Genomic DNA, 57,671 nt, shown 5'->3' with positions numbered 1-57,671 from the left:
ACTATGAGCTGACGCCAAGGGACCTGAAAGACATCATGGCCCGGTTCCGGCTGATCACGGCGGATGCACCCTGTCCCACCAGCCAGGCCCAGGTGTTGGCACTGGCTGACGAAGCGTGCGGGCAAAGTCTGGGTGGGCGGATCGATCCGGACCAACGCCCTGAATGGCAAGCGCTCAGGGATTACCGGCACAGTTCCGGTAAGGTGGACCGTTCATTATTGGAGCAGCACCAGCGGGCCTTCACACAGTTTTTCGGACAGTTGGCACAGGTGAACAAAAAGCAATCGACGCCACTGGTTATCGATACTCCGGCCACCAGAGAGTACATAAAAACCTGCTGGCAATTTCTGCAACTCAGGGAACCGGGAAGAGTTGCCATGGTGGTGGAAGGGACTGCCGGGTGGGGTAAGGATGCCCTGTTACTGCTGACCCTGACCACTTGGCAACAGCAAACCGGTAAAGGCTTTCAGCATCTCAATGGGACACCGGACCAGTTTAACCAGTTTGTGCAGGCCTTTAACCGCGCCTGGCGTCTGGGTGAGGTATTAGTGGTCAGTGAGCTCAATATCATTCCTTCCGGGCTATTGGAAGAGTTTCTTAATGACCGCTTGCCGTTGCCGCACAAGGCCGGGTTCAAATTGATAGGTACCGTTAATCCGCCCACCTATCCCGGACGAACGGCATTCCCGCCATCATTGACCAGTCGATTTACCGGCGTTCATATCCACCATGATACCGTGGATGACTACCGGCTCAGGCTGCAAGCCATGGGGGTATCAGAGGAGCTGAGTCGGTGGCTGACCGATTGCGCCAGTGCCCTCAATAATCATTTCCGACAGCGACGCATTCCCCTTGAACTGACGCTGCCGCAGCTGCTCCGGGCGGCTGATCGATTGGGCAAAATCGCCATGGACCAGTGGACTAAACATCTATTACTGGAGTGGTGGCCCTATATGAAGGACTGTAAATACCGCTTTCATTGGCCTTATACTCCTGGAAAGGGGGCTTCCAGAGGTCCGGATACTCATTCACCGAAGATTTTCAGCCTGGGCTCGCCCCCTGGTGTGTCCAAAAACTTTCAGGTAACCCGGTTTTTTCCCGGTAAATGGGATCCCCGTCTGTATCGACTGGAGGTGTGCACAGCCGATGTGACCACTGATAAGCAGGCAGCTATAAGCCTGTTGCCAATACACCCCGTGGAGCAGAGCGATCTTTTGCCCCTGTTAACCGGGCGAACCGATCTGAAGGCCGGCGAAACCCCCGGGCGCATGACACTGGAACCGGGCCGCAATTGGCAACTATTGCCATCGCTGACCCCCAATGACCGGTTGACCGGTCTGAGATCCATTCCGAAACAGACGCAGCTGGCACGGGATAGGCACAGCGACCAATACTTTCTTCGTTCCGTACTCACGGAACCGGTGACGGTAGATTTTATTATTAAGCCTGACCTGACTTATTTTCAGCCGTTAACGGCTGATGATCCCATCAACACACAGCCCCTGCGTTGCCCGCCCCTGATCAAAGTACATCTGGATCAGGAGGTGTTCAGCGAATACCCGGCTCCGGGGTACCGGAAGTTGCGGGAAATAGGGCAGATAGAGAATCTGTCCGAACGGCTACTGGCCCTTATCGATTGGTTCAGGGCATTTTCTTACGATCGTCCTTTTGACGAAACCGGCATCAGCCTGGTCAAGCAATTGTTGCAGGAACAACAGGGAGCCTGCCGCCATCGTGGGTTTCTGTTTCAATTACTCTGTCTTTACTGGGGTATTGAAGCCCGAATAGTACATTCGGTCTCACATGCTTTCGTTGAGGTCAGATCCTGCAATGGGTGGCGACTTTGTGATTTAGGGGGCGCTGGCGGCTCCACTTGCAGTTATTCATCAGAGCCGGAATGGCACAATATTTTCAAATCAGCGCCAGTGGCACCCGTCAATTCGACTTACGCTCAGGACGGAGCCGCTGATGGCTGGAACGGGATATTGTCACTGGCCACTTCTTTGCTCAAGCAACACAAGTGTACTCAATCTGAATTACCCCAAGAGGCGATAAAACATATCCAGGATACCTTTCTGGAAAGGTTCCGGAAAAATTTTCGCCCTATCCCCATAGGCAGGGATTTATCATCAAGTCGATCTAACCCGGTATCGTCAGGTTGCAAATCTCATAACGGTATCTTTGCATTTCAGATTGTCTACCATTGGGTACCGGAACAGTATTTGTTGGCGGCCCGACATGCCATTGACCATTTTTCCACCCTGGCCCCCCCGGAAAAAAAAGCCATTATCGACTGGAGCCACTGTATGCTCTTCTGGTCAACCCGCTTTACGTCTCCCCTGAAGCATCTTTTCTGTGAGTGGTCGGAGTTTGCCTGGCAACTGTATTTGCAAAGCCCGAATGATTTTCCCGTCCTGCCTGTTCAAAGCCTGCAGACCATTATCCGGTTCAATTTTGATCATAATGGCATGGCTCAACGAATAAGCCAGCGCCTGTTCCAGGTTGAGTCCATCGATAAAGTCTATCTGAAAAATGTCCGCGATAGTCCGGAGGTCGGCAATTTTCCCCTGCTGTGCTCCCTGGAACAATTGCCACAGGTGGCGGCTACCGAAGTTTATTGGAGTCATGCCTCCCGGGGCAAACCGGATATTGCCCGACTGATCCGTGGTCAGCCCTGTTTCCCGGAAAAATCAACCTATTACCAGGAAACCAATACCCTGATAGTGTCTGCCCAGTTTTTGATTGACAGGGCGTGGGACACTCTCCGGCAAAGCACCAATAAACTGACCGGCGCAGCCTTTCTTAAGGAACTCCCTGTGCCCCAGATCATGAATACCCTGGATGATCACATCGATGATGCAGAAAATAACCGGCAGTTAATTCGTCTGATCGGCGATCAACGCTTTGCTGACATATATACCCCGGTAATATGTGAAGACCTGAAAAGATTCCGGGTCTTGATCGTTGGCAATTTCCGCGACCGGCTAACCATCTTTGAAAGTGCGGCAGGGCAAAATTTCAACCTGATCGGCAGTGGGATTTTTTCTCCGGGTATTGCCCTGGATTGTGAGGATTCGCTGGGAACCATAAAACGCTTGATCAATGAACATGATGCAACCATTTTAAGCAGATATTAATGGCAATTCAGCCTTCTACGCTTTCGCCTTGAAGTACTGTCAGCGTGATTAAGAATTGATGACGATAAACTAAAGAATAAGGGAAAAGGGCATGCATCAAGTAGTGAATGCACAGTCAGGGTCACCTCTTAGGGTGGACATTAAGCTTACCCCTTCATTTTCAATGGCTTTTGAATGGAACCACGAAGAACACAAAGAGCACGAAGGAAAAGAAAATCTCTTCTTTGTGCTCTTTGTGCTCTTTGTGTTCTTCGTGGTTCCATCTTTAACTACCCGAAGAGGGGAGTATACGCTTAATGTCTACCCTAAGAGGGTCACCTACTCGACCACACTCCGAAATGTTTACCCTGAGAAAAGGAATTAAGAAATAGCACCATTATCGTTTCCTTTTTTCAGTTCACAATCTGAGCAGGAATAACTGTTTAAATAAAATTCCTTCTCTCCGGAAATTTAATGAGATTAAAAATGAATCCTGGTTTTGCTAACGAGCAATCTACTGAAAGACCAAATTTGACTCATGACAGTGTAATGAGTCTAAGTACCGATAAGGCTAACTCTGAAACTTCCGCTCATTCATTGCATTTTTCCGGGATACCTTTGAACAAACTCGGTGATATCTCTACTCATCTGAGCTGTGGTGAAATTCTGGAGTTGCAAAAAGAGTGTGGGCAGATCCATTTGCCGACGGTTACCTCCCGTGACATTAAGGAAAACTGGCCTTTTAAATACCTGTATACCAGACCTGATAAAGCTGAAACCCGGCAGAACGATTCACTCATCACTCACCAACCGGTATTCTCTGAGGAGATACGTCAGATGATTGAATGCCGCGAGTTTAAACTTGAGCGAAAAGGGGTTGCTCATTTTTTTGATGGTCAGAACATAAAAGCGATTTTCAGCCCCTCGGAACGCCATGTCCTGTTCCAGGACTTCTATGTAGTCCGCGGCTGGAGTTGTGATGACAAGGATGACTGGCGGGAGGAAGTTGCACTAAGGGTCCAACCAGATAAAACCACCATCTTCAGCACTTCCGGGCACTATGCGATGGCGGCAGCAGAAGGGTTGTGCAAAGTCTGGAGCTTTGATGGCGGGACCAACTGGCTGGAACAGCTATCGACACATGATATCGGCAGGATTAAGGATGTTCAATTTTCTCCCATAGAGCGGGCACTGGCCATCACCAGTACTCACCGTAACGGCAGTGATGCATTGATGATCTGCGTTCGTCATGACGATAGAGGCTGGATACCGGGATACATGAACAGTGGGTTTGAGAATTTGTCTTTTCAATTCAGTCCTTCCGGTAATTACCTGCTGGTCACGTCCAAACGTGGTGCTGAAATGCTGAGTATTGACTACAACGGCCAGGTCAGATGCCAATATTCATATCCGACCAGCGACAGGTACGTGAACGCTACCTTCAGTCCGACTGGAGATCGTGCTGTTATCCTTTCCAATACTGTGGATTCAGATGAAAACACACTGACAATCATTGGCCCTGTAGGCGACAAGTGGCAAGAGTTGGGATCCCTCAACATGAAAATTATCGGTGTCAAATTCAGTAACTCAGCACGGCATCTAATGATCCACACCATAGACCAGAAAATCAGACTATGGAGTGTGAATGACCAGGGCCGCTATGTTGAAAAGAAAATAATCACTGACCAGCCGTCATTTACGGCTACGCAATTCAGTGCATCAGAAGACATGTTCCTGACTCACAATCCTGATAATGGCTTTGTCCAAATCCTGAATTATAACCGTTCGGGCCAATGGGCAATTCCACATGAAAATACTTATTATTTGTCGCGGAAAGCCTGCTTCAGCGATGACCCGGCATCCAGCTGTATTATGATCAAGGAGGATAATGATGTTCATGTCGTGCATGTTAGCAACGAAGGCCTTTGCCAATTTAAAAAAATCCATTCAGAAGAGAAAATTGATGAGGCAAGCATCAGCCCATCAGGACGCTATGTTCTGACCACTCATTGTGACGATGATGGGCTTATTGCCAAGCTCTGGAGTTTTGACAGTGAGGGTAATTCGTTTGCCAAAACCAGGATTAACCGTCCTGCATCGGTCAACAACGGTTTCAAGGTCAATAAAGCCATATTCAGCGCTTCGGAGCAGTTGCTCCGGCTCTACGGCGGTGGTGGTTTTTTTTCTCTGAATACCATTATCTTTTGGGGGTGTGACAATAACGGCTCATGGACCGAGAGAGGCGTTGTGGACAATGCTGTCTGTGACCGATTGACCGATGAACCTGTCCACAGTCACGCAATGCTCCAGATATTGGCTGGCGACGAGGAACAGGGCGGAGACTTTAAAATCTTCGGCTACGACCGTGATGGCAATTGGTGCCAAAAGGCAAAAAGAAACCACGGTACCACCTTCTCTTCAGGCAGTTTCAGCCCCTCTGGACGAATGCTGTTGACCTGTGGTGACGGCAGCGCCAGCATCTGGCAGATCAACCCTCAGAGTGACAGATCAGAAAACAAATACCCATGACTGGATAAGCAACTAAGATTGAGAGCTGGCGTGAAAAGCTCCGAGAAGAATAAAAATGAATTTATGTTTTGATAACGGTTTCTGGACCGAGCGCGGTGTTGTTGACAATGTCGGCCAAGAGCCCGTCCACAGCCATGCAATGCTCCAGATAATGGCTGTTGACCAGGACAAAAAGAGTGCATTTACGCCTGAAAAACATCATCGGTAGTGCAGCATACACCACGGCTTAATCAGGAATCTGCAGCACCTGACCCACACGAATAGTATTGGCACTGGATAGCCGGTTAGCACGTTTCAGGTCATTCATACTGATATCAAACTGATCGGCAATCTCTGACAGCGTATCCCCGGGTTTAATCACATACCGTGATGGCCGGGTGTTAAGGGTACCCTCCTGTTTCCATTTGGCAACCAGTGTGTCTGGTGGTGGCTTTTTGTAGAACCAGCTTTTCGCGCCATTGAAAATGGCTTTCGCCATCGCCTTCTGGTGACTGCTGCTCTTTAGTTTTCTGGCCTCTCCAGGATTGGTGATAAACCCGGTCTCTATCAGGATGGATGGAATATCCGGAGACTTCAGCACCACAAAGCCGGCCTGTTCCACCTGTTTTTTATGCAGCCGGTTAATCCCACCCATATTGGCCAGAACTTTATTGCCCACTTCCAGGCTGGACGACAACGTTGAGGTCATGGACAGGTCCAGCAGAACGCCGGCCAGAACATCATCCTTATCCCCCAGGGATATACCGCCTTCTCCCCCAATCTGGTCTGATGCGTTCTCTTTCTGGGCCAGCCAGCGAGCCGTTTCCGATGTGGCACCACGGCGTGAAAGGGCATAAACCGACGCCCCATTGGCACGATGATCCTTAAAGCCATCCGCATGGATGGAGATGAACAGATCGGCTTTGTTGTCCCGGGCAATCTGGGTACGACGGCGGAGGTCTATATAATAATCACCCGTGCGCACCAGCACCGGCCGAAACCCCTTCTCTTTAGACAGCAAGTTGGCCAGCTCTTTGGCTATCGCCAGGGTTACCTGTTTCTCATAACCACCGCCGTAGGCAATGGCCCCGGGGTCTTCACCACCATGGCCAGCATCTATCGCCACGATAATATCCCGATAACCAGCGGGCTTCTGCCGGACCACTGGCTGTGGTTTTCTGCTCTTATCATCAAACAGATCAACCACCAGGCGGTGGCCATAGGTCGCATTGGGTTTCAGCAGAAAACTTTCGCTGGACACCTTTTCACTGAGATCCAGAACGATACGCAGGTCACTTTTATTACGGGGACCATGGCGGATCTTTTGAATCGGTGTATCTTTCAGCTGCAGGCCACTGAATGAGCCACTGAGCCGGGCACCGTCAACATCAATAACCAGTCGGCTGGGGTTGCTCAGGTGGAATTTATGGTGTTCAACCGCATCGGAAACATCAAACACAAGTCGTGTTTTATCCGGCGACCGCCAGAGTCTGACATTTTTAATCAGCTTATAGACCGCTTCGGCTACCTGAACCTTTAGGGCTGCAAGCCCCACGGCCAGAATACCCAGCTGCCTGACAAAACGACGCCTGCCACCGGAAAATAACGGTTCAACCTCACGACAAGAGGCGGCTCTTTTTCGGGTAGGTGTTGCTGTGCGATGTCTTATCGAAAGCCTGGCCAGAACCCTGCGAACAATCCCTGTTCTCTGACTCATCCGCCCCCCTGAAGTGCTCTTATGGTTTCCAGCGCACGCTTCCCTTTATCAGTCACTGCGACAATCGTTGCTTTCCTGCCGGATAACTCACTCTGGTCAAACGAGTGATAGGCAAAGGTAATGTCCAGATCAGCCTCTGGCAGCTCCCCCTGTCCGCGGGTTGGCCACTCAACCAGACACAGCGCCGCTTCGCTGAAATAATCCCGACCACCAATAAATTCCAACTCCTCAGGGTCGGCAAGGCGATAAAGATCAAAGTGGTAAACCTTATGGTTATTGACCTCGTAAGGCTCCACCAGTGTATAAGTCGGGCTTTTTACCGCGCCCTGATGGCCAAGATGCCGAAGGACACCCCGGCAGAACGTGGTTTTACCCGCGCCAAGATCACCATGCAGAAAAACAATGCCCTGGTCACCCAGGGCTTCTGCCAGATGCCCCCCCAGCGCCACCATGGCGTCTTCATTTTTTATCAGCAGTTCATATCTGCCTTGCATAAGCCTTTCCATCACAGCCAGTTGCCTGACCCTTAATGACCAATGATAAAATTCAATCGTTGTCGAATAACCGGAATCAACTCCGTTGCCCTTAAGCCGGTTTCACCCTGACCGGCAACCACCTCATCGGCAGCAGAAGCATGCAGCCAGGCCGCCATTTGGGCCGCCCTGAAAGGTGTCAGCCCCTGGGCCAGCAGTGCGCCAATAACGCCACTGAGCACATCCCCCATACCGGCCACCGCCATGCCCGGGTTGCCCTCAGAGCACAGCGCGGTGTTCTGGCCATCAAACAGCAGCGTTCCCGCCCCTTTCAGTAGCAGGGCAATCTCTGGCTGCCTGTGCGCTGCACCCTCGCCAGTAAGAGCAGTTAATTGTCGATGACTGTCTACCAGCGCTGCAAATCGATTGTTCTGAATCGTTGGAATATCCAAACCCGATAAACGAGCCAGCTCACCAGGATGAGGGGTGAAAATAATCGGGTACTTTCGTCCATTTAGCAATTGTGGATGATCCGATAACAGGTTCAGGGCATCAGCATCCAGCACCACCGGGCACTCTGCCGCCAGGGCATCCTTGAGCAGCTGCAGACCCCAGTCATCCCGGGCTAAACCCGGGCCAATAACCATGACACTCTTTCCTTCAGCCAGGGAACCAAGGCCAGATCCGCGCTTTACCGATACCCCCATCACCTCAGGGCAGCGAACAGCCAGCGCCGCAAGGTGTCGCTTGCGGGTAGCCACCGTGACACGGCCAGCACCGCAATGGAGGGCGGACTCAGCGGCCATCATGATCGCCCCCGGCATCCCGTGGTTGCCACCGATAAGCAGCACATGCCCAAAATCACCTTTATGGGCGGCACGGCTTTTGGGTGACAGCCAACCGCGAAACTGCTCCGGAGCAATTCGTCGACAGTCAGCAGGAACGGTTTGATAGACCGGTTCAGGCACGCCCAGGTCATTAAAGACCAGCTCGCCACAGTATTCTGGTCCCAACCCTGTCATCAGCCCCTGCTTCAGGCCAATAAAAGAGACGGTAACCCTGGCCTTGACCGCCACTCCCAGTGGAACTCCGGTATCAGCACAAAGGCCGGACGGGATATCCACAGCACACACCGGACTGTCAAGATGATTCAGCCGTTTGATGGCATCCTGATAGTCACCCCGCACCTCACCACAAAGCCCGGTACCGAGCATGGCATCCACAACCACATCCGCACACAGGGACTGGGTGCTGTTGTAAGGTCGAATCACCACGCCAGCATCAACGCAGGCCTGCCAGGCAGTGAGGGCATCGCCGTTAAGCTCTGCTGGATTTTTCACCGCCAGTACCGAAACCCTCAGCCCCTGCTCTTTGGCCAGTTTGGCGACCATATAGCCATCGCCACCGTTGTTGCCTGCCCCACACAACACCAGCAGGGTTCCGGCTTCTGGCCAGTAGTGGCCAATCGTGGACAATACGGTGCTGGCCGCCCTGGTCATCAGCTCAAAACCCGGGATGCCGTGCTGGTGGATGGCCACATGATCCAGTTGTCGAACCTGATCGGCAGTGTAGAGAGACTCTGGTAAGCTCTTATTCATAAGCGTGCCCGCGATGATACAATAGAGATTGTATTTTGCATTCAAACTGCGCCAAACAATTTATTCCAAAAGAGTTAATCCAATTCAGTGTCTGAACCGTTATCTTCACCACCCACTTTAACCACATTGACGGACTCATCGCCAGCACCGGCTATGGAAAAACTCGTTGGGAAAATTCGTACCTGGGCCAGAGAGCTTGGCTTTCAGGCGATCGGCATTACCGAAGCCAAAATACCTGAAGATGATCTTAAGCATCTGGCAGCCTGGCTGGCGAAAGGGTATCACGGTGATATGGCCTATATGGCCCAGCACGGTGAGCTGCGGGCACACCCGGAGCAACTGCATCCCGGCGCATTAAGGGTGATTTCTGCCCGTATGGATTACCTGCCAGCGGATACTGAAACCGTCAAACTGCTCAACGAACCGGAAAAAGCCTATGTCTCCCGCTATGCCCTGGGCCGGGACTACCATAAGTTGATCCGCAAACGGCTCACCCAGCTGGGCAGGCAGATTGAAGCTGCCGTTGGAGATCATGGCTATCGCGCCTTTGTGGACAGTGCGCCAGTGATGGAGCGCCCATTGGCGCAACAGGCCGGACTGGGCTGGATGGGCAAGCACTCACTGATACTGAACCGTCAGGCTGGCTCCTTTTTCTTTCTTGGTGAGCTGTTCACCAACCTCCCGCTGCCTGTGGATAAGCCTTACGAAAATAATCACTGCGGACGCTGTACCTCCTGTATGGACAAGTGCCCAACCCGGGCCATTGTGGCTCCCTACAAGGTGGATGCCCGCCGCTGTATCTCTTACCTGACCATCGAAAACAAGGGTCCCATTCCTGAAGAACTGCGCCCTCTGATGGGCAATCGCATCTATGGCTGTGATGACTGCCAGCTGGCCTGCCCCTGGAACCGTTTTGCCAAGCCAACCCGGGAGCCGGACTTTCAACCTCGTCACCATCTGGACGACAGTGATCTGGTCGATCTTTTCCACTGGAGTGAAGAACAGTTTCTGGAACGAACCGCGGGCTCGCCTATTCGCAGGGCAGGTTATGAAAGCTGGTTGCGTAATATCGCCGTGGCACTGGGCAATGCTCCGGGCAGTGACGCCATTATTGCGGCTCTGAAAAGTCGTCTGGATTATCCATCAGAGCTGGTTCAGGAGCATGTCCTCTGGGCTCTCAAGCAACACGATGCCAGGAGGCTGTCCGAGAATAGACTGCCCTACGCGGCAACTGCTCCTGCGTTGCTCTAGCTCCTGCATCCATGCAGTCGTGCGGCGACAGCAAATTGGTCTAAAAATTCGCTTTTGTTCGGCAAATAGCCCCGCTATTCACCTCACAAAACCGATTTTTTATCCTCAATTTTCTGTCGTCCTCGCTACGGGCGCTATTCTCGGACAGCCTCCCAGGTGCTGATGCAGATTGTCCACAGGTGAATCAAGACGGCCATTTCCCGTTACTGAATCTAACGGGCTTGTTAGTGATCTGTCCCGTCGATCAACTAATCTTGGGACAGTAATCATGGCGACTTTATTTTTGACTTGAATCAGGAAAAAGTCTCTTGGAACAATAACTAACAAGGCAGATTATAATCATGAAATCGACTAAACCTATTTTTTTTACGCTACTGTTATCCCTGATGACCAGCAACCTGACTCTTGCAGCCGACGGTGGGAATGACACCGTCTGGATATTTGGCTATGGCAGCCTGATGTCTACGCTTGCCCGCACCGCTACCGCAGAAGACCCCCAAGATGCCGAGTACCTGCCGGTCAGAGTTCATGATATGGCCAGAAAGTGGAATCTCTGGATAGAAAAAGCCACACAGAGAGCGCTGAACATCGAAGCATCCCCCGGAGATTACCTTAATGGCTTACTCTTTCCCGTGAAAACCAAAGATCTGCCAGCTTTTGACATACGCGAAGGGGCATACCATCGAGTAAAAATAGCCAAAGATAAAGTGTCATTTTATCGGGAGGATCACAGGAATAAGGTTCTTGGAACCCACGATGACGTTGAAATTTATGCCTACCTCCCCAACTACAAGTTTTACTTTGGTCCGGAAGATACGGAAAAGAAAATCGCCATGTCCTACCTGAATATTGTCCGTTCCGGCTGTGTTGAAGTAGACCAGACCAATAATCTCAATGGCCAGTTCATCATGGACTGTCACAAAACGCTGGGCCTTGAAGAGTATGACACCTTTCAAGATGAAGACCAGCCCACCTACATAAGACACCCGAAAAAATTGCTGAACAAAGCAGAGCAAAGAGTGGATTTTCTGAAGGGGTATCTGGAAAAAGACTGGCCCAATTATCTTGAAATCGTCAGGAAATATTGGGGGTTCTGATATCTGGGGGTCGCCGCCCGCTACCCGCAAAAGCGCAAGCGGTTCCGGCTTTTGCGGGTAGCGTGAAGCGGGAAGCGTCTGTAGGAATATTGAAGTTATTTCAGGACCATTCCTAAACAGGCAACCCAAACCTCGGCAGAGACAATCCCTTATACACCGCCATCAGCCTGAGAATAAGGACAACTGCAGCCGCAATAATTGACGTGTGGTTTATGTTTTGGAGCAATGGCTCCAGCAATATGAACACCGCGCCTCCCGCCATGGCTGCGGATGCATAGATCTCCTGTCTCAATACCATGGGAATCTCCCCGGCCAGCATATCCCGGATGGCACCACCACCACAGCCTGTCAATACCCCCATCATCACAGCGACCATTGGCTCCACACCAAATGACAACGACTTGGTCACGCCGATGACCACAAAGACCGCCAGCCCCAGGGCGTCAGAGACCTGAAGAATCCACTTGCTGCGCTCATGCCACTGGCGAACCAGGATGGCAAACAGCGTCGTAGCCAGAATAACCAGCAGGTAGAGCGTATCCTGTATCCAGAATAGGGGCGTAGAGGAGAGCAAAACGTCTCGAATAGTTCCGCCCCCAACGGCAGTCACGAAGGCGAGTACCATTGCGCCAAACAGGTCCATGTCTTTACGGCAGGCCAGCCAGACACCACTGATCGCAAAAACCGCAGTACCAAAAAGGTCGAGAATATAGAGCAGCATTAACGAACCTACGGAGAAAAGGTCATTGGATTATAGATTATAAATTCGTCTTCCACGGCCAGATATAGTCATATACCGGCATTCTTTCCGAATACCGACAGGCTCCTGGTTTAATGAGCTTGATGGGTGTCGTTATTAAATGTCTCCGGACTCCGTTCGTCCTGAGCTTGTCGAAGGGCGCAAACTCCGGCCTCCGATAGATCGTGCCAAACACCCTTCGTCCGTGCATCCTGAGCCGAGCTGAAGGGCGCTCAGGGTGAACGGAGATTGTATACATCAAACTCTTTGAAACGATGTACTAGTCTTCGTTACTCCTGATGAGGATTAACCGCCATGAATAAACCCGATATTCACAATGGCAGGCTGCCAGCAGAAGAGTACCGCCGCAACTTTGCCGACATCAAGCCTCCCCTCAGTGATTACCAGGCTCATATTGAAGCCAGCCGATGCCTTTACTGCGAAGCGGCACCCTGTATCCCGGCCTGTCCCACCGGTATCAATATTCCCTCTTTTATCAATCGTATCGCCACTGACAATATCGACGGTGCTGCACAGGCCATTCTGGATGCCAATATTCTGGGAGGAAGCTGTGCCCGGGTCTGTCCAACCGAGGTTCTCTGCGAGCAGGCCTGCGTCAGAAATCATGAGCCAGAGTGCCTTCCGGTGAAAATCGGCCTGCTGCAGCGTTATGCCATCGATAACCGCCAGTCAGCCGACCACCCATTTACCCGCCTGCCGGAAACGGGAAAAGCCATGGCCGTTGAGGATGCCCTCCCGGCCATATCCTCCCTTCGTCAATGCCATGATCTGAGCCAATTGCCTGTTGGCCGACGTATAGTGGTTATTGGCGGGGGCAACACCGCTATTGATATTGCCTGCCAATGCAAACGGCTGGGCGCAGAGGACGTCACCATTGCCTATCGTCGTGGCCGTGAACAGATGTCAGCCACCGGTCATGAACAGGCTTTCGCCCGGGATAATGGTGTTCGCATCCTCACCATCGAACTGATCACCGATCGCCCGCTGCAGGTGAGTCTGGACGAGATACGCCAAACCAAAAAAGACTGGCCAGACCGGGCACTGCTGGTCTCGCTGATCAATACCATTAACTCCATTACCGGTATTGATCTGGACCGGATGGTGGGATATCACGCCGTCAACGATAAGTTCACCAGTGGCGGTTATTGTGGCGAAGCGGTGAAACCCATCGCCCTGAATATGGTCGGGCAGATTGCCCGCAGCCCGGACACCGCCGGACTGCCCATCTCAGCCATTGGCGGCATCAGTACCTGGCGGGACGCAGCCGAATTTATGGCGTTAGGGGCGGGCACCGTTCAGGTTTGTACCGCCGCCATGCTGAACGGTTTTAAAATTGTACAGGACATGATTGATGGCCTGTCCCGGTGGATGGACCGCAAACACTATCCGACCCTGGACAGCTTTCAAGGCGCTGCCGTCCCCAATCTGACCGACTGGAAATACCTGAACCTGAATTACAAGACCATTGCCCACATTGATCAGGACAGCTGTATCCAATGCGGCAGATGCTATGCAGCCTGTGAAGATGCTGCCCATCAGGCCATTGCCATGACACCGATAAAACAGTCAACCCAGCACCGGTTTGGGGTGATCGAGGAGGCCTGCGTAGGGTGCAACCTCTGCCAGATCACCTGCCCAGTGGATAACTGTATATCCATGGTCAGGCAGCAAACCGGCAAACCTTACCTGAACTGGACGCAGCATCCGAATAACCGGGGTCAGGAAGGTAACCTATCGACGGAGCAAACCTGATTTTTCAGTGCCGGAGTATGCCATGAATTCACTGGAGCATGCAGTTGTCTGTGGTGACCATGTCATGGTCAAAACCCTTCTGGACAAGGGGGCGGACCCGGATATTCCCGGAAATAACAATGAAACCCCGCTGCACCGGGCAGTTAACGCTGGTCACCATGTTATTGCCAAGACCCTGCTGACCTACGGGGCTGACCCAAACCTCAAGGACATTAGTGGAAGGACAGCCTTGCATTTTGCCGCTCTCGAAGGTCACCATGCTATGGTCGAGCCCCTGCTGGCCATTGGGGCTGACGCGAACCTCAAGGACGTAAACGGATGCACACCTTTGCAATGTGCAGCTGGCAACCGTCATCGCGCTGTGTACGATTCACTGCTACCTAAAACTCAGCAGCCGGACTGGAACAGCCTTTTACAGGTATTTTCCCGTTCAGGTTGGAAGGATCAAGTTGAGGTGGCACTGGCCAGGGGGGCTAACCCGAATATCCAGGACAGTGATGGTGATACACCTTTGGGAGGAGCAGCTACGGCTGGCCACCATGCTATTGTCGAGACCCTGCTGGACAACGGGGCTAACCCAAATATTCCCGATAGTGGTCATTACACCCCGCTGCACCGGGCAGCGGCCATTGGTCATCATCCTATGGTTGAGACCCTGCTGAACAGAGGGGCTGACCCGAACCTAAAGGATGGGACTGGACGGAAAGCCTTGACATCTGGGCTTAACAGTGATTACCCAGATGTATACAGAACCCTGTTACCTGTAACCCATCAGCCGGACTGGAACAGCCTGTTACCGAAACTTGTCTACGAAGGATGGAAAGATCAAGTTGAGGCGGCACTGGTCAACGGGGCTGATCCGAATAAGCCCGATTTTTGCCATAAAACCCAGCTGCACAGGGCAGCTGAGGCTGGTCACTGTGACATTGTCAAGACTCTGCTGGTCAACGGGGCTGATCCGAAATTCAAAGACTGGAATGGACGGACAGCCTGTCAATGTGCAATGACAGAAACCATTAAAGAAGCAATCCAGCATTTCATGGCTGAACCTCACTCTCTCCAATTCTACTGCCGGGCCAGCATCCGGGGTCGGCTGGTTAAGTGTCTGCCCGACAACGGACTACCAATGAAGGAGGCGATCAGGTTTCTGCCGCTTAATCCTCCAGCAATGCAGTACGTCGATCGCCTGCTGTCACTGTAGGGCGAGCCGGAGCTGCTCCGGGAGGCTGTCCGGAAATAGACTGCCCTGCACGGCAACTGCTCCTGCGTTGCTCTGGCTCCTGCATTCATGCAGTCGTGCGGTTGCAATCAATTGGTCTAAAAATCCGCTGTTGTTCGGCAAATCCTATCTAAACTGGACACAGCACCTGAATAGCAAGGGTCAGGAAAGTAACCTAACGACGGATCAAACCTGAATTTCTATTGAGGGAGTACGTCACATTATGAACACTCTGGCTGAAGCAGCTGAAGATGGTGACCTTGCCAGGGTCGAAACCCTTCTGGACTCAGGGGCTAATCCGAACAATTACCTATATGCCTGTTACACCCCGCTGCAGCATGCCGCTATGGAGGGGCACCATGCTATTGTCAAGATCCTGCTGGCCTACCGGGCTGACCCGAACCTCACCGGGGGTTTGATGTCAGCCTTAGACTTTGCCGTTGAATATGGTCATCTTGATGTATACAAAACCCTGCTACTTGTCACCCATCAGCTGGACTGGAACAGACTGTTACAGAGATTTTCCCTTCATGGATGGGAGGATCAAGTTGAAGTGGCATTGGCCAAAGGAGCTGACCCGAACACTCTCGTGGATGGCAGCACCCCGCTGCACGAGGCAGCTGCCGCTGGTCACCTTGCTATTGTCGTGGTCCTGCTGGCTAACGGAGCTGCCCCGAACATTCTCGGAAATGGCAATTACACCGCGCTGCACAGGGCAGCCATCGCTGGTCACTCTGCTATTGTCGAGACCCTGCTGGCCTCCGGGGCTGACCCGAACCTCAAGTGCATGAATGGGTTGACAGCCTTGCAATCTGCTGTTGACTGCGGTCATCTCGAGGTATACGAAAACCTGTTACCTAAAACCCATCAGCTGGACTGGAACAGCCTGTTGCAGAAATTTTCCATTCATGGATGGGGGGATCAAGTTGAAGTGGCGCTGGTCAAGGGGGCTGACCCGAACAGGCCCGGAGTTGTCAACTACACCCCGCTGCACCGGGCAGCTGATGCGGGTCACCTTGCTATTGTCGAGACCCTGCTGGCCAGCGGAGCTGACCCGAATATGCCCGGAAAGGACGATCATACCCCGCTGCACCAGGCAGTCACTGCCTGCCTCGATGCTTGCAATGATCGCAATGCGATTGTCGAGACACTTCTGGTTAACGGAGCTGATCCGAACCTAAGGGATAAGTATGGTCGGGCCGCCTGGCAACATGGAACGCCTGCAACAAAAAACATCATCCAGAATTTTATTTCTGTCCCTCGTTTGCCGTCTCTCAAATCCCTCTGCCGGAGCAGCATCCGGGGCCGACTGATCAAACACCTGGATCGCAACAAGCTGCCAATGAAGCAGGCGGTCAATTCGCTGCCGCTGCCTTATTCGGTAAAGCAGTACATCTACCTGCCGCTGTCACGGTAGAGCGAGCCGGAGCTACCCTGGCAGGGCATAGGCGTGCCATATCGCCGATTCTTGCCGTTTTCCTGAACGCCTCCACAGCGAAAAGGCAGCGACAAAAATTCCAGTACCATGATTTATATTGCTCAGTGCTACAACTCACATCTTCGTTCTCACGGGCACCGAACAGAACCAGGGCATTGTGATTGTTATCCAACCGGCAACTGCCTGACCAGGGTAATGTTATCCGGCGACATGTCTGCCCCCCAGGCCATCACCTCCACACCAGCGGCCACCGCCTTTTGCAGTTCTTCTGCATAAACCGGATCAATCGCCTGTGCCGCCGCCACATGGTCAATACCGGTATGCTGAACGCAGAAAAACAACACGGATCGATGGCCATCAGCAACCATCTGGGTGAGTTCCCGCAGATGTTTGGTGCCCCGGCTGGTGACGGCATCCGGGAACAGGCCAAGCCCATTCCCCATTGCCAGCGTGACACTTTTGACTTCCACATAACAGTCGGGCAGGCCTTCCTGTTGCAGCAGCAGATCAATGCGGCTCTTTTCTTCACCATAACGAACTTCACGGTGGACGCTCTGGTAGTCGGACAGCTCTGACACCTGGCCAGACCGCACAAGCTCCTCAACCAGGGCATTGGCCCGTCCGGTATTCAGCCCTGCCAGGGTGAGGCGTTGTTCGCCGTTAAACTCCACCGGAATTTCCGCCTGTTCCCAGGTACAGGGGTATTTACGCCGGGGATTTCCTGAGTCGGAATACCATACCCGATACCCCGGGTAGAGGCAGTTTTTCATGGAGCCGGTATTGGGGCAATGCAGGGTAATCTGTGAGCCATCAGCCAGCTCAACATCGGCCATGAACCGTTTGTATCTTTTTATCAGGCGGGCCTCAGATAGCTGATTATCGTATTTCATCAGGGTTGCTCATTACTAAATTTCATTAATTTACGTATTGAAATTCTAAAATAGAATCCTAAGATGCCGATTCATCATACCTGACCTTGCACGGCTGACAGGCTTTCTGAATCCATTGGGTAGCAGATTCGGAGAATATTATCAGTTGACCTGAGTACAGGTTTTGGTCAATGTCAGAAAGCGGATGACATTTTTTTATGGCGTCTTGCCATGGGTTTTGGTAGTTTCTCCGCTTCTTTAAGGAAGGCAAGAGGCAAGTGCCAGGAGCTTTTGTTCTCGCCAGGCACCCGTGGTGTTGACCTTGGCTTTCAGGGAGCCGGTTTGCCGGCAATAACAGAGGGATCGCAGAGGCTGCTGTCATCAGGCAGAATGCGAGCGCCTCTAAATGGAGAGATCCAGGATTCTTGCTCATTTGGGAGATCCCCTGGCTCATGAATAGAAGGTGGTGAGGCTGTAATCATGTCAGCACAGAAAAACGCGGATACAGGCAATCTGCTCAAATCGTATACCCCATACCAGGAAAAGGATGGGGAAGAATACATGAACGAGCAACAGATCGCTCACTTCACCAGGATCCTGCAAAACTGGAAGCAGGAGCTGATGGAAGAAGTGGATCGTACAGTGAACCATATGCAGGATGAGGCCGCGAACTTCCCTGATCCGGCAGACCGCGCCAGTCAGGAAGAAGAGTTCAGCCTTGAACTGAGAACCCGTGACCGTGAGCGTAAACTGATCAAGAAAATCAACGATACGCTGTCCCGGATCGAAGAAGACGATTACGGTTTCTGCGACAGCTGTGGCGTAGAAATCGGCATTCGTCGCCTGGAAGCCCGCCCCACTGCTACGTTGTGTATCGACTGTAAGACACTGGCCGAGATCAAGGAAAGACAGCTGGGTAACTGATGTACCCGGATGATGAATCAGGCTGTGGTACGTCGAGTATCCCAGTTTGATTCATTCTCGACCGGTTCTTTATAGCTAAGGAGCTGTCCTGAAATCACTTCGACATTTCTATAGACGCTACCCGAAAAGTCGGAACCGTTTGTGCTTGTGCGGTCAGCGACCTTTTCCCCGACTGAGTAAAATGATGAAGTTATTCCGGGACAAATCCTGACGGCACTCACTCAAGACCACTTGCCTGATTGATCATCACTTCCTATGGGCGACACACTGAGCATCCCCTCCTACGTTGGACGATTTGCGCCGTCTCCTTCTGGCCCTCTGCACTTTGGCTCTCTGGTTGCGGCACTGGCCAGTTATCTGGATGCTCAGGTCCATCAGGGAAAATGGCTCGTGCGCATGGAAGACATTGACCCGCCAAGAGAACAGCCCAAAGCGGCCGACCTGATTCTCAAGGCGCTGGATGTTTATGGCCTGCATTGGGATGACAGCGTGCTGTTTCAGAGTGATCGCAGCGAAGCCTATGACCAGGCTCTGGACACTCTGCTCCGTACCGAGAGACTTTACCCATGTACCTGCACCCGCAAAAAACTGGCCGGTTTGAACGGTGTGTACCCCGGTTACTGTCGCAATCACCGTGAAATCCCAAACCAGCCCCATAGCCTCAGGCTGTTGTGCCATGACGATGTCATGCAATTTCAGGATCGTATTCAGGGTGATCAGCAGTTTGATTTAAGCGCCCTTGGTGATTTTATTCTCAAGCGCAAGGATGGGCTATACGCCTACCAACTGGCCGTTTGCGTTGATGATCACTTTCAGGGGGTTACCCATATTGTCAGGGGAGTAGACATTCTGGATTCCACCCCGAGACAGCTCTATCTGCAAAGCCAGTTACAGTATCTGCACCCGGTCTATGCCCATGTTCCGGTGATTACCCGGAACCCCGGCAATAAACTCAGCAAGCAGAACCATGCGCCCGCCATACCACTGGACAACCCCCGTCCACTGATGATCAAGGCATTGACGGCATTTGGCCTGAAACCAGAGCCAGACCTGTTGATGAACTCTGTTGAAGAGATCCTGTCCTGGGGAATAAAAAACTGGACCATGAGCAACATGGCGGGAAAAAAAGAGATTTTGCAGAACTCTCTGGACAACCGTTGACGTTTCGTGGCAATTCCAGCGAAACGAGCAGTCTGAGCCAGGAAGTCGCCATATACCCGAAAGACTGGCAACGAAACGTCAACAGACCCCGGGCAAACCTACCGCTATCCTGTCGAACATGTTATATATGGTTGAATAAATCCTATCCAGAGGCCTTCAGGCACCTGGGAATGGGCCACAACAAAAAGATGTGTTCAAGGAGCGAATATGTCGATAGTCTTTAAAACAGCTCTGGTTGCTGCTCTTTCATTTTTCGCCGTAAACCTGACGGCAAATACCCTGACTTTTTCCTCTTTAAGTGATACTTCCAGCAGGCCTGCGGCAGACAACCCTGACATCTGTGATGCCGCGAGACGAACCCGGGAACAGCTTATACGTCAAGAACCGTCTATAACGATGAAGTCGCCCATTCACACACAAGGCGTATCATCCTGCTTTACACCGGATGAAAACCTGATCTTTGTTGCCACACTGGAAGCTCAAAGGGTGCTCGGACCCAATGCCCCCTGGTATACAGAACTCAGCCAGGATGTAAAAAGCCGCGTAACCGAAGCCTGCGGCATCATGGGCTTTGAGAACAGTAAAGTCAGCCGCGCCTACGACTACTGTCTGGAAAGCCGACAGGAAGAGCTGTTGAGTCCCTACGTAGAAAAATTTGCCAAAGAGTCCAGTAAATATCTCCGTAAACGTCAGCAAGTGGCGGACAGCCTGGTGGTTCGTTGTGATGCCTCGTTAAGTGTAAAACGCAGCCGCCTCCCCAAAGGCATGCGTTTCCCGGTGGCATGGTACAACTCGGACAGCCAATCCGTACCCAGCTGGTTACTGGAACAAAAGCTGGATGATGACCAGTGGCTGGAACAGATAGGCAAATTAAAAATTGATAATATTATGGTCGATGTTCTGGGTAGCGATTGTCCCGGTGAAATGATTTACTGGGTCACTTACGATGCGCCTGGACTGTAAACCTGCAAAAGTCTCAGACTCTGTTGGCGCAAACCTTCATACACCGGCAGACCTGAGACGCTCACTGGTGCTCAAGTAAGTTGTCAGGAGCCCGAACATTGAATACCTTCAGCGCCGTTACAACACCTCCGGAAATATACACCCCTGCCGATGCCCGCCTGCTTTTATGGCCGCAGATCATCCCCGAATCCACAGGCTGGCAGTTTTACTCAGAGCTGCACTCCACACTGCCCTGGCAGCAGGATCAGATAACCATTTATGGTAAAACCCTGCCGGTGCCCAGGCTTCAGGTTTGGATGGGGGATCCTGGTGCACACTATCAATATTCAGGTCTGGCGCTTTCTCCACAGCCATGGAGTCAGACCGTTATCGCCATTAAACAACTGGTCGAAACAATCTGTTGCCATCACTTTAACTCGGTATTAATCAACCTTTATCGCAGTGGACAGGACAGCAATGGCTGGCACAGTGACGATGAGCCGGAATTAGGCGAAAACCCGGTGATTGCCTCATTCAATCTGGGCGCGACACGGCGATTCCGGCTGCGCCACAAATACCGAAAAGACATCCAGCCTTACACTTTTGACCTGACGTCAGGCTCCCTGTTGTTAATGGCCGGAACTACCCAAAAATACTGGCAGCACTGCCTGACAAAAACAGCAAGACCAGTAGAGCCGAGGATCAACTTGACCTTTCGTCGGGTGATTACACGCTTCCCCGAAGAACAACGGGCAAAAAACGGATAGAAAGGTAATCTCCGGAAAAGCCAGACATTAGCCTCAATCTTACTCCAACGTTAAAAGTGAACTTATTTCCACTGCATCCGCACTCCGTTCGTCCTGAGCTTGTCGAAGGGCGGAAACTCCGGACTCTGATAGATCGTGCCAAGCACCCTTCGACTCCGCTCAGGGTGAACGGAGATCGTACACGTCAAACTCATTGAAACCATGTACTAGGAGCCTGACCGACAATAGACTGCCAGTAATCTTTTGCGGTTTACCCATATAACCATTACCATGTCCGTCCAACGGCAAAACTGCACAGACGTAATATGTATATCTACCGCCTGGTTCTGCTTCTGGTGATCGGTATTTACCTTTTTTCTCCAGCCATCATGGGCTGGTGGATTACGTTTGGTGAACAGTGGTATCAGCCCTGGATACTCTGGTTCATCCTGATTGTCGCGGGCTTTACCCTTCAGATCAGGGGTAACAGCGATGAGCTTTGAACTGGAGTATATCGTTCTGGCCAGTGTTGCCTATCTGGCGGTTCTTTTTCTCTGCGCCTGGGCGACGGATCGAGGCATCATCCCGCGCAGAGTGGTTCATCACCCGGCAACCTATGTTCTGTCCCTGGGCATCTATGCCAGTAGCTGGGCCTACTATGGCAGTATCGGGGTTGCCCACGACGATGGTTATGTTTTTCTCGGTTTTTACTTTGGCCTGAGCGGTGCATTTTTATTAGCACCTGTCCTGCTGGTGCCAATATTAAGAATAACCTCCACCTATCAACTCAGTTCTCTGGCCGATGTGCTGGCCTTCCGTTTCCGAAGCCCCGTGGCGGGTACGCTAAGTACACTGCTGCTGCTGTTTATCACCTTTCCCCTGCTGGCCCTGCAGATACAGGCCGTGGCAGACGGTGTTTATCTTCTGAGCGATGACACCTCTCCGGAAATGCTGGCCTTCGGTTTTTGTATTATGGTCACGTTACTGACCATGATGTTTGGTACCCGACACTTGGCCAGCCGCCACCAGCATGATGGTCTGGTGGTGGCAATTGCCTTTGAGTCGCTGCTGAAACTGCTGATTATGGCGCTGCTGGGCGGCGTCGTCATCGTCGAAGTGTTTAGTGGTTTTTCCGGATTAAACCACTGGCTTGAAGCCAACTCTGAGGTCATCATCGGGATGAACTCTCATCTGGAAGATGGCCCCTGGCGAACAACGCTGTTGATGTTTTTTGCCTCAGCTGTGGTTATGCCCCACATGTTTCACATGACCTTTGCCGAAAACCGCGACATAAAAATGTTATTCACTGCCAGCTGGGGCCTGCCATTCTTTTTATTACTGTTGAGTATTTCCACCCCTCTGATTCTCTGGGCGGGTCTCAAAATCGGCAGCCCTTATCCGCCCGAGTACTTTCCACTGGCTATTGGTCATGCCGTGGATAGTCAATGGTTGACCATCATCGCCTATATCGGCGGGCTTTCGGCGGCCAGTGGCCTGTTTATGGTGACCTCACTGTCACTGTCTTCCATGTTGCTGAACCACGTCATCCTGCCGCTTTATCAGACCCTTTATCAGTCCGGAGAGTCGGCCCAGGCCCAGATGAATATCTACCGCTGGCTGACCAATGTAAAACGTCTGATTATCGCCACCCTGATCCTCGCCTGTTATGGGTTTTACCGGCTGCTGCATAACGAGGTGGACATGTACAGCCTGAGCATCGTCGCCTATGTGGGAGCCCTGCAACTGCTGCCCGGTACTCTGTCTACACTCTATTGGGGCAGGGCAAACCATAAGGGGCTGATTCTCGGGATTCTCTCTGGAACCGCAGTCTGGTTCTTTACCCTGATGCTGCCTTTAACCATGGGACTCGAGATTTTCCCAATCCGCAGCGTCAACTTCGGCACCATCACGAACGATGGCTGGTATATTGCTGCTGTCTCATCACTGGTGGTGAATGTGCTGGTGTTCTACCTGGTCTCCAGTTTTACCAAAATGCCTGATGAAGAGCGCAGCGCGGCGGCCGCCTGCCTGGTTCGTGAGGTGCGTCAGCAGCCCTACAAAATCCCCAAGGCCCGCTCTTCCTACGAATTTCAGGAGATGCTCAGCGCCCCTCTGGGGCCGGTGGCGGCGCAGACGGAAATCAATAAAGCTCTGACCGATCTCAATATGAGACCGGACGACAACCGTCCGCACTCCCTGAGACGACTCAGGGAGCGTATTGAGAATAATCTATCCGGGCTTATGGGACCCACCATTGCCCATGACATCGTCGACTCCTTTTTGCCACTGGATGTTGATAATGATTACGTCCCCAAAGATATCCATTTTATGGAATCCCGGCTGGAAGCGTATCACTCAAAACTGACTGGTCTGGCAGGTGAGCTTGATAGCTTGAGACGTTATCACCGGGACACATTGAACAGCCTGCCCATGGCCGTCTGCTCCATTGATGCTGCCATCGAGAGCACGTCGCTTGATCACCAGGAATCGCTGCCATCGAACAACACCGGCGAAGTGATGCTCTGGAATCAGGCAATGGCAGAATTAACCGGTATTCCTGCTGATGCTGTTCTGGGGATGCCCCTGAAGACCATTCCTGCTCCCTGGAACCAGGTGCTCAATGATTTTATGCAACTCCCCAACAATCACCTGAACAAGCACTGTGTTGAAATGGAAGGCAGCACCCGCTATTTCAGCCTGCACAAAGCCGCAGTTCAGGCACCGGTTTCCGGTACCGGTGGTAATCAGGTCATGTTGCTGGAGGACCAGACAGAAACCAAAATGCTGGAAGAACAGCTCTTTCACAGTGAACGACTGGCGTCGATCGGGCAGCTGGCCGCCGGTGTTGCCCATGAAATTGGCAACCCGATTACCGGTATAGACTGCCTTGCCCAGGAAATGAGTGCACTATCATCGGACCCGGATATACAACAGAGTTCCCGGCAAATACTGGAACAAACCCAAAGAGTCAGCCGCATTGTGCAAACACTGGTGTCTTATGCTCACTCCGGTCAGAAAGGAGGAGAGAAAATCGGTCATAACGGTGATTCCCCATCGGTAGCCGAACCCGTAGAAGTGTTCAGCACCATCCAGGAAGCCATCAGTCTGTTGCAATTGAGCCATAAGAACAGCAATATCGTATTCCGTAATCTGTGCATCGATGGTCTCTGCGTCAGCGGTAATAGCCAAAAATTACAACAGGTGTTTATCAATCTGCTGAAAAATGCCGCCGATGCCTCAGAGGAAGGCACTGGCACGGAGGAGAGTGTTGTTTCCGTCAGCACCACAGCCAACCAGCACACGGTCACCCTTCGTTTTGAAGACCAGGGGCATGGCATTCCCAAAGCCATTCAGGAAAGGCTGTTTGAGCCATTTTTCACCACCAAGGAAGCGGGTAAGGGGACTGGCCTGGGTCTGGCTCTGACCTGGAATATTATCGAAGAACATTTTGGCAGTATTCAGGTGGTGAGTCCGCTGGATCCAATCACAGGGCGGGGGACCTGCTTCATCATTTCGCTTCCACGCTACGAGTCCGAGTCAGTGATGACTTCAGACACAGGGGAGCAGCCGTTGGAATTTCATGGGGACATGGCATGAGTCAGGACCAGATACTGATTGTTGAAGATGAAGAAATTATCCGATCGTCACTGCGTCGTCTTCTTGAACGACAAGGATATGGTATTACTGAGGCTGGCTCGGTTCATGAAGCGGAAGACTTTCTGAAACAGCAGTCTTTTTCGCTGATCATCAGCGATCTGAGGCTTCCCGGTAAGCCCGGTACTGAAATGATCAACCTGGCCAATGGCATCCCGGTACTGATCATGACCAGCTATGCCAGCCTGAACTCGGCAGTCTCGACCATGAAGCAGGGGGCCGTCGATTATATTGCCAAGCCCTTTGATCATGCAGAGATGATTCAGCGCGTGGCTGAAGCTATTGAAAGGCAGGCAGCTCAGACTACCGGCAGCGATGCGGAACAGGGCAACAAGGAAGCGATATGCTCCGGCGATGGCTTTAATGGCATTCTGGGACAGTGTGATGCCATGCAGCTATTGTTCCGGCAAATACAGAAGGTGGCTCCAACCGATGCCACGGTATTGATTCAGGGTGAATCAGGCACCGGTAAAGAGCTGGTTGCCCGGGCCATCCATGAAAACAGTAAACGCATCAATGGCCCGATGATTTCTGTTAACTGTGCCGCCATTCCGGAAACACTGATTGAATCAGAGCTTTTTGGTCATGAAAAAGGGTCATTTACCGGAGCTACAGCCGCCAGGACCGGCCTGATCGAAGCGGCCAATGGTGGCACACTGTTTCTTGATGAAATTGGTGAGCTGCCACTGGAAGCCCAGGCCAGGCTACTTCGAGTTCTTCAGGAAGGTGAAATTCGTCGTGTCGGTTCAGTACAATCCCAGTCTGTTGATGTTCGACTGATTGCCGCTACTCACCGGAATCTCCGCCAGCTCTCAGCACAGAATGCGTTTCGTGAAGACCTCTACTATCGACTGAAAGTGGTGGAACTGCGCATTCCGCCACTCAGGGAGAGAGGCAATGATATCCTGATGCTGGCGGAAAAACTGCTGGCCAAAACCTGTGGCAAAATGGGGCTGGAGGTCTTCTCACTGGCCCCCGAAACCATGGCCGCCATTTCCCAGTATCAGTGGCCCGGGAATGTTCGCGAAATGGAGCATGCCATTGAACGGGGTGTCATTCTTTCTGAAGACAATATCATCACTCCGGAAAACCTGGATATTGACGTTCGTGTGAAGCAGACCCTGTTCCGTCAGGATGCCGAAGAACTTCAGGATGGCCTGACTCTGGAAGACTACTTTCAGCGTTTTGTTCTTGAGCACCAGGATCAAATGACCGAAACCGATCTTGCGCAAAAGCTGGGTATCAGTAGAAAAACACTCTGGGAGCGGCGCCAGCGCCTGGGTATTCCGAGAAAGAAAACAGCGGCTACTTAGCATTATGGTACCAATGCAATTGATGGGTTCCTTCTATCAATGACTCCCAAGCTCCGTTCGTCCTGAGCGGAGTCGAAGGGCGTAAACACCATACCCGGAATAAAGACTGTGCCAATACCCTTCGTCCGTGCATCCTGAGTCGGGCCGAGGGGCGCTCAGGGTGGACGGAGATTGTACACATCAAACTCATCGAAATGATGTACTGGATTAGCATGTGTGACAAACAGATTAATTGTACGTTGGTACAGTTAACAAGGTGCTATTTTTTACCCCTTTTACCTGAAAAGATAAATGAATACATTTTATGGAATCTTTTCATAAATAAGAGGTCATATATTAGTACTAATAATAATATCAATCCCTGTTTGACGGGATTCAGGAGGTTTATATGCGCTTTGATGATAGTTCCAAAATAGTAGATTTCTTCTCGAATGCATGGAAAGCAGCAAGTGATAATGATATCCAACCTGATCAGTGTCAGAACTGTTTTAATTTTAGTTATAGATTGGTCAAAACGTGTGTAGTGGCGGTTTGCTGCCCAAAACCATCGGAAGATGACCCGGCAGGATTGACAGAGCCGTTACTGACTGAAGCCGATCAAGGTGTTGTGGCTAAACAACCAGATCGGAACGATATGTCAGAATCGGATCCAAATTCGGATATATATTTTGTGGGGAATAGTGAAGTTGCGGAGTGTGACTCTGTCCCTTACGAGTCTTTGGCGGGTGATTCGCCTAAACCCGAGGAAAATTACGAGTCTTTGGTGGATGAATCGCCCAAACCCAAGGTAAAATATGAGTCTTTGGTAGGTAATTTGTCCCAACCCGAGATAAACGTCACTAACGAGCAGTTAGGGGTGAAAGAATAAAAAGGATTTACACATGGTCATTGTCTGCAGCCATTAGTCCAGTGTCAGGGCGACAAAAGCTGATTTCAAATTGAATAAGATGTCTTTGGCTTATTAACTTGAAAAAGTTCAAACACTAAAGTCGAATCCTTGTCAGTTCAACTTCAAAGGATTTTGAAGTTGAACTGTTCCAGACATCAGGCGGGCTGTTCGCTCAAGTCAGCGTCACTTTCACTGGCTGATTTGATCTTGGATTCATCCCACATTACAAAGTAGATAAGCGCACATATGAACAGTGCCACAGCAGGCAAGAGGAACATTAGTGCATCGATGCCGAGCAATACTGAGGCTGGCTGTGTTTCCAGTTCTGCCTGATAGCCAATAAAAGATAACCCCGTACCCGCGATGAAACCTGCCAGTGCCTGCCCCATCTTACGGGCAAATGAATAGCTGGAATAGATGACGCCTTCCTGACGCTGACCAGATAAGTAAGAGTTGTAGTCAATACTGTCAGATACATTTGCCCAGATCAGCAAATTAGGAAGCAGCATCAGTGGAATGCCCACAAAGAGCCACAGGAACATGACATAAATTGAGTCAGGCAGTAAAAAGCAAACGGTAGCAGTAATACCGGCTGACAGAAATCCGGTAATCATAATTTTTCGGGTACCGAACGTTAAGGCGAGCTTTCCGATAAACGATGAAATGATAAGGATGGCAAGAACACTGACCGCTGAGCTTAAGGATATGAACCACAGTTGGCCATCCAGGTTCTCAGTCAGGAAATAGTAGGTAATGGCACTCTGGGCCATAAATGCCGCCAGCATAAATGCGGAAGATATACTCACACAGAGAAATAATGAGTTTTTCCGCAAAGAGGTGATACCCTGAAAAATGTTAATGTTTTCGGTTGAAGGCTCGTGTCGTATATATTCAGCAGTATACCGGTAGGATATAAGATAGGCGATCATGGCAAAAATGCTGACGAAGACAGCAGAGTACAAATAACCTTTGGCAAAGTCATCGGCGAAAATTGACAGGAAAAGTGGTACGGCAATGTTGCCTACGACATTGCCAGCCATGCTACCGACGCCTCTGGCAGCGGAAAGAGAGGCTCGCTCACCTTTATCATTGGTCATCACTGTCGCCAGTGAACCATAGGGAATATTGATAAAGGTATATGCCATGCCCCAGACAATGTAGGTGGCGTAAGCCCAAATCAGTTTTTGTGAGTCACTCAGGCCCTGTGGTGCCCAAAACACAAAAATGGCTGCCACCGCAACAGGCCAGCTGCCTTTCACCAGAAAGCCGCGAAACTTGTCCCCGGTATGCTTGCGGGTGAAGAGTTTGTCACAGAGAGCACCCATGATCGGGTCATTCACCGCATCCCAGATTCTGGCAACGAAAAACAGCGTCCCCGCTGCAGCGGCAGTAATACCCAGTACATCCGTGTAATAAGCCAGCAAGAAAGTGGACATCATACCGAAGGTCAGTGTGTTGCCCAGGTCCCCCATGGCATAGCCAACTCGATTGAGCTTGGTAATGGTCTTCATTGTGTCGCCTTTTTTTAATTGTTTTTGTTCTATAAATTTTTTTGGCTTGCCTTAAGAGCTCGAGTTCAGAGTTTGTAATGTACGACAGTGCATTACAATGAGCAAATAAGGGGCTCTTATCGCGTAGCCGATAAATCTCTTGCTGCGTATAACAACGACAGCCAGGTGAGAGGCTCTTATCGCGTAGCCGATAAATCTCGATAAATGAACAAAGCGGCAGCATTGTCAGAAAAATTTCTGGCAAATTTTCAATTTTCTACCACTATAGAGTGTCGATTACCTGTCTTTGATTCATGAATTAAAATATGAGATTGCCCTGTACCGTTTTCTCCCTGGTTCAGATACGGATCAGGTATTGCGCTGGTGTTTCAGCCAACCGTCAATCACTGGATTAACTTGGACACTTTTTTCTATGCAATTTCAGGTGAAAAAAATTGTGAAGAGGGTGGGGTATGGATCCTGCATCATTGGCTAGTACATTAAACTCGTTATCTATTACGAGTACCGCAGACCAAAGTAAAGTGGGTACAGAGGAACCATCAGACAACGGTAATCCAAAAATAATGGATGCCAGGGTAGTTAAAAATAAATTACCACTGAAAGAAGATATTTATTCTCAGGTATTAAATATTCAAGTTATCAGTGATCGATTAATTCAATACCTTGGACTGGATGATCTTCGCCGATTGGGTGCTGCATTAATAAGCAGTGCAGAGTGTAAGCCTTTATTTTCCAGCACTAGAGAGGAGGTGAGAAATATTGTGTTTACTCCGGTGGAAATTGACGGTTCGCTCTGGGAGGGTAATTATGCATGGTATTCTTTTTTAGTTGATGATGGTTCCTGGGAAACACGGGGGACGCCGCAGCCCGGTATGGTCGAATACACAACTGAGTGCAGGGAGGTTGACAAAGTCTTCTCATATCAAGAGGGTGAAAATGAAACACAAAACTGGATCATGTTTGGTGAATTAAAGGATGGTAGTGTTTATAAGTTTGAAGGGGGGTGTGATTATACAGGATTTGATTGTATAGGTGGCGGGGAGTTGATATCGGCACCTGGCTGGAGAAATTTGTTTGATCATCTTACTGCTTATGAAATTGGCAGTTTTATCGATAACTTGAACCAGGGGTCAGTAGAATTAAAACAAGCCTTGAATGATATTTCTGATTCTAAAGACCTGAATGAAGTATTAGCGCAATTGTTTTCCGATAAAATTATCCCGGACTGTTTGCAACTAAGGTAGATCAGTCTGTCTTTTGAAAAAACGAAATATCTGGTCTCCCTGCATTGCAAAAAAAGACCTTCCCTATAGAATCACATTTTTATTATTTTCAGGTACACATTCTCCTATGTCCGCGCATGAGGAAAAGCGGCTCCCTCCCGCTGTATTTTTGATGGGTCCTACCGCTTCAGGCAAAACTGACCTTGCGGTAGCGCTCAGCAAAGAGCTGCCTTTTGAGATCATCAGTGTTGACTCGGCACTTATTTATAAAGGGATGGATATCGGCACTGCCAAGCCGGCACCTGAGGTTCTGGTGGAAGCGCCTCATCACCTGATCGACATTCTTGATCCGGCGGAATCTTATTCAGCCGCCGATTTTCGACGGGATGCCCTGGCGTTGATGGCGGATATCACCGCCCGTGGGAGAATACCTCTGCTGGTTGGTGGTACGATGATGTACTTTAAGGTGCTCAGGGACGGTATGGCGACCATGCCCGCTGCTGATGCCGGGGTTCGTCAACGGCTGCTGGATAGCTCAAGGGCACGGGGTTGGGCATTTTTACACCAGCAGCTCTCAGGCGTTGATCCGGAAGCAGCACTGAGAATAAAACCCTCAGATACCCAGCGCTTGCAGCGCGCCCTGGAGGTTTATGAGCTGACTGGTAAACCGCTTTCTCAATGGCACAGGGAGCAGAAAGAGCAACGTTTACCCTATGGCATTGTCAGCCTGGCGATGGCTCCAAAAGACCGTTCTGTGCTCCATGAACGCATTGCACTGCGTTTCAGAATGATGCTGGAGAACGGTTTTCTGGAGGAAGCAACCCGGCTTTATCAGCGTGGGGACCTGAATGTTACCATGCCTTCTGTCCGTTCCGTTGGTTATCGTCAGGCCTGGTCTTACCTTGCTGGGGAACTAAGCTACGATGAGATGGTCGAAAGAGGTATTATTGCGACCCGACAACTGGCTAAAAGGCAGTTAACCTGGCTCAGAAGCTGGCCTGATATTCACTGGCTTGATACGTTTTCCAACAACCTGCCAGGTGATGCCTTGAAAGTTTTGGAGGGTGCCCTTAAATAGCATCGGTACAATTTATAGTCATGAGGTAAAGTGCATAGCCCTGAGGAATGCCAAGGGTGTAAATGTAACTTTCTTCCATAAGCCATTGGCTGTTTAGACTTATTGATTAATAAAGTAGTACCTTAGAACCTCTAATTGTTCCGGCAGGACTGGTGGGAGTAGCTAGTATTACTTATTGAGTGCGGTGTTGGGTTAGCTTAATGTGAGTCGGCATTTCATAGGCTGTACATATATTGAACAATGAGTACTGGCACAGCCGGTCCAGCGGATAGTCCTCCCCAAAGTGAAACAAGGCTATTCAAAAACCCGAGAATTAAAAGGAGTACAGAAATGTCAAAAGGGCATTCTCTACAAGACCCTTACCTGAATGTGCTGCGTAAAGAACGCGTGCCGGTTTCTATCTACCTGGTTAATGGTATTAAGCTTCAGGGGCAGATTGAATCTTTCGATCAGTTCGTTATTCTTCTCAAGAATACGGTGAGCCAGATGGTTTACAAGCACGCCGTATCAACTGTCGTTCCCAGCCGTCCGGTTCGTTTGCCGATGCAGGGTACTGATCAGCCTGAGAATGAGTAATTCTGTTGATGCATCTTGAAGGCACCTGAGGTGCCTTTGGGTGTTTATATTTATTTTAAAAATGAGCCATGTGGCGCAGTCTTGTTTTCAGGTTTCTGTTAGCTGGCCCCCAGCTCTTGCGGTTCGTGGCTGTTTAGGAGATCTATTTGTTTTTTGACCGCCATGAGGGTGGTGAAACCGCAGTTCTTGTTCATCTGGAATTGAACGATGAGCGTGAGCGGGAAGACCCCCAGGAATTTATGGAGCTGGTACGCTCCGCTGGCGTTGAGTCTGCCGCATTTATTACCGCAGGCTGCAAACATCCCAATCCCCGTTTCTTTGTCGGTCCCGGCAAAGTTGAAGAAATCCGTCAGCTGGTTGTCCTGCACGATGTCGATGTTGTGCTGTTTAATCATGCCCTCTCTCCGAGCCAGGAACGTAATCTGGAAAAAGAGCTGAAATGCCGGGTTATTGATCGTACCGGACTGATTCTGGATATTTTTGCCCAGCGTGCCAGAACCTTTGAAGGTAAACTTCAGGTTGAGCTGGCTCAGTTGCAACACATGAGCACACGACTGGTTCGCGGCTGGACTCACCTTGAACGACAAAAGGGTGGTATCGGCCTGAGAGGACCGGGTGAAACCCAGCTGGAAACCGACCGTCGTCTTCTAAGGGCGCGCATCAAAAGCATTAGCCGTCGTTTGGAAAAGGTGCGCAGGCAGCGGGAGCAGGGACGACGTTCCAGACAGCGGGCAGAGGTTCCCCAGGTATCACTGGTTGGTTATACGAACGCTGGTAAGTCGACACTGTTTAACCGCGTGACCGAGTCGGTGGTTTATGCGGCTGACCAATTGTTTGCCACCCTTGACCCAACGCTGCGGCGAATTGATTTGCCGGATATCGGGCCTGTCGTTCTTGCGGATACAGTGGGTTTCATACGTCACCTGCCTCATAAGCTGGTGGAGGCATTTCGGGCAACCCTTGAGGAAACCCGTCAGGCTGATCTTCTGCTGCATGTTATTGACAGCCATGATCCGGAGCGTCTGGAAAACATGGATCAGGTTCATTCGGTACTGAAAGAGATCAATGCGGATGAAGTGCCACAGTTGGAGGTCTATAACAAAATTGACCTGTTACAGGGGGTAGAGCCGAAAATCCAGCGCAATGATGAAGGGCGTCCTGTGCGGGTCTGGGTTTCCGCAGTGACCGGAGAGGGTGCTGATCTGCTGCAGGACGCCATCAAAGAGTTGCTTTCTGATGATATGCTGCAGGGACAGTTAACCCTGAAACCTGCCCAGGGACGCATCCGTGCCCGTCTTTATAAGCTTGGTGCTATTCAATCCGAAGCCTACTCCGATAGCGGTGATGTGGTTCTGGATATTCGCCTGCCAAAGTCTGACTTTGAGCGCCTTTCCAAGCAGGAAGGTCTGAGTGAGAGTTGCTTTAATTCCATGCTGTAAGCTCTTGCGGTTTGTGCGTATTGGCTCGGGTCAATACGTACGATGTCTTTTATCTTCAATATTACCTTCTCGCTGTCTCTGCTGGCTTTGTGCCAGTAACAGTATGTACTGTTTATGCAGTCAATAAGTGTGGTCGCAGATGATAAAAAGCGTTCCTGGCTGGACAGAATATTTCATCAGGACAGATGGATGAAATTTGGGCGAAACAGCTCTGATTTGGTGTTTGTAAAGAAAATCCGTTGCGGTCTTTACCAATTCGGCTTGCGCTATTCGCTATCCAAACTCTACAATCTGGCTCAGGAACTATCTTTACCGGGTACGTCTTATTGAGTGCCTGTAAAGGCTGGTCAGGATTCCGGACGGTACGGATACATTGCATTTTTTACGCTCCTGTGTTGCAGTGAAGGGCGAAGTGGAAGTTGATGACTGCTCTGGAAATCTATCCTGCGACGTCATGTCATACCTGGGACTCTCAAGGTCTGTAGGTAACTATGGTATGCACATCCTCTGATGGACCGGCAATGGATTTAATCGCCTGTTGTCCCCAGTAACAGGGATGCTCAAACCAAAATTCAATCTGATGCTGACTCTACGGAGACATATATGGCCTGGAACGAGCCGGGTGGAAACAACCAGGATCCATGGGGCGGTGGTAACAAAGGCGATAAGCAAGGACCACCGGACCTGGACGATGCTTTTCGCAAATTTCAGGAAAAACTGAATTCCATGTTTGGGGGAGGCCGCAAAGGCGGTGGTGGCTCCGGTGGTGGTGCTCAGGCAGGCCCCTCTTCCGGCATTTTTATTGGCATTCTGATACTCGCTGTTGCAGCCTACATCTGGAATGCGGTCTATACCGTTGATGAAAAAGAGCAGGCCGTCATCCTGCGCTTTGGTGAGTATGCAGAGACGGTTGGCCCTGGCCTGCATATGTACTTCCCTCCCATTGAAACCAAGTTTCAGGAACGGGTGACTGAACTTCGGACCTATAACCTCTTGCAGCAAATGTTGACCGAAGACGAGAATATCGTCGAGGTGGCCATGTCGGTTCAGTACAATATCGATGATATCAAGCACTATGTTCTCAACGTTGCCAAGCCGCTGGTCAGTCTGGAAGAAGCGACACAGAGTGCATTGCGTCATGTTGTCGGTGGCTCCGAAATGTATCAGGTGTTGACCGAAGGTCGTGAGGTGATGGGTATCGAAGTGCGTGATCGCCTTCAGGCTTATCTGGACAGCTACGGTACCGGCCTTAATGTTGCCAAGGTAAACATTGAGAGCGCCCATCCTCCTAAAGAAGTGCAGGCAGCGTTTGATGACGTTATCCGCGCCCGTGAGGATGAAGAAAGGGCCAAGAACAAGGCCCAGGTGTATGCCAACAAGATCATTCCGGAAGCCCGTGGTCAGGCACAGCGTATTATTGAGAGTGCCAACGGTTACCGTGATGAGGTAGTTGCCAAGGCAGAGGGTGAGGCGGATCGTTTCGTGAAACTGTTGGGTGAGTACCAACAGGCACCTGAAGTAACCCGCGAGCGTCTGTATATTGAGGCGATTGAAGACGTGTTCAGTAAATCCAGCAAGGTACTGGTGGATGTTGAAGGTGGCAATAACATGATGTATCTGCCGCTGGATAAACTGACACAGTCCCATGGTAGCAGCAAAGTGCCATCCAGACAGTTATCTGCCCAGGAATTAAACGAGATTACCACCCGGGTGACAGAAGAATTGAATAAACGCGTCAATAGCTCGCGAGTCAGTGGGGGGAGGGTAAGTCGATGAGTCAGAAAGCCTTCACTGGACTGATTATTTCTCTGGTTGTTGTAATACTGGCGTGGGGAAGTTTATTCGTCATCTCCGAACGGGAGAGGGCGGTACAACTTCGTTTTGGTCAGGTAGTACGTGACAGTATCCCTCCGGGCCTGCATGTGAAAATCCCGCTGGTTGACAAGGTTAAGGTGTTCGATGGCCGTCTGCAGACTCTGGATGTGCCATCCGAGCGCTTCCTGACCCTTGAGCAGAAGGCCGTGATTGTGGATTCCTACATCAAGTGGCGCATTCACAACGTCTACGACTTCTACCGCGCAACGGCAGGCGATGTATTCCGTGCCAGTAACCTGCTTGCCCAGCGTGCTGAGTCCAGCATGCGGAACCAGTTTGGTAGCCTCACTCTGAACGAAGTGGTGTCCGGCCAGCGTGACGAGATGATGGAAGAACTGACCACAACGCTGAATGAAGTTGCCCAGGATGAGCTGGGGGTCAGTGTTATGGATGTACGTATCAAGCGGATTGACCTGCCTCCCCAGGTCAGTGACTCGGTATTTGAGCGGATGTCATCCGAGCGTGAGAAAGAGGCTCAGGACTACCGTTCCCGCGGTCAGGAGATGGCAGAAGGTATCATGGCGAATGCCGACCGTGAAAAGCAGGTGGTTCTTGCCGATGCCTACCGCCAGTCTGAAATGATCCGCGGTGACGGGGATGCCAGGTCAGCTGAGATTTATGCCAGGGCGTATCAGCAGGATCGGGAATTCTATGCCTTCTATCGTAGCCTTCAGGCCTACAAAGAGAGCTTCGGGGAGTCCGGTAACGTCATGCTGATAGAACCAAAAGGTGATTTTTTCCGCTACTTTAATCACGATAAGCAAGGCAAATAATGAACTCTTGCTGCCAGCGCTAAAAAACCGTGGTAATATTATCAAAACCGGGCCTCGCCCGGTTTTTTCGTGTGTGGGCAGGCAGCGAAGAAAAAACTTCCACAGTAACAATAAGAGAGGCTGTTATGACCGTCGCTGATCGCTGGCTGCTGCCTGAGGGAATTGAAGAAATTCTTCCCGGCAGGGCCCGTTGTGCTGAAAAGTTAAGGCGCGACATACTCGACCTGTTTGACCGCTGGGGTTACCAACTGGTGATTCCTCCCCATCTGGAATTTATCGAGTCACTGACGGCAGGTGTCGGTCATGACCTGGATCTGCAAACCTTCAAGGTAACCGATCAGCTGACCGGTAGAACCATGGGATTAAGGGCAGATACCACACCGGCGGTGGCCAGAATTGATGCCCATACCCTGAAAGTGGCTGGCCCGGTAAGACTTTGTTATTCAGGCAGTGTCTTTCATACCCGCCCCGCTTCCCTCGGGGCTTCAAGGTCACCCATCCAGATCGGTGCAGAGCTGTATGGTCACTCTGGCGTGGCAAGTGACCAGGAAGTGATTTCCCTGATGCTGGAAACCCTGGCCCAGGTGGAGGCCGATTCAGTCAGTCTGGATCTTGGGCATGTGCAGATTTACCGGTTGCTGGCATCTCAGGCCGGACTGTCGGGTGATCAGGAGCTGGCGCTTTTTGATGCCTTGCAGCGCAAGGCGATCTCTGAAGTTGAACAGCTGGTCAATCAGTGGGATATCAGCGCAGGGTCTGCCCGAATGCTGAAAAGCCTGCCCAATCTGGCCGGTGGTCCGGAAATACTGGAACGGGCCAGGGGGGAGCTGGCTGATGCTCCTGAGGGCGTCGCCACTGCTCTGGATGAACTCGGGTTGATTGCCAGAGAGATTACCAGTCTTTATCCGGGTGCTGACTTCTATTTCGACCTGGGCGAACTCAGGGGCTACAACTATCATACAGGTGTCGTTTTTGCGGCTTATCTGCCCGGTCAGGGGCAGGCAATCGCCAAAGGCGGGCGCTATGATGGGATCGGTGAAGCCTTCGGCCGATCACGCCCTGCGACCGGTTTCAGCACCGACCTCAAGACGCTTATGGAGCTTAAGGCGTTGCTGGAACTGAAAACAGAAAGTACAGATGACTGTACCGAAGGCAAGACCATTTTTGCACCTGTTGATGCGGATGCTGCCCTGGTGCAGTCCCTGCGTCGGCAGGGGGAGCGGGTAGTTCGCCAGCTGCCCGGGCAAGCGACAGAAGCAGCGGGCATGGGTTGCAACCATCAGCTGATCTGCCGTGACGGCGAATGGTTGGTTGAACCGTTATAAATTGCATTGAAACTAAGAGACCGATTCCATGGGTAAGACTGTTGTCGTACTTGGCACCCAGTGGGGTGATGAAGGTAAAGGCAAGATTGTCGACCTGCTTACCGAGCAGGCGGAAGCTGTTGTTCGCTTCCAGGGCGGCCATAATGCCGGACACACCCTTGTTATTAATGGTGAGAAAACCGTTCTGCACCTGATTCCTTCCGGAATCCTGCGGGAAGATGTGGTTTGTTACATCGGTAACGGTGTTGTGCTGTCTCCTGAAGCGTTGCTGAAAGAGATGAAGCAGTTGGAAGAAACCGGTGTTCCTGTGCGCGAGCGCCTGAAACTCAGCCCTGCCTGTCCTCTGATTCTGCCTTACCATGTGGCGCTGGATCAGGCCCGTGAGCTGGCCCGTGGCGAAGCCAAAATCGGTACGACGGGTCGTGGTATCGGTCCTGCTTATGAAGACAAGGTAGCTCGCCGAGGTTTACGTGTTGCTGATCTGCTGCACCCTGAACGTTTTGCCAGAAAGCTGAAAGAAGTGATGGATTATCACAATTTTGCCCTGCAGCACTACTACAAGACAGAAGCCGTAGATTACCAGACCGTTCTGGATGACACGCTGGCCATGGCCAGGGAACTGATTCCGATGATTGATCGGGTTTCAGACCGTCTGCATGAGCATCATGGGCGTGGTGACCACATTCTGTTTGAAGGTGCCCAGGGTTCTCTGCTGGATATCGACCACGGCACTTACCCGTTTGTCACGTCATCCAACACCACCGCAGGTGGTACCTCTACGGGGACTGGTTTTGGTCCGCTGTACCTGGATTATGTCCTGGGTATTACCAAGGCTTACACCACCCGTGTGGGTTCAGGCCCCTTCCCGACAGAGTTGGATGACGAAAATGGCCGCCATCTGGCCAAAGTCGGTAATGAGTTTGGTGCTACGACCGGTCGTCCACGCCGTTGTGGCTGGTTTGATGCCGTAGCCCTGAGACAGGCTATTCAGATCAACTCGGTCAGTGGCCTCTGCCTGACCAAACTGGATGTGCTAGACGGTCTGGAAACAATCCGCATTTGCGTGGATTACAAGAATGCTGATGGTGAGTCCATTACCACGCCTGTTGACGTTGAAGAGTACGAGTCGGTTCAGCCTGTCTATGAAGAGATGCCGGGCTGGAGTGAGTCGACATTTGGTGCGAAGAGCCTTGATGAGCTGCCTGCCAATGCGCTGGCTTATATCAAGCGTCTTGAAGAAGTCACCGGTGCACCGATTGATATTATTTCCACCGGACCGGACCGTGTAGAAACTATCGTTCTGCGTCAGCCGTTTGCCTGATCATCAGGATTGGCCTCTGTGACAAAATCGCCGGTTTATCATTGGACAAACCGGCTTTATACCTAGTACATGGTTTCAATGAGTTTGACGGGTTGTCGTGCCTCCGCACTCCGTTCGTCCTGAGCTTGTCGAAGGGCGGAAACTCCGGACTCTGATAGATCGTGCCAAGCACCCTTCGACTCCGCTCAGGGTGAACGGAGATCGTACACGTCAAACTCATTGAAACCATGTACTAGGGTGATATTGTCAGTAGTTATGGTTTTGACTTGAATTTATTAAGCGCTTTCAAAGTCACCTGCAATAACTGAGTCATAACCCGTTGGTGGATTTGGGTAAAGACGGTGATAATCGGGCGGGGATTCATAAGATATGGTCAAAAATATGTCCAGGATTTTATCGTTTAGTTGCTCGCAGTTAAGATGTTGAAAATCAGCAGGGGAGGGGGCGTGCCGGTCTTGTTGCCCGATAGCAAACAGTGTGAGAAATTGCTGTTTGAACAGCTTATTTTCACTTGCCAAAAGCTGGTTGCGAAAGGCATCAGAGTTGGCAATTTTGCCCCTCAGAGTGTTGAGTAAATTATCAAAACGCTGGTTTAATTTGCGAAAACATCCTTTGGAGTATTTGTCCATAAAAATAATCAGCAGGTTTTCAGCGGCGCCTGTGCCGATGGGTAAGCCGGGATCCAGATTCAGAGTCTGGTCTGTAAGCAGATGCTCAGTCAGGCCGAAGTTATCAAACATCAGGGTCTGGCCAATAAAATTTACGTGGATACAAGGACTTTGTGGATGTTGATAAAAACTCTGATTATCTACTTTGCTGGATAGAGCGAACGCACCCGTTTGGTAAAAAGATATCTCCGTGTTCACATCAACCTGGTCGTGACTGACAAGCATTTTACAGATTTCTTCCCTGTTTTTGTGACCAGAGTTACTGTTAATTAATTCCTTCGGAGTAAAATTAAGGTAATGACCCCAGCTATCCCCGAGCCTGATGGGAGCATCAGGAAAAATATGAATATTATTTAACAATATTCTGACTGTTTCTGGTGTCAGTTTGTCTGTCACATGATGGTGGCGACGTCGTCCCCGTTCATCAAAAAACATTCTTTTTGGCGGGATACAAAAATTTCTACCTGTCAACGCCTCATTCGGGCAAGCCCCGTGTTCAAGCAATATCACCAATGCTTCTGTCTTGCCGTTTGCCACCGCTTTGGCCGCAGCATCATCCAGCTTATCCTCAACCAGATTAGCGGTGACCATGCCGTTGGCTGAATGATGCTCGCTCACCATGCGTCTGATCAGTGGCACATCATTTGTTGCCGCAGCCCGTAAAAATGTCGCCCTGGTGCCCATAAGTCTCAGAAACACCCTGTTGATAGATTTATGGCAGCGAAGGGCGAACCTCTGCCCAAGGGTTTGCTGGGTTGCCAGATGCGTTTGAGCCTCAGTGGAACTCGCCACATGAGCGTCTATCCGGATGGAGGAGGGTGCGGGCCCGCTGCTGTGTATCATGTTTCTGACTTCGTTGAAATTGTGATGTTTAGGGATTGGCATTTGCAAGCCCCGGAGTTCCATCGTTTATAATAAATGACCTTCCAGACAGTCAATAAGTTCCCGGTCTCATGCAGTTTTTCCTTTATTAACCTCACTTTTCAGCTTCTTTCTTTGCATTAATAGTCTGATGCATGTACTAATACAGAATGGATTTAATGTTGACTTCTCCCCCATCCATGGCCTTTGAAGAAAGATATCATGATTGTAGATTTTCATTTTCACCAGGCAGCCCCGGGCTGCCATACGCCCTAAAAGAGGTGCAATAAGCCCATGTCAAAAGGGTGGAAAAGCCAGGATAGTCAGGCATCTCTCGAAGCAGAGCGCTATGAAAACCCGATCCCCAGTCGTCTGTACATCATGGAATACCTTGAGCAACGAGGGGCGCCGGTCAGCCATCGGGCGTTATGTCGTGCACTGGGTATAAACGACGAAGAACAGCAGGAAGCGCTGATGTTCCGCCTTAAGGCGATGATCCGCGATGGTCAGCTGCTGCAAAACCGCAAGCATGCCTTTGCCCTGATCAGTAAGCTGAATCTTATCAAAGGGGTTGTTCAGGGCAATAAAGAAGGATTTGGCTTTTTAATGCCGGATGGTGGTGGTGAAGATCTCTACCTTTCCCCCCGTGAGATGCGCCAGCTGTTTGATGGTGACCGTGCGGTTGTGCGTGAATCAGGCGTCGATCATCGTGGCCGCAGGGAAGGCCAGCTGGTTGAGGTGATTGAGAGAAATACGACACAGGTTGTCGGTCGTTACTATACCGAGTCTGGTGCGGCCTTTATGGTGCCTGAAAACCCCCGTATCAGCCGGGAGATTATTGTTCAGCCGGGCCCGCTGATGCCCACGGAGGGACAATATATTCTGCTGGAAATTACCCGGCAGCCCGGCCGTCGCAACATGCCTATGGGTATTGTTAAGGAAATTCTCGGTGGCAGAGCCGATGCCGGCATGGAGGTCGAGGTTGCTGTTCGCACCCATAATATTCCCCATGACTGGCCGGAAGCGGTGGAAAAACAGTGCCAGGGTTTTACCACTGAGGTCGCAGAGTCGGACAAAGATTGCCGGGTCGATTTACGGGCAACGCCGTTTGTCACTATTGACGGTGAAGATGCCCGTGATTTTGATGATGCGGTTTATTGTGAGTCAAAAAAAGGCGGCGGCTGGCGTCTTTTTGTTGCGATTGCCGATGTTTCCCACTATGTGAAACCGGGCTCGGCCCTGGATAAGGAAGCGGTTAACCGGGGTACTTCGGTTTACTTCCCGGGGCATGTGATTCCCATGTTGCCGGAGGTTCTGTCCAATGGTTTGTGCTCCCTGAACCCCGAAGTAGATCGCCTGGCAATGGTCTGTGAAATGACCATCAGTGGCAAAGGCAAGATTTCCGGCTACAAATTCTATGAGGGTGTTATCCGCTCCCATGCGCGGCTGACGTATACCAAAGTCTGGGATATGTTGTCCCTCAGTGATGAGGGCCGGGAGCTGCGGAAGCAGTACCAGCCATTAGTGCCACACCTTGAGCATCTGTACTCGCTCTACAAGACCTTGGTCTCCGTCCGGGCAGAGCGGGGCACGATTGACTTTGATACGGTGGAGACCCAGATTATATTTGGTCGCCACCGCAAGATTGAGCAGATTGTGCCCAGGGAACGTAATGACGCCCATAAGTTGATTGAAGAGTGTATGCTGTGCGCCAATTTGTGCGCGGCAAAGTTCCTGGAAAAGCACAAACTCCCGGGGCTTTACCGTGTGCACGAAGGGCCGACGCTGGAGAAGAAGCTTAACCTGAACAGCTTTATTGGCAGTCTGGGGCTGGCACTTCCCTCTGGCAAAATCACCCCCCGTGATATTCAGGCATTGTTGCTTACGGTGAAAGATCGTCCTGATTACCATGTGATTCAGACCGTGGTTCTGCGCTCAATGAGCCAGGCGGTCTACAGTGGTGATAATCAGGGGCATTTTGGCCTGGCCTTCAAGGCTTATGCACACTTTACCTCACCCATCCGGCGTTATCCTGACCTGCTGGTACACAGGGCGATTCGTCATATTATCCGCTCAGAAAGTCCCTCCCGGCATGTGGTTCGAGTGGGGGCCAGCCCCATACCTGAAAAGCGCATCTACCCCTATAACGCCGGCGATATTCAGGCACTGGGAGAGCACTGTTCCACCACAGAGCGGCGGGCTGATCTGGCAACCCGTGATGCCATGGACTGGCTGAAGTGCGACTATATGCAGCAGCATATTGGTCAGACCTTCAGCGGTATTGTCTCTTCAGTGACCGGATTCGGGTTGTTTGTGGAGCTGAAAGATGTCTATGTCGAGGGATTGGTTCATGTGACCAGCCTGCCGGATGACTATTATATTTACGACAATGTTCATCATTGCATGCGCGGTGAGCGCACCGGTCGCCGGTTTGGTCTGGGCGATGAGTTGGAGGTGATGGTCAGTAAGGTAAATCTGGACGATAAGAAGATCGACTTTGAACTGCTGTCAGCGCTCAGCAGGCCGGGAAGAAGAAAGTCATCCGGTAAGTCTGGTTCGGCGAAAAAATCCCGTTCATCGGGAAGCGCAGCGCTTGGCAGTCGATTCAAGTCGGCAGCGGCCAAGGAAAAACTGCTCAGAGAAGCCAGGGCTGCTGAAGAGGCGGCTAAAAAAGGAAAAGGCACTTCATCCGCCAAGGGCTCTCCATCAGCTAAGGGCTCTTCATCCGCCAAGGGCTCTGCCGAAGACGGTAAGCCATCCGGTCGTAAGGCGAAAGGCAGGAAATCGGCCAAAACAACCGGTAAAAAGGGCAAGCCAACCGCTTCCGGCAAAAAGAAGACTGCCGGTAAGAAAAAAGCCAGTAGCGCCCGAAAGTCTGATTCAGCCAAAGCCTCAAAGCCAACGGGTAAACAGCCTCGTAAACGGAAGATCAGTCAATAAGCTTCGCACCACAGGTATTATCAATCATTGCTGCCTGGCTCCATGGGGTACTCCGGGAGCCTGTTTGCTTTATCGATATGTCTTTTGAAATCAGGCCGCTTCACAGCGGCCTTTTTGTTTTCGCGTTGATAAGAGTTGTTATTTAACGATCACTTTCCGGGCAAGGAAAACACCATAGTGGCAGAATTGGTTAAATATCTAAATGTTCATAGGGAACTAAAAATAAATATTAATATCTATTAGCTGTAACAAACAAAAATTAAATGAAAACGGAGGGTTTTGATATGAACCAAAATATCACTTTTAATCCAAAAATGGACTTTAGTCCAATAAAAAACGAAAGCACCAATCCTAAATATGAACACTCTTCTGGTCGTTCAGGCATGCGGGAATGCATGGAAAGTTCTAACCAAAAAAATTATCTCTCCTGTGAAAAACAATTCACTGATAATGAGATAAAAAGTATTCCATTGCCGGATCGTTTAGTAGCTGTTTCGAAAAAAACCATTAAATTTCTTTGTCAGGCTACTTTGACGCTTACTCTCCCGGTTGCTCCCTCGGCTTTAGTCGGGTTTGCTATCGGGGCTACCGGGTCTGCTGCTGTCGGGGTTGATGGTGCCGGGTTTGATGCTTGTGCTGAGCTTGCTGTCGGGCCTACCTTGATTGCCTTGGCTGGATTTACTATCGGGGCCTTCTGGGGTTCTGTTGTGGGTGAAAGGGCTACCAGCGATGTTGATACCAGTGTTGCCAAAGGTGTTGCGACAGGTGTTGCTACCAGTGTTTGTATGGGGACTGCCGGGGCTGTCGGTGTTGCTACCTCGTCTGCTATCGGGTCTACTGTCGAGGCTGTTGGTAATTATTTCTTTAAAAAAGAAGATTAAAATGTTTAGCCGAGCTATTTTTACGCATACTCGCTCGGCTGTTGACAGCCTCCTCGGAGGCTATTGAGGTTGATGCATATAACTAGCTGAAAATGAGTCCGGTGGCGCATAGGCCATGCTTATTCTGGCCATTTTCGTTAGCATATCAGTGTTAAAACATCAGCAATAACCCCTGTCCTTCCAGTTTTGCTAAAATCCCCCCTTTTTATGGCCTGTAAAGGCTTTCAAATGAGAAATCAATGAGCAATGACGTAGTATTTGGCCTGCATGCGGTGCAGAGCCTGTTTGAACGGTCGCCCGAAAGAATACTGGAGCTTCAGATCCAGAAAGGTCGTACGGATAAGCGAATCAATGCCCTGGTTGACCAGGCCAGAGAACAGGGCGTTTCCGTCCGATTTGTTGAACGCAGCCGTCTTGATGCCAAAGCGGAGGGTGTGCATCAGGGTATTATGGCCAGAGTCTCTGCCGCCCGGGTTTACCGGGAAGAAGACCTGGAGGATATTCTAGATGGGCTGAATGAACCACCCTTTCTCCTGATTCTGGATGGCGTTACGGACCCTCACAATCTGGGGGCCTGCCTGCGGACTGCCGATGCAGCAGGTGTGCATGCGGTGATTGTGCCCAGGGATAAGTCTGCCAGTCTCAATGCCACAGCAACCAAAGTGGCCTGTGGCGCAGCAGACAACGTACCTCTGATTCAGGTGACCAACCTGGCACGGAGTATGGAATGGCTCAAGGAGCGAGGTATCTGGATGATTGGTACCGCAGGTGAGAGTTCTGGCAATATTCATCAGTCGGATTTAACCGGTCCTCTGGCTCTGGTCATGGGCGCAGAAGGTAAAGGAATGCGTCGCCTGACCAGAGACCTGTGTGACTCGCTGATTTTTATTCCAATGGCCGGTTCTGTCAGTAGCCTCAATGTGTCGGTTGCTACCGGGGTGTGTTTATTTGAGGCGGTCCGACAGAGACAATGATTGTCACTCCCCGGAGTTCGGTACCTCACATTGAATTCATTAAATCTTAATAGCTCTATTTTTTTTCTGTCGCAATTGTAAATTGGTAGAAAAGGTCGATAGCCTGGGCAATGCCGCTAACGGCCTGAAGGTAAAGTCGCGGCATTAGTTCGTAGCGCACCTTAACTTCAGCGATAGAGTCAAAAACACCTGCGCCATATTGCACCCGCAGGCCCGGCGCAATCGTCCCTCCAATGGTGACTCGGGTGTCATCACCGCTGCCCTGGGTGTCGAGCGTGACATCCGAGAGGCCGATTTTTTCGCCAATGGAAGTCACGACGCCGCCAAACTGACTGACACCGAAACCGATCAGCATGGATTGCACTGCCGAACTGTCACCATCTTCGAGTCCCCGCCCTCTGAGCAGATAAGACCATTGTTCCTGCTGTGGCATGGATGGATCTGAATAGATAGAAAACTCCGGCTGGGAGGGTGCGCCACTCACCTGCATGCCTACTAATACATCGTCTTCTATGCTGTCAGGGTTGCGAATAGCGTTCACCGTCAGGTAGGGGCTGGATAGCGGGCCGGAGAAAATAATATGGCCCTCTTTAATCAGCAGGTCCTGACCGAATTGATGATAGCGGCCATTGGTCAGTTGAACAGAGCCATCGGCAGTCATTGGTTTTCCGGGCTGCAGATCCAGCAGCAGTTGACCGCCAAGGTCTGATTTCAGTCCATAGGCGTCGATCTTGATGTCGCTGCCTAAAATTACATTCACATCCATGGAGAGGGGCGGACCGGCATGCAACAGTGCTTGTCTGGTTCCCGGAGTGATAATCAACACATCATCAGAGGGAGTAACGGCCTGTTTGGGCAGTTGTTTGATGTTCGCTCTTGCCCAGGGAATGGTGATGTTCCCGGTCAGGGTTTGCTCTTCTCCAATGGTCAGCCTTAAATCGGGGGAGGCTTTCAGCTGCAGGATACCCGGAACTCTGGCTCCCAGGTTTTGCCCTGTTATATCGATAACACCGGAAGGGGGCATCTGTTGCCAGTCAAGATGACCTGACAGCTTCACTTCACCGTCGTCTATCTTCATGCTGCCACTGACTTCGCCTTTATTGCCATCCACATTCAGCTCAGTGATCAGGTGGCTGACTTTGACCATTTCCTGTTTCGCGGCCAGCTGTCCTGCACGGAGTTTCAGGTTACCAAACAGCAAGGGATCTTTCAGAGTTCCACCCATGCGTGTGTCAGCGGATAAAATACCATCAATATGACTGATATCCGGAATCAGTGGTTGCAGAAAGTACAGACGCATATCCTGCAGTCTGGCTTGTCCACCCAGGGTCTGGTCACTGTGCATGTTGTCGATGGCCAGATGGATGTGGGCGTTCCCCAGCTGTTTTGAGTCAAAGTCAAACTTTGCCTGCAGGTCATCCTCATTCAGATTAATCACGCTGGAGAGCGTTTGATAGTTCACTGATAAAGGATTATCCGAGTTGCTGGTGATTTCACCCGGCGTCGTCTGGATTTGGATATGGGCTATGGGCTGACCGCTATCCCACCGGATATCGCCACTGCCCGACAGTATGGCCTGCCAGTTAAGGTTGCCTGGCAGGAGTGGTTTCAGGGTTGACAGGTTAAAGTCTGATAGTCGGAAGCGTGTTGTTCCACGGTTGGCTGAAAAGTGTGATGCATCAATACAGAGCCTTGCCGGTTTGGCAAGCCAGCATTGATCCGTCAGTTTTACTTCTTTGTTGGTGGCATTCAGCCCGATGCTAACAGGCTGCTCCAGAGACCAGGCATCCACTGGTGTGATTACCCTGGCACTGGCTAACTGCCCCTGCCATTTGCCACGGCTGTTATCATGGTGCCAAGCTCCGTTAATCTGTAACTCGCCGGATACCGGCTCGCCCTGAGTTTTCAGGGATATTTGATGATTCCGTTCACTGCCATTGGCATTTAGCAGCACGTTTTTCAGCTGAATATTGCCACTGTTGAGAGACTCCGCCTTAACCGTGGTTTTACCTTCCAGTAAGGTGGCTCTGGTCAATTCACCGTTCACTTGTAACCGGTTGATACTGGTCTGTTCAACCTCTAGGGATGGGCTATCAAAGCTGAATAAAAGCTTTGGATGTTTATCGCTCCCTGATAGCTGAACGCTGCCTTGTAACGAGCCTTTCAGCTCCGGGGTAATCCTATCCAGAGAGTTGGCGTCAAGTTTGGCACTCAGTGATAGCTGTTCTGCGATTTGTCCATTGATGTTCAGGCGGTTTTCGCCAAGCGCTGCATAAAAGCTGTGAATATTCACGTTGAAAGGTAAAGCGGCCATGGGCCTGACCTGGTTGTCGGATGCCAGTTTTCCGGTCAACTCAAGAGGGTTATTCAGCAATGAGCCACTGATCGTCAGTTCCGGAATGCCGAGCTGCCATAAACCATCGGTCATCATAAATTGAGTGGTTACTTTGCCGCTCAGCGTGCCGGGAAATTCCCTTAGCCATACTTCTGGCTGTAGTTTTGACAGCAGAATGTGACCTTGCCAATGAATGCCATCTTGCCAGTTAACTGTTCCGGTCAGTTCCAAGGGGTTTTCGGAAAGATTGTTTTCATCAACAGGGCTAAGTGACAGTGTTTCAATATCCAGGTGCTGCAAACTGCCAGAGGCATCCAAACGCAGCTGAGTTGCTGGTTGCTCAGCCACTTTAATGGATGTGTTCAGTGAGAGCTGGTATTGATTCAGATTGCCAGTGATCCTGGCTGAGCCATTGTCGGATGAAACCTCGGGTGTGCTTTCTTGCAGCGGCCATTGGAATTCCTGCCATTGCAGGGCAACGCTTAGCGGAAAGTTGGGGGCAAGAGGGCCGATATTTCCTTCCAGTAATGCATTGATGGAGCCCTGTGTGGCAAGCCGCAGTTGCAGTTGACCAAGATCGCCCGAGGCTGCCAGTGCTAGCTTATCCCCTTTCATGGCTGCCAGCTCAGGAATATTGAAATTATCCAGAATAGTGGTATTCAGGTTCAGGCTTAACGGATAGTTTTCAGCTAGCTGTATCTCGCCGTGTAAATGAATATTGGCCCTGTTTTGTTCTGCCTTAAGTGTCAGGTTAGTGATATGAGTCCCTTGCCAGTTGAAACTCAGTTCCAGCGCTTTAAGGGTTTCATCAATATCACCCTGCTGGTAACGGGTATTGGTTAGTGTGAAATGTTCCAGGCTGACAGGGATTGGGAGTGTTACTTCCGGCAGTGTGATGGATGAGAGATCAATGCCCACCGATGTTGGTTTGTTGGGCGTTAAAGCCTTTGGGGTGGACGTTGTGTTGTCCTGGTCTTTTAACACAATCTGAAGGTTGTCTGCGCGCACTTCAGGGATAAACAGCCGGCTATTCTGTATACGGGCATTTGCGGTAAAGGTTTCCAGGGACACCGTGTTTCCTGAAAAGGTGACTTCAAAATCCTGGAGATGGATCTGACTGATCAGAATATCCAGGGGAATATCGACGGTTGCATTGGTAGAGGGCGGTGCTGAAGATACGGTTTCTTCGGCTACGGGTTGAATCTCAAGGTTGCCGCCTTTAACTTCCACCAGTTGTACCGGCAGCTGCCTGGTTAACACTTTTCCAAGCTGCCACTTCAGCGTTATATCATCAGCCTGAAACTGGATCCGGCTATCTTGCCAGCGGAGATTCTGAATATGCCAGCCCGTCATCAACTGGCCTTCTGTCAGCTCCCCATGAAGCGCCGGAAGCGCATTGTTCAGTTGGTGCCAGAGCAGGGTGTTGCCAGTGTGAGTAAACAGCAGCAGTGAGATCAGGGTAAGCAGGAAGACGGCTGTGCCTGATAGACACCGCTTGATCAGAGATACTTTTTTCACTGGGCGTTGATCTGGCGCTGCCGGGGCAGACCCGGCCTGTTCAGAGTTATGGCTTGGGGCGCTGCTCATAAATCCGGCCCCATGGAAAAGTGGATTCGCCAGGGAGAGCCGGGCTCACTGATCGCAAAGGCAAAATCCAGCTTCAAGGGACCTAAGGGCGTCACCCAGCGGATGCCCGGTCCAGCCCCGGTTTGCCATTCAACCTGACCTTTTTTGTAGGAGTTGGTTGCGGTTCCGCTGTCAACAAACAAGGCGACCCGCCAGTTGTCAACAATTTCATAGTCATATTCAATACTGGCTACCGAAAGGTACTGGCCGCCAACCAGCTGGCCGTTGCTGTCCCTTGGGGATAGGCTGTCGTAACTGTAGCCACGGACCGTCTGGTCACCACCGGTAAAGAAACGAATGGACGGTGGGATATTCTGAATGTCGTCCACCCAGATGGCACCCTGCTCAATTCGGCTGATCACCCGGTGATGCTGGAAGAACGTGGTCAGCCATTTGGCCCGGCCCCACACTTTGATAAAGTCCGCGTCAGATTGCCAGGCTTGGGCAGAGGTTTCGATTTTCAGGTTATAGAGGTATCCGGAGCGGGGATCCGTTGGGTTACCAACCACCTTCCGGCGGTCAAATGACATACCGGGTATCAGCAACAGGTTACTGCTGTTTTGCAGCCCCTGGGTGTAGTTCTCATAATCTACCCGGATAAAAAAGTCCTGGTCCCAGTTACCCGGCCGCTTTTTCCACTTATTAACTGAAGCGGAAATAAGCTGACTGTCGGTATCCTGAACCGACGTTCTCTGGTAACCGCTGTCCAGGCTGTAGTATTCCAGCAGAGGGTTGCCATAGGGGATTTTATAGCGCCCACTCAGCTCCTGTCCTGTTTCGGACGCTCTGATATCGCTGCTGAAACTGTGTCCTTTTTCATCCAGCCATGGGTTATCGACACTCAGGGATACCCTCGGACCCTCGTCTGTAGAGAAACCGATACCAGTCTCCAGCTCCCAGGCTGATTTGGGTATCACGCTGACGAAAATCGGAACTTCACCATCAACCGCTTGGTCCTTGAGAGGGCGGACCTCAATGGATTTAAAGTATCCGGTGGCAGAAAAGTCCATGTTCAACTGGCTGAGCTGTTCAGAGCGATACGGTTGCCCCGGCTCAAAATTGATCATGGTGTTCAACAACTCACGGGTAGCTTCGCTCACCAGGTCGTGATAAATAACCGGTCCGAACCGGTATCGTCTGCCAGATTCCATGGTCAGGGTAATGTCAGCCCAATGTTTGGCCGGGTAGACTTTGATCTGGTGTTCACTCAGGTCTGCATCAAAATAACCGCGGGTCAGGGCCAGTTTATTGAGCCCTGTTTTCAGCGACTCATATTCACCATCATTCAGGACATCGCCCGTTTTTAACCGGCTCTGACTGATTAACCGGGTAAATGCCCGGTCTTGCCGGGCATCACCCTCCAGATTGATTTGCAGGGACTGGACAATCACTGGCTGACCCGGATTGATAGTAATGGTGAGCTGACTGGCAGCTTTTTTGCTGTGAAAGTCAATGGTGGGCTGGTAATAGCCCAGGGCCATCAGGGATTTTTGCAGGGCCTCCCGGATTTCATGCCGGTATTCATCCAGTTGTTCGGGTTTGATGGCAGGCAGGTTATCAAGGTAGAGCATCGCATTTTGCAGTAATGCCTGGTCGAGCCCATCGATTTTATAGGTCAGAGGTTTTGTCGCCCAGGCCGATGCAGAAAAACACAGCATGAGCAGCAGCCACAGGCCGATTCGCCGTTTCGGTGTATAAATAAGTGCTGTGCTTTCGTGATCGGCCATAATTCAATGATAGTGGGTACGCATTCCCGGCAATAAAAACGGTAAATTGGAGCGGTCTCTGGAATCTATATCGACCTTTAGAACATGACGCTCATCGTTGAATGGCTTTGTCGCACAGTCATTTGAGCAGCCATCCTTTGCATAACTTATTGTTTCATATTGCCCTTTTAATGCGTTAAATCAGTGTTAAGTAGCTGGCCATATGGAATCATATATTTCTGGCTACTTGGGCAGGTGCTATGCGAGGCACAACGGAGGGAGCATAGCCGTAGCTATGTGACCGGAGTTGTAACGAAGCAGAGTGCCTGAACAAGGAGTCAGAAATATATGATTTCATATGGTTAGCTACTTAGCCAAATGGGATGGGTATGTTACCAGCTTTTGCTGATTACCGAGGACTTCCTGTTTATTTACACCATATCTGCCCGAATACCTGGCAGATTGATGGTTTAATGACAGACCTGAAGTGGTAAATCACCACGTCGATACCGGATATTACCAGTCCGGCTCTCTTGCAACCAACGCAACAAATCTCTAGAATTCCCGCTCTTTGTATGCTCCGGCCAATCTGTCCGGCGTATATTTCATTCTCAGTGGGGCTTTTCTGGTCAAGAGTCGATCAAGAGGGTTCTCCATCGTGAATGTAATAACCGGTGAGCGCCTGCGCTCACACTCTCCTTGCCTTACTGCTTTATAGAATCTTTTCGACGGCTGTCGGAGGTAAAAATTGCAGGAGGCTATTTAACCCGTAAGGAGCAAATAATGCGTCATTACGAAATCGTTTTCCTGGTCCACCCTGACCAGAGCGAGCAAGTACCTGCCATGGTTGAGCGCTACACTCGCGCGATCACCGAAAATGGTGGCAAGGTACACCGTCTTGAAGACTGGGGCCGTCGTCAGCTGGCTTACCCAATCAACAAGATCCACAAGGCTCACTACGTTCTGATGAACATTGAGTGTGGTAACGAAACTCTGGATGAGCTGACGGAAAACTTCCGCTACAACGACGCGGTTATCCGTAACATGGTCATTCGTCGTGATGAAGCCATCACTGAAGCTTCTATCATGCTGCAGTCTGAAGAGAAGCGTGATCGTCGTGACGATCGCCGTGAAGACCGCCGTGAAGAACGTGCCTCTGAAGAAGCCGTTGAAGACGAAGTAGAAGAGTCTGAAGAGTAAGACCTGGCGCTCAGTCGTTCACGACTGCTAAGGTTCCTGCTTTAACCTGCTCTTTACCATACCAGCATAAATCCAAGGAGGCGTTGCCATGGCACGTTTTTTCCGTCGCAGAAAGTTCTGCCGTTTTACCGCTGAAGGCGTGAAAGAGATCGATTACAAAGATCTGAACACCCTGAAAGCTTACGTTTCTGAAACCGGCAAGATCGTTCCTAGCCGTATCACCGGTACCAAGGCTCGTTACCAGCGTCAGCTGGCAACAGCGATCAAGCGCGCTCGTTACGTGGCCCTGCTGCCATACACCGATCGTCACTGATTTATTCATAGGGTATAGCTGATGCGTGGACTGGCGGAACTGGCAATGCGTGGCCCGAAACAGGCAATGATCCTGGCCACTGTATTTGCCTGTATTCCCATGCTGTTCTGGGTGAGCGCAGCCATCATTTCCCTGGTAGTACTACGTCGTGGTGCCAGTGAAGGGCTGAAAATACTCACCTGGGCGGTGCTGCCGGGTATTGCCTGGGCAGCCATGGGACAGTTCTCCACGATCATCGGTTTGACAACCACCGTGGCTTTGGCCCTGGTATTACGGCAAACGGTTTCCTGGCAAAAAACACTACTGGCGCTGCTGCCAGCCGGAGCTTTCATCGCTCTGGTCATGGCGCAGCTGGCTCCACAGCAAATCGCCCTGATCAGCGAACTGGTCATGACACTGGTGCGTGACTACGTTCAGCAGGCAGGGCAGAGTACGGACGACTTAGTAGCGGGCATTGGGCCGTTGGTAGAATACGGGGTTATCGGTGTGATCACCTGGTTTAACCTGGTGATCTGCATCCTCGGGATGGTGCTGGCCAGATCCTGGCAGGCACAGCTTTTTAATCCGGGTGGATTCCGTGAAGAGTTTCACCAGATCCGCCTGCCGTTCCCGGTAGCCATGGGGCTTCTGGCGTTTACCCTGGTGGGAGCAACCTTTGTTCCTTACCTGCTGGTGGTGGTTCCTGCAGCAACGCTGCCATTGCTGGTGGCGGGGCTTGCCATGATCCACGGCCTGGTGGGGATGCGACAACTGGGAAGCTTCTGGCTGGCAGGGTTTTACATCCTGTTGATTTTTGTCACGCAACTGGCGTACCCGGTCATTGTTTTAACTGCATGTCTGGACAGTCTTTTTGATTTTCGCGCCCGCGCGAATAACCGACTGCATCAGGGATGACAGGTACTAGATAGAGGCTAGCGAAATGGAAGTAATCCTGCTCGAAAAAATTGCCAAGCTTGGTAAGCTGGGCGACAAGGTCACCGTTAAAAACGGTTATGGCCGTAACTTTCTGATTCCTTTTGGTAAGGCTCTGCCTGCCACTGAAGCGAATCTGGCGACTTTCGAAGCTCGTCGTGCCGAGCTTGAGAGCGCAGCTAACGAACAACTGAGCAGTGCTCAGAAGCGCGCTGCAGAAATGGCTGAAATCGAACTGACCCTGACCGCCAAAGCAGGCGACGAAGGCAAACTGTTCGGTTCTATCGGTCCTCGTGACCTGGCGGAAGCCATCACTTCTGCCGGTGTTGCTGTTGCCAAAAGTGAAATCCGTCTGCCAGAAGGCCCAATCCGTGCCGTTGGTGAGTACGACGTTGGCATCCAGCTGCATTCTGATGTTGCTGCAACTATCAAGGTGTTTATCGAAGCTGAATAATCAGTTCGGTTAACAGATAGATTAAAAACCGGAACTCTAACGGGTCTCCGGTTTTTTTTAACCCGGTTTATGGCAATTCATCGGTTGTTTTCCTTTTCTGCAAAGAGAAGGGTTGTCCTGAGATTAAGGAATTGTCCTGAAATAATTTCGATATTTTGAACTCGATCTCCGTTCATCCTGAGCTTGTCGAAGGATGACTGGCACAATACATGAGGCCGGAGTTCACGCCCTTCGACAGGCTCAGGACGAACGTAGTTTTGGGACCATGAAATGTGCAAATTATTTCAGGACAATTCCTAACCGTCGAGCGTTGCAATAAGTTGCTCAAAAAACTCTGGACAGTGAGTCCTTATCTGTTTTACGTCCAGTGCTGCTGATGTTAACGGATGGGTGGGATATTTATTAACCCATTTAAACAGCAGGTCATGCTCAAAATACACGGTCTGTGGCCCACCCTGGTTTTGCTTTTTGTCTATTGCTGCCGGCCATGAAATGAAATTTCCGCCAATGGGGCAACGATAGGCTGATGACTCGTTATCTCCCGACTCGCTCAGAAGGTCTTTTGCCAACGTCAATTGCCCGGACCACTCAACAAGTTCTTTAACCCTTTGTGGTGATGGGGATTCTCCGGCTGCCAGAAGGTAACGGATGAGGTTCCAGCCAGGATCACAGGAGACAGGAATGTGATCAAATCGCCTCCTGGGCAAGCCGATTTTGCAGGCAATCGGCAAGATCCATGCAATTCCATCGTCTGTGGCGGGGATCTGGCTGAATGCTGAAATATAAGCCATTCCCTGCTGGATGTTGCTAACGGTCTGCTCAGGCAGACAACTCAGGAACTCATCGGTTTGTTGTTGCGGGAAATAGGCCAGCGCATCCTTGTCATCCAACCATTGCAGCGCCTGATAAAGATGACCCGTTTCAAGGCCCCGTTCCGTTTCAGTCAGTTTCTTAGACAGGCGATAAGCCAGAAGCTGTGGTTTGTCTCCGGTACACGTTTGTAATGCCTTTAACTCATCAAATCCAAGCCCTGTACACATACCAATTCTATGCACGTTATGGCTCAGCAGTAGATTACCCAGGAAATCCATGGTTAAGGGTATGGAGCCTGGTTTTCGGGGGATTTCATCTTGCTGGCCAAGTACTAACGGCGGTAATGGTGTGCCGGTGATGGATTGTAACTGCGGAAAGGTACTCATATTGCACACGCTGTTCACCAATGATGCCGAACAAGTCTGATTCAAAGCGTACAGGAGATTTTCGGGAGTGAGCCTTCCCAACTTATTGGCTGCAGAGAAAATGTCATAAATCATTTTTTGTAAAACTTTTGCATGCTCCCCGGAAACAATCAACTTTCTTTTATGGTTGGGTAGACCCAGCATTTTTGCCAGAGGTTCTGCCTCAAAATCCGGATTCTGAATCAGCATGTCGGCCAGTTCTAAACATTGAAATGGCGTAAATACCGGGCTTGCATCTTCAGAACCACCGGCGGTCATGTTACTCAATAACCGGTTAGCTACTCTGAACTCCATCACCTCCGGTTTATTAAGGATGCGGACAACGTCAGTAATGGATAAACCGCCTTTGCTATTTACGCGGTTTTGCTGGTAAATCAGTTCCAGCAAAATCACTCTTTTAAGAGTATCAGGAAGAAACTTGATTTTTTTCTGTATCGTCATCAACAGGGGGTGTTTAACTAGCTCGGAATAACCACAGACCTGTGCCAGATATTCCGGGAGGATTTGCATTTGATTACAAAAAACGGAGACCAAATCCCGTATACTTAACAACCGGTCAGGCTCGCTGTTATTTTCTGATAACCTCCTTTTGGATTGGTATTGTGGAAGCTGATGATAATCCAGGCCCAGTTTGGGACAAACTTCCGTCTCGACTACCCAGTGACCGCAACTTTCACAAATAACAGCACACAGATTGGCCAGGGTTAGCAGTTGCTGTTCGTCTGCCCGCCATAACAGCTCTGCGACATAGACATTCCATTCTCCGACCAGTAGTGGCAATAATGCTTCCCGGTCAGCGTCAGGCAGATCTAATCTGGCGGCAAGAGAATAACAATCTGCTTTATCCAAGTGCTTATTAACGATCAGGTAAGCATCTCTGGGTGAAATCCTGTCGTACCACGACCGATTGTTATTGTTATAGCAGTCAGGCTCGGCAGGGGAGAGATATCCGCAGTCAAAAAAGCTTTTTGCTCTGGTAACAATTTCCTGTTTTCTATTGAAAACGTATTTACGCCGGAAAGCGTTTCCACAAATGGCGCGTGTGCTATTTCTATATTCTTCATGCAGCGACGTATCCAAGAGTTCGCTGACTCCCTGAACCAACCTTGCTGGTACCAAAAGGTTTGCTGTTTCAGCGCAGGTGAGTAATTCGCCCAACTTGCTCTCGGGGTTGCTCAATGCAAGGTTTGTATCAATGCTTTTTATCTTGTCATAGGGAACCTCCAGTACTAACCCGAGCCCTTGCCACTGTTGTGCGTCTATACCAGCATCTTTCAGACATTTCAGGGCATCTTTGACGGCGTCTGTCATCGGTATACGGCTACCGTCTGTGGGTGATTGTGAAATATTTCTTGATGTAACTGACGATATGGTGGCGTATGGATGCAGAGCTGAAGTACCTTGCGGGATCTGTGGGACTGTTATCTCAGAGAGCAGCCTGACAGGGCATGCTTGATTGGATGGTATGGTACTGTCAGATTCAGGCGAACGGGCCTCTTGGGGTGTCAGGATTGGAGCATGTGAACGAGTTGGAAAATTATTCATGGGAACATTGCTTTCCGTTGGCCTGATTTTTTTGTTGGACTCGTTAATTGAATAAAAATTCCGGATAATCCCTTTGTTAAATAGATAGCCATTGATTTTTATGCTATTTCCAGTTCGTGGCTGAATGCTGTGCCGTTTTATTGTACTGGTGAATGAAAATCGTTATTCCTTGTGACATGCTCCCCCAACTAAGGATTTGTCTCGGAATAATGTCCTCTTTTTGCCACGGAGACACGGAGGCACGGAGAAAAGAAAAAATCTTTTCCTCTGTGCCTCCGTGTCTCCGTGGCAAGGTTTTCTCCTTACCAGGCAAATTGAAAGAAACAGTGTCAGTTCTTGAATCTTGAATGTGTTCAAATACAAAGGCCAGGCCCTGGCTTTTCGTTTTCCTTGACTTTATTCAAGAATCAAGACCTGAACCTCACTTCCTATAAAAAGCACTCAGCAACAGCCAGATAGAAGACACTGTCAAGACAATATAAGAAAGAGCATTCAGAAAATTCTGGCCACATCAAAGTAAATGAAAATACGTTGATCAGGCAGGGTAGAGAGCACCGCTCACAGACATCCCATGAACCCAGCATTTTCCGGTGCTTTCTGCATAAGCCTTCAGTGAAGCCAGCTTGCCGACTGCGCGGTGAAAACGATTATTCCCATGCATAGTCTCCAGCCATTCTTTTGGGTCAATACCCAGGCGCTCCAGGATAGGTGGTACATCGTCAGTTATACGACCACGTTTGCCTTTTCGGACAATTCGGCCAGACCAGTCAACCAGTTCAAAGTAGCTACTGAGTGGGTATGGAAGCGCCTTTTCCGGGTTTTTTCAAATATATACCACCATTCATTTATAAAAATAACACGACGCCTGCAACACGTACCCTTAAATAAATAAAAAAAATGAATCAGAAACTTTTACGACACCGCATGTTCGAAGAGAGTGCCCGGTAATTTTTTGTGCACAGTTCTAATGTACTGTTATGCAATACAACATCAAGAGCCCTATTTATGATTCAGCAACCCATTCAGCAACCCACTCAGCAACCCATTTGCGACAGCGCTTCCCAATGTTCAGGGAATGGCATCGAACGTTCCTGGCTCGGCCATGGCGTTGCTGTTTCTAAAGCATTTGCGAAATCATTGATTCCAACGGAAGATCCTTGCCTCAGTTTCAATTCCCGCAAAGCAGTGGAAGATCTTGTGCGACTGGCCACAGCAACTATCCTGCCGGCGAGTTCCATCCTTTTCATAGTGAAAGATATGGCCAATGCCCGGTCCGGAAGCGGTTTGCCCGGGCCAGATGCAAAACCGGAATTACCACAGACATCAAAAGAAACCCGGGAAGAGGCTCAGGAAAAAGAACCCGGCTCGAAAGACGTACCCCTTCAACAGCCATCCACGGCCCGCTATCAAGGGAGTGAGGGAACCAAAGGGCTACTTGCCCTTGGCACGCTGGCCAGCTCTTTTCAGTAT

Annotated in this window: 43 protein-coding genes and 2 pseudogenes (1 of these 45 running past the window's edge); 35 read left to right on the top strand and 10 right to left on the bottom strand. The window is 50.6% G+C overall.

Translation table 11 applies throughout. The features are described 5' to 3' along the window. The 4 genes from CX664_RS03945 to CX664_RS26165 all read left to right on the top strand — a co-directional run. The coding region annotated (locus CX664_RS03945) for an AAA family ATPase (RefSeq protein WP_145999804.1) crosses the window boundary (this coding region is incomplete at its 5' end): on the top strand, positions 1 to 3,137 show 3,137 of its 4,929 nt. The annotated region extends 1,792 nt beyond the left edge of the window. Between the two features lie 91 nt (positions 3,138 to 3,228). Further along, the gene (locus CX664_RS03940; RefSeq protein ID WP_101745471.1) at positions 3,229 to 3,501 is read left to right on the top strand and encodes a hypothetical protein; all 273 of its coding nucleotides are present in this window, start codon (positions 3,229 to 3,231) and stop codon (positions 3,499 to 3,501) included. A 164-nt stretch (positions 3,502 to 3,665) separates the two neighbouring features. Then, the gene (locus tag CX664_RS03935) at positions 3,666 to 5,645 is read left to right on the top strand and encodes a WD40 repeat domain-containing protein (protein ID WP_145999803.1); all 1,980 of its coding nucleotides are present in this window, start codon (positions 3,666 to 3,668) and stop codon (positions 5,643 to 5,645) included. A 55-nt stretch (positions 5,646 to 5,700) separates the two neighbouring features. Continuing rightward, on the top strand, positions 5,701 to 5,853 hold the full coding sequence (locus CX664_RS26165) for a hypothetical protein (RefSeq protein WP_180966365.1): 153 nt from the start codon (positions 5,701 to 5,703) through the stop codon (positions 5,851 to 5,853). An 18-nt stretch (positions 5,854 to 5,871) separates the two neighbouring features. Here the strand turns inward: CX664_RS26165 and CX664_RS03930 are convergent, their stop codons facing one another. From CX664_RS03930 to CX664_RS03920, 3 genes are read right to left on the bottom strand one after another with little or no spacing between them, the layout of a single operon-like run. Then, on the bottom strand, positions 5,872 to 7,341 hold the full coding sequence (locus CX664_RS03930; RefSeq protein ID WP_101745469.1) for an N-acetylmuramoyl-L-alanine amidase: 1,470 nt from the start codon (positions 7,339 to 7,341) through the stop codon (positions 5,872 to 5,874). Beyond that, a complete protein-coding gene (gene tsaE / locus CX664_RS03925; RefSeq protein ID WP_101745472.1) occupies positions 7,338 to 7,835 on the bottom strand; it encodes a tRNA (adenosine(37)-N6)-threonylcarbamoyltransferase complex ATPase subunit type 1 TsaE in 498 nt (165 codons plus the stop codon). Before tsaE ends, CX664_RS03930 begins: the two co-directional genes overlap by 4 nt. A 32-nt stretch (positions 7,836 to 7,867) precedes the next feature. After that, a complete protein-coding gene (locus CX664_RS03920; RefSeq protein ID WP_101745468.1) occupies positions 7,868 to 9,412 on the bottom strand; it encodes an NAD(P)H-hydrate dehydratase in 1,545 nt (514 codons plus the stop codon). Between the two features lie 153 nt (positions 9,413 to 9,565). On the opposite strand from CX664_RS03920, the gene queG reads away from it, so the two are divergent. Both queG and CX664_RS03910 read left to right on the top strand, forming a co-directional pair. Beyond that, positions 9,566 to 10,663, top strand: coding sequence for a tRNA epoxyqueuosine(34) reductase QueG (gene queG, locus CX664_RS03915; protein WP_101745467.1), 1,098 nt, complete (start codon positions 9,566 to 9,568; stop codon positions 10,661 to 10,663). A 341-nt stretch (positions 10,664 to 11,004) separates the two neighbouring features. Continuing rightward, positions 11,005 to 11,760: a gamma-glutamylcyclotransferase family protein gene (locus CX664_RS03910; protein WP_101745466.1), complete on the top strand. Its 756-nt coding sequence runs from the start codon at positions 11,005 to 11,007 to the stop codon at positions 11,758 to 11,760. Positions 11,761 to 11,872: 112 nt separating this feature from the next. Here the strand turns inward: CX664_RS03910 and CX664_RS03905 are convergent, their stop codons facing one another. Further along, positions 11,873 to 12,481, bottom strand: coding sequence for a trimeric intracellular cation channel family protein (locus CX664_RS03905; protein ID WP_101745465.1), 609 nt, complete (start codon positions 12,479 to 12,481; stop codon positions 11,873 to 11,875). A gap of 333 nt (positions 12,482 to 12,814) precedes the next feature. Here CX664_RS03905 and CX664_RS27970 point away from each other — a divergent pair. The 4 genes and pseudogenes from CX664_RS27970 to CX664_RS03890 form a co-directional block, all read left to right on the top strand. Continuing rightward, positions 12,815 to 13,180 (top strand): annotated as a pseudogene (locus CX664_RS27970) (dihydropyrimidine dehydrogenase); the annotation flags it as partial. A gap of 54 nt (positions 13,181 to 13,234) precedes the next feature. After that, complete coding sequence (preA, locus tag CX664_RS26935) at positions 13,235 to 14,272, top strand: NAD-dependent dihydropyrimidine dehydrogenase subunit PreA (protein WP_338063466.1); 1,038 nt, start codon at positions 13,235 to 13,237, stop codon at positions 14,270 to 14,272. Between the two features lie 22 nt (positions 14,273 to 14,294). Further along, on the top strand, positions 14,295 to 15,473 hold the full coding sequence (locus CX664_RS03895; RefSeq protein WP_101745463.1) for an ankyrin repeat domain-containing protein: 1,179 nt from the start codon (positions 14,295 to 14,297) through the stop codon (positions 15,471 to 15,473). 241 nt (positions 15,474 to 15,714) lie between these two features. Beyond that, positions 15,715 to 16,908, top strand: a complete 1,194-nt coding sequence (locus CX664_RS03890; protein WP_101745462.1) for an ankyrin repeat domain-containing protein — start codon at positions 15,715 to 15,717, stop codon at positions 16,906 to 16,908. A 185-nt stretch (positions 16,909 to 17,093) separates the two neighbouring features. On the opposite strand, the gene sfsA is transcribed toward CX664_RS03890, so the two are convergent. After that, complete coding sequence (sfsA, locus tag CX664_RS03885) at positions 17,094 to 17,819, bottom strand: DNA/RNA nuclease SfsA (RefSeq protein ID WP_101745461.1); 726 nt, start codon at positions 17,817 to 17,819, stop codon at positions 17,094 to 17,096. A gap of 459 nt (positions 17,820 to 18,278) precedes the next feature. Here sfsA and dksA point away from each other — a divergent pair, with 459 nt between their 5' ends. The 9 genes and pseudogenes from dksA to CX664_RS03845 all read left to right on the top strand — a co-directional run bounded on the left by dksA (position 18,279) and on the right by CX664_RS03845 (position 27,406). After that, positions 18,279 to 18,722 (top strand): RNA polymerase-binding protein DksA, encoded by a 444-nt coding sequence (gene dksA, locus CX664_RS03875; RefSeq protein WP_101745459.1) that lies wholly within the window; start codon positions 18,279 to 18,281, stop codon positions 18,720 to 18,722. Positions 18,723 to 18,977: 255 nt separating this feature from the next. Then, entirely contained in the window at positions 18,978 to 19,883 is a 906-nt protein-coding gene (gene gluQRS / locus CX664_RS03870; RefSeq protein ID WP_101745458.1) for a tRNA glutamyl-Q(34) synthetase GluQRS, read from the top strand. Positions 19,884 to 20,090: 207 nt separating this feature from the next. Beyond that, positions 20,091 to 20,846: a hypothetical protein gene (locus CX664_RS03865; protein WP_101745457.1), complete on the top strand. Its 756-nt coding sequence runs from the start codon at positions 20,091 to 20,093 to the stop codon at positions 20,844 to 20,846. Positions 20,847 to 20,944: 98 nt separating this feature from the next. Further along, positions 20,945 to 21,592 (top strand): alpha-ketoglutarate-dependent dioxygenase AlkB family protein, encoded by a 648-nt coding sequence (locus CX664_RS03860; RefSeq protein WP_101745456.1) that lies wholly within the window; start codon positions 20,945 to 20,947, stop codon positions 21,590 to 21,592. Between the two features lie 305 nt (positions 21,593 to 21,897). Next, positions 21,898 to 22,074, top strand: coding sequence for a hypothetical protein (locus CX664_RS26160; protein ID WP_163370786.1), 177 nt, complete (start codon positions 21,898 to 21,900; stop codon positions 22,072 to 22,074). A gap of 2,290 nt (positions 22,075 to 24,364) precedes the next feature. After that, positions 24,365 to 24,565 (top strand): annotated as a pseudogene (locus CX664_RS28425) (histidine kinase dimerization/phospho-acceptor domain-containing protein); the annotation flags it as partial. Beyond that, positions 24,551 to 25,168, top strand: a complete 618-nt coding sequence (locus tag CX664_RS28420; RefSeq protein WP_476700506.1) for a sensor histidine kinase — start codon at positions 24,551 to 24,553, stop codon at positions 25,166 to 25,168. The pseudogene CX664_RS28425 and the gene CX664_RS28420, both read left to right, overlap by 15 nt. Next, the gene (locus tag CX664_RS03850; RefSeq protein WP_101745454.1) at positions 25,165 to 26,538 is read left to right on the top strand and encodes a sigma-54-dependent transcriptional regulator; all 1,374 of its coding nucleotides are present in this window, start codon (positions 25,165 to 25,167) and stop codon (positions 26,536 to 26,538) included. The genes CX664_RS28420 and CX664_RS03850 overlap by 4 nt, the downstream gene beginning before the upstream one ends. A gap of 388 nt (positions 26,539 to 26,926) precedes the next feature. Continuing rightward, a complete protein-coding gene (locus CX664_RS03845; RefSeq protein ID WP_101745453.1) occupies positions 26,927 to 27,406 on the top strand; it encodes a hypothetical protein in 480 nt (159 codons plus the stop codon). A 176-nt stretch (positions 27,407 to 27,582) separates the two neighbouring features. Here CX664_RS03845 and CX664_RS03840 read toward each other — a convergent pair whose 3' ends face one another. Continuing rightward, on the bottom strand, positions 27,583 to 28,938 hold the full coding sequence (locus CX664_RS03840) for an MFS transporter (protein WP_101745452.1): 1,356 nt from the start codon (positions 28,936 to 28,938) through the stop codon (positions 27,583 to 27,585). Between the two features lie 452 nt (positions 28,939 to 29,390). On the opposite strand from CX664_RS03840, the gene CX664_RS03835 reads away from it, so the two are divergent. The 8 genes from CX664_RS03835 (at position 29,391) to CX664_RS03795 (ending at position 38,548) form a co-directional block, all read left to right on the top strand. Next, positions 29,391 to 30,182, top strand: coding sequence for a hypothetical protein (locus tag CX664_RS03835; RefSeq protein WP_145999802.1), 792 nt, complete (start codon positions 29,391 to 29,393; stop codon positions 30,180 to 30,182). A gap of 106 nt (positions 30,183 to 30,288) precedes the next feature. Then, the gene (miaA, locus tag CX664_RS03830; RefSeq protein ID WP_101745450.1) at positions 30,289 to 31,239 is read left to right on the top strand and encodes a tRNA (adenosine(37)-N6)-dimethylallyltransferase MiaA; all 951 of its coding nucleotides are present in this window, start codon (positions 30,289 to 30,291) and stop codon (positions 31,237 to 31,239) included. Between the two features lie 330 nt (positions 31,240 to 31,569). Next, complete coding sequence (hfq, locus tag CX664_RS03825; RefSeq protein WP_101745449.1) at positions 31,570 to 31,815, top strand: RNA chaperone Hfq; 246 nt, start codon at positions 31,570 to 31,572, stop codon at positions 31,813 to 31,815. Positions 31,816 to 31,961: 146 nt separating this feature from the next. After that, positions 31,962 to 33,254 carry a ribosome rescue GTPase HflX gene (gene hflX, locus CX664_RS03820; RefSeq protein WP_101745448.1) on the top strand — a complete coding sequence of 431 codons (1,293 nt, stop codon included), beginning with the start codon at positions 31,962 to 31,964 and terminating at the stop codon, positions 33,252 to 33,254. A 603-nt stretch (positions 33,255 to 33,857) separates the two neighbouring features. Further along, on the top strand, positions 33,858 to 35,030 hold the full coding sequence (hflK, locus tag CX664_RS03810; protein WP_101745446.1) for an FtsH protease activity modulator HflK: 1,173 nt from the start codon (positions 33,858 to 33,860) through the stop codon (positions 35,028 to 35,030). Beyond that, the gene (gene hflC / locus CX664_RS03805; protein WP_101745445.1) at positions 35,027 to 35,902 is read left to right on the top strand and encodes a protease modulator HflC; all 876 of its coding nucleotides are present in this window, start codon (positions 35,027 to 35,029) and stop codon (positions 35,900 to 35,902) included. The genes hflK and hflC overlap by 4 nt, the downstream gene beginning before the upstream one ends. 125 nt (positions 35,903 to 36,027) lie before the next feature. Beyond that, on the top strand, positions 36,028 to 37,227 hold the full coding sequence (locus tag CX664_RS03800) for an ATP phosphoribosyltransferase regulatory subunit (protein WP_101745444.1): 1,200 nt from the start codon (positions 36,028 to 36,030) through the stop codon (positions 37,225 to 37,227). A 28-nt stretch (positions 37,228 to 37,255) separates the two neighbouring features. Continuing rightward, complete coding sequence (locus tag CX664_RS03795) at positions 37,256 to 38,548, top strand: adenylosuccinate synthase (protein ID WP_101745443.1); 1,293 nt, start codon at positions 37,256 to 37,258, stop codon at positions 38,546 to 38,548. Between the two features lie 275 nt (positions 38,549 to 38,823). Here the strand turns inward: CX664_RS03795 and CX664_RS03790 are convergent, their stop codons facing one another. Further along, positions 38,824 to 40,008, bottom strand: a complete 1,185-nt coding sequence (locus CX664_RS03790; RefSeq protein ID WP_145999801.1) for a hypothetical protein — start codon at positions 40,006 to 40,008, stop codon at positions 38,824 to 38,826. A gap of 363 nt (positions 40,009 to 40,371) precedes the next feature. Here CX664_RS03790 and rnr point away from each other — a divergent pair, with 363 nt between their 5' ends. From rnr to rlmB, 3 genes are all read left to right on the top strand, one after another. After that, a complete protein-coding gene (gene rnr, locus CX664_RS03785) occupies positions 40,372 to 43,017 on the top strand; it encodes a ribonuclease R (protein WP_101745441.1) in 2,646 nt (881 codons plus the stop codon). A gap of 284 nt (positions 43,018 to 43,301) precedes the next feature. Next, a complete protein-coding gene (locus CX664_RS03780; RefSeq protein WP_145999800.1) occupies positions 43,302 to 43,898 on the top strand; it encodes a hypothetical protein in 597 nt (198 codons plus the stop codon). Between the two features lie 239 nt (positions 43,899 to 44,137). Beyond that, positions 44,138 to 44,872 (top strand): 23S rRNA (guanosine(2251)-2'-O)-methyltransferase RlmB, encoded by a 735-nt coding sequence (gene rlmB, locus CX664_RS03775; protein ID WP_101745439.1) that lies wholly within the window; start codon positions 44,138 to 44,140, stop codon positions 44,870 to 44,872. A 55-nt stretch (positions 44,873 to 44,927) separates the two neighbouring features. Here rlmB and tamB read toward each other — a convergent pair whose 3' ends face one another. Further along, complete coding sequence (gene tamB, locus CX664_RS03770; protein ID WP_101745438.1) at positions 44,928 to 48,794, bottom strand: autotransporter assembly complex protein TamB; 3,867 nt, start codon at positions 48,792 to 48,794, stop codon at positions 44,928 to 44,930. Beyond that, the gene (tamA, locus tag CX664_RS03765; RefSeq protein WP_101745437.1) at positions 48,791 to 50,560 is read right to left on the bottom strand and encodes an autotransporter assembly complex protein TamA; all 1,770 of its coding nucleotides are present in this window, start codon (positions 50,558 to 50,560) and stop codon (positions 48,791 to 48,793) included. Before tamA ends, tamB begins: the two co-directional genes overlap by 4 nt. A 762-nt stretch (positions 50,561 to 51,322) precedes the next feature. Here tamA and rpsF point away from each other — a divergent pair. The 4 genes from rpsF (at position 51,323) to rplI (ending at position 53,418) form a co-directional block, all read left to right on the top strand. Further along, the gene (gene rpsF / locus CX664_RS03760; RefSeq protein ID WP_101745436.1) at positions 51,323 to 51,739 is read left to right on the top strand and encodes a 30S ribosomal protein S6; all 417 of its coding nucleotides are present in this window, start codon (positions 51,323 to 51,325) and stop codon (positions 51,737 to 51,739) included. Positions 51,740 to 51,827: 88 nt separating this feature from the next. After that, positions 51,828 to 52,052, top strand: a complete 225-nt coding sequence (rpsR, locus tag CX664_RS03755; protein WP_020584246.1) for a 30S ribosomal protein S18 — start codon at positions 51,828 to 51,830, stop codon at positions 52,050 to 52,052. Between the two features lie 21 nt (positions 52,053 to 52,073). After that, the gene (locus CX664_RS03750; protein WP_101745435.1) at positions 52,074 to 52,946 is read left to right on the top strand and encodes a hypothetical protein; all 873 of its coding nucleotides are present in this window, start codon (positions 52,074 to 52,076) and stop codon (positions 52,944 to 52,946) included. Positions 52,947 to 52,971: 25 nt separating this feature from the next. Next, complete coding sequence (gene rplI / locus CX664_RS03745) at positions 52,972 to 53,418, top strand: 50S ribosomal protein L9 (RefSeq protein ID WP_101745434.1); 447 nt, start codon at positions 52,972 to 52,974, stop codon at positions 53,416 to 53,418. A gap of 296 nt (positions 53,419 to 53,714) precedes the next feature. Here rplI and CX664_RS03740 read toward each other — a convergent pair whose 3' ends face one another. Continuing rightward, on the bottom strand, positions 53,715 to 55,967 hold the full coding sequence (locus tag CX664_RS03740; protein ID WP_101745433.1) for a hypothetical protein: 2,253 nt from the start codon (positions 55,965 to 55,967) through the stop codon (positions 53,715 to 53,717). Between the two features lie 1,239 nt (positions 55,968 to 57,206). Between CX664_RS03740 and CX664_RS03735 the strand changes: the two genes are divergently transcribed. After that, the coding region (locus tag CX664_RS03735) for a hypothetical protein (protein WP_145999799.1) at positions 57,207 to 57,671 on the top strand (465 nt) is incomplete at its 3' end.

The organism is Endozoicomonas acroporae, from assembly GCF_002864045.1.
GTDB classification, from domain to species: Bacteria; Pseudomonadota; Gammaproteobacteria; order Pseudomonadales; family Endozoicomonadaceae; genus Endozoicomonas; species Endozoicomonas acroporae.
Note: the sequence above shows the minus strand (reverse complement) of the source record. Positions and strands in the feature narration are given on the sequence as shown.

Excerpts from the sequence above, each read along its gene's own strand:
- CX664_RS03940 (WP_101745471.1), top strand. The coding sequence starts at position 3,229 with ATGCATCAAGTAGTGAATGCACAGTCAGGGTCACCTCTTAGGGTGGAC.
- CX664_RS03935 (WP_145999803.1), top strand. The coding sequence starts at position 3,666 with ATGAGTCTAAGTACCGATAAGGCTAACTCTGAAACTTCCGCTCATTCA.
- CX664_RS26165 (WP_180966365.1), top strand. The coding sequence starts at position 5,701 with ATGAATTTATGTTTTGATAACGGTTTCTGGACCGAGCGCGGTGTTGTT.
- CX664_RS03930 (WP_101745469.1), bottom strand. The coding sequence starts at position 7,341 with ATGAGTCAGAGAACAGGGATTGTTCGCAGGGTTCTGGCCAGGCTTTCG.
- tsaE (WP_101745472.1), bottom strand. The coding sequence starts at position 7,835 with ATGCAAGGCAGATATGAACTGCTGATAAAAAATGAAGACGCCATGGTG.
- CX664_RS03920 (WP_101745468.1), bottom strand. The coding sequence starts at position 9,412 with ATGAATAAGAGCTTACCAGAGTCTCTCTACACTGCCGATCAGGTTCGA.
- queG (WP_101745467.1), top strand. The coding sequence starts at position 9,566 with ATGGAAAAACTCGTTGGGAAAATTCGTACCTGGGCCAGAGAGCTTGGC.
- CX664_RS03910 (WP_101745466.1), top strand. The coding sequence starts at position 11,005 with ATGAAATCGACTAAACCTATTTTTTTTACGCTACTGTTATCCCTGATG.
- CX664_RS03905 (WP_101745465.1), bottom strand. The coding sequence starts at position 12,481 with ATGCTGCTCTATATTCTCGACCTTTTTGGTACTGCGGTTTTTGCGATC.
- preA (WP_338063466.1), top strand. The coding sequence starts at position 13,235 with ATGGCCGTTGAGGATGCCCTCCCGGCCATATCCTCCCTTCGTCAATGC.
- CX664_RS03895 (WP_101745463.1), top strand. The coding sequence starts at position 14,295 with ATGAATTCACTGGAGCATGCAGTTGTCTGTGGTGACCATGTCATGGTC.
- CX664_RS03890 (WP_101745462.1), top strand. The coding sequence starts at position 15,715 with ATGAACACTCTGGCTGAAGCAGCTGAAGATGGTGACCTTGCCAGGGTC.
- sfsA (WP_101745461.1), bottom strand. The coding sequence starts at position 17,819 with ATGAAATACGATAATCAGCTATCTGAGGCCCGCCTGATAAAAAGATAC.
- dksA (WP_101745459.1), top strand. The coding sequence starts at position 18,279 with ATGTCAGCACAGAAAAACGCGGATACAGGCAATCTGCTCAAATCGTAT.
- gluQRS (WP_101745458.1), top strand. The coding sequence starts at position 18,978 with ATGGGCGACACACTGAGCATCCCCTCCTACGTTGGACGATTTGCGCCG.
- CX664_RS03865 (WP_101745457.1), top strand. The coding sequence starts at position 20,091 with ATGTCGATAGTCTTTAAAACAGCTCTGGTTGCTGCTCTTTCATTTTTC.
- CX664_RS26160 (WP_163370786.1), top strand. The coding sequence starts at position 21,898 with ATGTATATCTACCGCCTGGTTCTGCTTCTGGTGATCGGTATTTACCTT.
- CX664_RS03850 (WP_101745454.1), top strand. The coding sequence starts at position 25,165 with ATGAGTCAGGACCAGATACTGATTGTTGAAGATGAAGAAATTATCCGA.
- CX664_RS03845 (WP_101745453.1), top strand. The coding sequence starts at position 26,927 with ATGCGCTTTGATGATAGTTCCAAAATAGTAGATTTCTTCTCGAATGCA.
- CX664_RS03840 (WP_101745452.1), bottom strand. The coding sequence starts at position 28,938 with ATGAAGACCATTACCAAGCTCAATCGAGTTGGCTATGCCATGGGGGAC.
- CX664_RS03835 (WP_145999802.1), top strand. The coding sequence starts at position 29,391 with ATGGATCCTGCATCATTGGCTAGTACATTAAACTCGTTATCTATTACG.
- miaA (WP_101745450.1), top strand. The coding sequence starts at position 30,289 with ATGTCCGCGCATGAGGAAAAGCGGCTCCCTCCCGCTGTATTTTTGATG.
- hfq (WP_101745449.1), top strand. The coding sequence starts at position 31,570 with ATGTCAAAAGGGCATTCTCTACAAGACCCTTACCTGAATGTGCTGCGT.
- hflK (WP_101745446.1), top strand. The coding sequence starts at position 33,858 with ATGGCCTGGAACGAGCCGGGTGGAAACAACCAGGATCCATGGGGCGGT.
- hflC (WP_101745445.1), top strand. The coding sequence starts at position 35,027 with ATGAGTCAGAAAGCCTTCACTGGACTGATTATTTCTCTGGTTGTTGTA.
- CX664_RS03800 (WP_101745444.1), top strand. The coding sequence starts at position 36,028 with ATGACCGTCGCTGATCGCTGGCTGCTGCCTGAGGGAATTGAAGAAATT.
- CX664_RS03795 (WP_101745443.1), top strand. The coding sequence starts at position 37,256 with ATGGGTAAGACTGTTGTCGTACTTGGCACCCAGTGGGGTGATGAAGGT.
- rnr (WP_101745441.1), top strand. The coding sequence starts at position 40,372 with ATGTCAAAAGGGTGGAAAAGCCAGGATAGTCAGGCATCTCTCGAAGCA.
- CX664_RS03780 (WP_145999800.1), top strand. The coding sequence starts at position 43,302 with ATGAACCAAAATATCACTTTTAATCCAAAAATGGACTTTAGTCCAATA.
- rlmB (WP_101745439.1), top strand. The coding sequence starts at position 44,138 with ATGAGCAATGACGTAGTATTTGGCCTGCATGCGGTGCAGAGCCTGTTT.
- tamB (WP_101745438.1), bottom strand. The coding sequence starts at position 48,794 with ATGAGCAGCGCCCCAAGCCATAACTCTGAACAGGCCGGGTCTGCCCCG.
- tamA (WP_101745437.1), bottom strand. The coding sequence starts at position 50,560 with ATGGCCGATCACGAAAGCACAGCACTTATTTATACACCGAAACGGCGA.
- rpsF (WP_101745436.1), top strand. The coding sequence starts at position 51,323 with ATGCGTCATTACGAAATCGTTTTCCTGGTCCACCCTGACCAGAGCGAG.
- rpsR (WP_020584246.1), top strand. The coding sequence starts at position 51,828 with ATGGCACGTTTTTTCCGTCGCAGAAAGTTCTGCCGTTTTACCGCTGAA.
- CX664_RS03750 (WP_101745435.1), top strand. The coding sequence starts at position 52,074 with ATGCGTGGACTGGCGGAACTGGCAATGCGTGGCCCGAAACAGGCAATG.
- rplI (WP_101745434.1), top strand. The coding sequence starts at position 52,972 with ATGGAAGTAATCCTGCTCGAAAAAATTGCCAAGCTTGGTAAGCTGGGC.
- CX664_RS03740 (WP_101745433.1), bottom strand. The coding sequence starts at position 55,967 with ATGACAGACGCCGTCAAAGATGCCCTGAAATGTCTGAAAGATGCTGGT.